The sequence below is a fragment of the Streptomyces alanosinicus genome, from assembly GCF_014650595.1.
Taxonomy (GTDB): Bacteria; Actinomycetota; Actinomycetes; order Streptomycetales; family Streptomycetaceae; genus Streptomyces; species Streptomyces alanosinicus.
In genome coordinates, this window is record NZ_BMVG01000055.1 from 1 (window position 1) to 41,054 (window position 41,054).

Genomic DNA, 41,054 nt, shown 5'->3' on the forward strand with positions numbered 1-41,054 from the left:
ACGCGATGGTGTGGCCGATGGTCGCCGCCGGCACCTCCAACGACGAGATCATGGCCGCCCGGGACGTCCGCCCCGACTTCGGCGACAACGAAGACGACTGAGCGAGAGAGACGTAAAACGACCATGTCCAAGCACACGCTCTCCGTCCTGGTGGAGAACACGCCGGGCATCCTGGCCCGGATCGCCGCACTGTTCTCGCGGCGCGGCTTCAACATCGACTCGCTCGCGGTCGGCGTCACCGAGCACCCCGACATCTCCCGCATCACCATCGTGGTGGGTGTCGAGGACCTCCCGCTGGAGCAGGTGACCAAGCAGCTCAACAAGCTCGTCAACGTGCTGAAGATCGTCGAGCTGGAGCCCGGTCAGGCCGTGCAGCGCGAACTCGTCCTGGTGAAGGTCCGCGCCGACAACGAGACCCGCTCCCAGATCGTCGAGATCGTCCAGCTGTTCCGCGCCAAGACCGTCGACGTCTCCCCGGAGGCCGTCACGATCGAGGCCACCGGATCGAGTGACAAGCTGTCCGCCATGCTCAAGATGCTGGAGCCGTTCGGCATCAAGGAGCTGGTGCAGTCCGGCACCATCGCGATCGGCCGCGGTGCCCGTTCGATCACCGACCGCTCGCTGCGCGCCCTCGACCGAACCGCGTAAAGCTGAAGTACGGCTGGATCCGGGCGGTCGGCGACACCCCGCCCGCCCGGATTCCGAGATCCCGAAACGTCCCTTCCCCTCACCGGCATACGGTGGGACGCACAACCTGCACACCAAGGAGAGAACCCAAAGTGGCCGAGCTGTTCTACGACGCTGACGCCGACCTGTCCATCATCCAGGGCCGCAAGGTCGCGGTCATCGGCTACGGCAGCCAGGGCCACGCCCACGCGCTGTCGCTGCGTGACTCCGGTGTCGACGTCCGCGTCGGTCTGCACGAGGGCTCCAAGTCCAAGGCCAAGGCCGAGGAGCAGGGCCTGCGCGTGGTGACCCCGGCCGAGGCCGCCGCCGAGGCCGACGTCATCATGATCCTGGTCCCGGACCCGATCCAGGCCCAGGTCTACGAGGAGTCCATCGCCCCGAACCTGAAGGACGGCGACGCGCTGTTCTTCGGCCATGGCTTCAACATCCGCTTCGGCTTCATCAAGCCCCCGGCCGGCGTGGACGTCTGCATGGTCGCCCCGAAGGGCCCGGGCCACCTGGTCCGCCGTCAGTACGAGGAGGGCCGCGGCGTTCCCTGTATCGCCGCCGTCGAGCAGGACGCCTCCGCAGGCGCCTTCGCGCTCGCCCTGTCGTACGCCAAGGGCATCGGCGGCACCCGCGCCGGCGTCATCAAGACGACCTTCACCGAGGAGACCGAGACCGACCTCTTCGGCGAGCAGGCCGTCCTCTGCGGTGGTACGGCCGCACTGGTCAAGGCGGGCTTCGAGACCCTGACCGAGGCCGGCTACCAGCCGGAGATCGCCTACTTCGAGTGCCTGCACGAGCTGAAGCTGATCGTGGACCTCATGTACGAGGGCGGCCTGGAGAAGATGCGCTGGTCCATCTCCGAGACCGCCGAGTGGGGCGACTACGTCACCGGCCCGCGCATCATCACCGACGCCACCAAGGCCGAGATGAAGCAGGTCCTCGCCGAGATCCAGGACGGCACCTTCGCCCAGAACTGGATGGACGAGTACCACGGCGGGCTGAAGAAGTACAACGAGTACAAGAAGCAGGACTCCGAGCACCTGCTGGAGACCACCGGCAAGCAGCTGCGCAAGCTGATGAGCTGGGTGAACGAGGAGGCGTAAGCCTTATGTCAGGGGGCTGGGGCAGACTGCTCCAGCCCCCGTTGTCCACCCCGTCCAGCACCGGACGGGTGATCCTTCCGCAGTGGCGCAGGACGTACAGCTCAGCGCCACTACACTGCTGCACAACACGCGTCAGGCCCACAGCGTCGTGCGTCTTCCGCGGCTAGCGACCCCGAGAAATTTCCGGTGCGCTCGGAAATTCCCCGGCGCCGCTCCCCTCCTCCGCCTGCGGCCGTCGGGACGGCCGTCCGCATGCTCTGGACTTGTGAGGACCTCACGTGAGCTCGAAACCCGTCGTACTCATCGCTGAAGAGCTGTCGCCCGCGACCGTGGACGCACTCGGCCCGGACTTCGAGATCCGGCGCGCCAACGGAGCGGACCGAGCCGAACTGCTCCCCGCCATCGCCGACGTCGACGCGATCCTGATCCGTTCCGCCACCAAGGTCGACGCCGAGGCCGTCGCCGCGGCGAAGAAGCTCAAGGTCGTCGCCCGCGCCGGCGTCGGCCTGGACAACGTGGACGTCTCCGCCGCCACCAAGGCCGGCGTGATGGTCGTCAACGCCCCGACCTCCAACATCGTGACCGCCGCCGAACTGGCCTGCGGTCTGCTCCTCGCCACCGCCCGCAACATCCCGCAGGCCAACTCCGCGCTGAAGAACGGCGAGTGGAAGCGCAGCAAGTACACGGGTGTCGAGCTGGCCGAGAAGACCCTCGGTGTCGTCGGCCTCGGCCGCATCGGCGCCCTGGTCGCCCAGCGCATGTCCGCCTTCGGCATGAAGGTCGTCGCCTACGACCCCTATGTGCAGCCCGCGCGGGCCGCGCAGATGGGCGTCAAGGTGCTGTCCCTGGACGAGCTGCTTGAGGTCTCCGACTTCATCACCGTCCACCTGCCCAAGACCCCCGAGACCCTCGGCCTCATCGGCGACGAGGCGCTGCGCAAGGTCAAGCCGAGCGTGCGCATCGTCAACGCCGCCCGCGGCGGCATCGTCGACGAGGAGGCGCTGTACGCGGCGCTGAAGGAGGGCCGGGTCGCCGGCGCCGGCCTCGATGTGTACGCGCAGGAGCCGTGCACCGACTCCCCGCTGTTCGAGCTGGACCAGGTCGTGTGCACCCCCCACCTGGGCGCCTCCACCGACGAGGCCCAGGAGAAGGCGGGCATCGCGGTCGCCAAGTCCGTCCGCCTCGCCCTCGCCGGTGAGCTGGTCCCGGACGCGGTCAACGTCCAGGGCGGTGTCATCGCCGAGGACGTCAAGCCCGGACTGCCGCTGGCCGAGCGCCTCGGCCGTATCTTCACCGCCCTCGCCGGCGAGGTCGCGCACCGGCTCGACGTCGAGGTCTACGGCGAGATCACCCAGCACGATGTGAAGGTGCTGGAGCTGTCCGCGCTCAAGGGTGTCTTCGAGGACGTCGTCGCCGAGACGGTGTCGTACGTCAACGCGCCGCTGTTCGCCCAGGAGCGCGGCGTCGAGGTGCGGCTGACCACCAGCTCCGAGGCGAACGAGCACCGTAACGTCGTCACCGTGCGCGGCACGCTCGCGGGCGGCGAGGAGGTGTCGGTCTCCGGCACGCTGGCCGGCCCGAAGCACCTGCAGAAGATCGTCGCGGTCGGCGACTTCGACGTCGACCTCGCGCTCGCCGACCACATGGTCGTCCTGCGCTACGAGGACCGTCCCGGTGTCGTCGGCACCGTCGGCCGCATCCTCGGCGAGGCGGGCATCAACATCGCCGGTATGCAGGTCGCCCGCGCGGCGGTGGGCGGCGAGGCGCTGGCCGTGCTGACCGTCGACGACACGGTGGCCTCCGGCGTCCTGGCCGAGGTCGCGGCCGAGATCGGCGCGGTGTCCGCCCGCTCGGTGAACCTGGTCTGAGGCTGTCGTCAAACGCCGGACGGGCTGAGAAACCTCAGCCCGTCCGGCGTTTCTTTGTGCTGTTGCTCTACTTCTCGTCCGCGGCCTCGATCTTCCGCAGGCTCAGTGCCGCTCCCACCGCGGCCAGGGCCAGCAGGATCGCTCCGGCGATCGCCGCGCCGTTCATTCCGGTGGTGAACGCCTCCCGGGCCGTGGCGAGGAGGGAGGCGCCGGACGTGCCGGGCAGCCGGGCGGCCGTGACGAGGGCGTCGCCCAGGGTCTCGCGGGCGGCGGCCGGCGCACCGGCCGGCATCTCGTGGCGGTAGATCGCCGTACCGATGGAGCCGAGCATCGCCATGCCGAGGGCGCCGCCGAACTCGGTGCTGGTCTCCAGCAGGGAGGAGGCCGCGCCCGCCTGCTCCACCGGGGCGCTGCTCATGGCCAGGTCCACCAGCTGCGACGAGATAGCGACCATCCCGCAGGCGAGGACCCCGGCGCCGCCCAGCACCAGCCACAGCGAGTCGGTGCCGAGGACGGCGAGCATCGAGAAGCCGGCCGCCATGGCCGCGAAGCCGCCGGCGACGACGTACCCGCGGTGGACGCCGCGCTGGACGAGCAGGGTGGTGACCGGACCCGCGAATCCGATGAACACGGAGGGCAGCAGGCTCCACAGGGCCGCCGCCAGCGGGCCCTTGCCGAGGACCGACTGCATGTACTGCGTGGTGAAGATGGCCGAACCCAGCATGGCGAGGGCGGCGACGAGGTTCAGGACCAGCGCCGGGGTGAAGCCGCGGCCCTTCAGCAGGGCGGGCGGGATCAGCGGGGAGGCGCTGGTGCGCTGCCGCTGTACGAACAGGGCCGCGAAGAGCAGACCGACGGCGATCGAGACGATGTACAGCGGGTGCCAGCCCTCCGAGGGGATCTCCTTCAGGCCGTAGATCACGGGGAGCACGGCGGCCATCGACAGCGGGACGCTCAGCCAGTCGAAACGGCCCGGCTCCGGGTTCTTGGACTCCGGCAGCAGCACCGGGCCGAGGAGCAGCAGGAGCAGCATCGCGGGCAGGTTGACCAGGAAGACCGAGCCCCACCAGAAGTGCTCGACGAGCACACCGCTCATCACCGAGCCGAGCGCGATACCGCCGGTCATCACGCCGGACCACAGACCGATCGCCTTCGCCCGCTGGCCGGGGTCGGTGAACATCGTGCGCAGCAGCGCCATCGTGGAGGGCATCAGGGTCGCGCCGCCGATGCCGAGGATCGCACGGGCCGCGATCAGGGTCTCGGCGCTGTTCGCGTAGGCGGCGAGGAGCGAGGCGGAACCGAAGGCGGCCGCGCCCATGAGCAGGAGCTTGCGGCGGCCGATGCGGTCGCCGAGGGAGCCCATCGTCATCAGCAGGCCGGCCAGGACGAAGCCGTAGATGTCGAAGATCCACAGCTGCTGGGTGCCGCTCGGGTGCAGGTCCGCGCTGATGGCGGGGGTCGCGAAGTACAGGACCGAAACGTCCATCGAGACCAGCAGCAGCGGCAGCATCAGCACGCCGAGAGCGGTCCACTCACGTCGCCCGGCGCGGCCCGGGGCGGCGCTCTCGGCGCGGGGGGAGGAGGGCGGTGTGCTCGTCGAGTTCGTCATGCCTACGACCATACGGGCGTCTTAAACGCTTGTCTAGAACGGATGTATAAGTCATCCGTCTAGGACGGTTGTATGAATCGGCGGTAGAGTGGTGCGCATGGGACACCGTGAAGATCTGCTCGAAGGCGCCAAGCGCTGCCTGCTGGAGAAGGGGTTCGCGCGCACCACCGCACGCGACATCGTCAAGGCGTCGGGGACCAACCTGGCCTCGATCGGCTATCACTACGGCTCGAAGGACGCGCTCCTCGCGCAGGCCTATGTCTCCCTGGTGGAGAACATGTCCGATGCCTTCGACGGAGGTGACGGCGTCGCGATCGAGGGCGCGCCCGGTTCGCTGGAGCGCTTCCGGTGGGTGTGGTCGCATGTCGTCGCCACCATGCGGGCCCCGGGCTCGGTGTGGCCGCTCAGCATGGAGGTCATGGCCATCGACATGCCCGAGGTGCGGGAGCACCTGACCCACGCCCAGCGCGAGGGCGCGCGCGGTCTCGTGGCCCTCCTCCAGGGCATGCCGGAGGATGAGGTCTCCGACGAGGCGGCGGACACCCTCGGCCGCTTCTACATGACGCTGATGACCGGGCTCATCGCGCAGTGGTCCTTCGATCCCAAGGGCGCCCCGGACGGCGACGCGCTCACCGAGGGCCTGCGGCAGATCGTCGAGTCCGCCACGTCCGTCAAGCCGGCCTGAGCCGTCCGCGCCGGTCGCGGCACGGACCGCCGGCCCGACCGCGGAGAGGATTGCGTGCGGTCGGCGGGTGCGGAAGATTGGCCGTATGTGCCGGACCCCCTGCGCGGAACACCCGGCGGCATGTCCGTAGCCGCCGACACCGAGACCGCGGTGCTGATCGTCGGTGGCGGCCCGGTCGGGCTCACCGCCCGCGCGCTGCTGCACCAGTGGGGGGTGCGTGCCCTGCTGGTCGAGAAACACCGGGAGTTGTCACCGTTCCCCCGGTCCCGGCTGGTCAACGTACGCTCGATGGAGATCTTCCGCGGGCTCGGGCTCGCCGACCGGATCACGGCGCGGGCCTTCGCGCCCCGCTACGGCCGGGTCCGCTTCCGTGACACCCTGACCGGCGCCGACTTCGCCTCGGCGGCGATGGTCGGGGTGAACGCGCCGGTGCCCGAGAGCCCCGCGCTCGGCGTGGTCACCTCGCAGGACCGCCTGGAACCCGTCCTGCTGGACGCGGTGAACGGCGTGAACGAGGCGAACGAGGCGAACGAGGCGAACGCGGTGAACGAGGCGAGCGCTGTGAACGTGTCGGGCGCGCCGACGCGTTTCGGGGTCGAACTCCTCGACCTGGCCGAAGAGGGCGACGCGGTCGTCGCACGGCTCGCCGACCACCGCACCGGTGCGGAGAGCCGGATCCGGGCCCGCTACGTCCTCGCCGCCGACGGCGCGCACTCCACCGTCCGCCGGCTGCTGGGCATCGGCACCGTCGGACCGGGCGCGCTGGGGGCCATCACCACCGTCGTGTTCGACGCCGACCTCGACCGCTGGTGCGCCCGGCGGCCCGCCGGGGTGTACTTCACCGCGCACGGCTCCTTCATGCCGCTCTACCCCGAGGGAGGCTGGGCCTGGTTCGGCCCCACGCCCGAGGGCGCAGCGGGCACCGAGGGTACTGAGGCCACCGACTGGGGCGCTCTCGTCGCGGACGCCCTCGGGCCCGACGCCGGTGTACGGCCCGAGGTGCTGCGCGTGCAGCACTGGGTGATGGAGGCGTTCGTCGCCGAGCGGCTGCGGCACGGCCGGATCCTGCTGGCCGGCGATGCCGCGCACGCGGTCCCCATCATCGGCGGCCTGGGCATGAACGCCGGCGTCGCCGATGTGCACAACCTGTGCTGGAAACTGGCGGGTGTGCTCCAGGGCTGGGCGGGGCCGGGGCTGCTGGACACCTACGCGCCGGAACGGCACCCCGTCGCCCGCGAGACCCTCCGCCAGGCGGTGGCCAACGCCCAGCTGCTGCGCGGGGTGCAGAGCCGTCGCCGGGAACAGCTGCGGGCCGGGGAAGCGGCGCCGGACCGGGTCGAACTACCGTGGACGGACCGGTACTTCGCGCAACTCGGCCTGGTGCTCGGCGTCACCTACCGCTCCGCCGCCGTCCTCACCGCGGACGACGACCCGTCCGCCCCCGCCGAACCGTCCGACTGCCCCAGCCCATCCGACGCATCCGACGCATGCGACCCGTCCGTCCCGCCCGCCCCGCCCGCCCCCGGCACGGACTACGTGCCCACCCCGGCGCCGGGCCACCGGCTGCCCCACCTCCCGCTCGGCGACGGCCGCTCCACGCTGGACGCCGTCGGCCCGTGGTTCACCCTGTTCACCGCGGACCCGGGAGCCTGGGCGCAGGACACCGCCGGGTCCGTGCCCCTGCGTGTGGAACCCCTGGCCGGTGCGCACACCGTGCCGTACCGCCTCGGCCCGCACGGGGCCCTGCTCGTCCGGCCGGACGGTCATGTCGCCGCCCACTGGCCCGACGGCCCGCCCAGGGCCACGGCCCTTCCTGCGGCCCTGCACACGATCACCGGCCGGCGCTGACCCGCGACGGCTACAACCGTGCCCGCTTCAGCGCCATGTGCAGCAGCAGCCGGTCCTCGCCGTCGTCCAGGTCCAGGCCGGTCAGCTGCTCGACCCGGGACAGCCGGTAGTACAGGGTCTGCCGGTGGATGCCCAGTTCGGCGGCCGCGCGGCCGGCCTGGCCCGCGCGGTCGAGGTAGACCTCCACGGTGCGGGCCAGCTCCCGGTGGGCGGGGGTCAGGAGCGCGCCGACCACGGGATCGTGCGCGGCCCACGGCGGCAGCGCGGTCAGCAGCCGGTACGCTCCGATGTCCGCCCACTGGGCGACCGGCCCGAGCCGCGGCTCGGCCAGCGCCGCGCGCGCGGCGGCGGCCGCCTCCTGCCACACCGTGTCCAGGTCGGCGAGACCGACCCGGGGTTCGCCGATCCCGGCGGCGCAGCCGGTGCCGGCGAGGCGCCGGGCGGACCCGGCGAGTCCCGCGGCGGCCGCCGCGGCCACCTGCGCCCCGGCCCCACGCGCCACGCCGCCCTGTGCCTCGCGCGCCATGCCGCCCATGCCGCCCTGTGCCTCGCGCACCACCCCGCCCTGTGCCCCGCGTGCCATGCCGCCCTGCGCCTCGCGCGCCACGCCGCCCTGTGCGCCGCGCGCCCCCTCGGCCTCCTTCAGCAGCCGTGCGGCCGCCGCCTGCGCGGGGACGCCCACCTCCGTGGTCCGCAGCCGCACCAGCACCGCGAGGCTCTGCCCGGACACCTGCCAGGGAAGCGTGCACAGCGCCGCGGCGTGCGGGACCGTACGGGCGGCCGGGGCGTCGTCCGGGTCGGCCGAGGGCCAGGGGGCGACGCACACCAGGGTGAGCGGGCCGTCGGCGCGGGGGCCGAGCGCGGTGCGCAGTTCGGCCACCGCCATGTCCCGCTGCCAGCCGCGTTCCGCGGTGAGCACCGCCCGCAGCTCCCGGCTCAGGCCGGCCCCCGCCTCCGCCTCGTCCGCGAGCAGCGCCCCGATCCGGCTCGCCACCGCCATCGCGGCGGCCAGTTGGGCGTCCGTCGGCCCCGGTTCGCCCTCCAGCAGCCAGACATAGCCGAGCACCACACCCCGATGGCGTACCGGGAGGCAGATCCGGCCGCGGTACACCCCGGCCTCGGGGGTCGGCGGGATCCGCACCGGGCCGGTCGCACGGGTGATGCCGAAGCCCTCGAACCACGCCCGGACCGTCGCCGTGGAGCGCCGGGTCAGGATCGAGCGGGTGCGCACCGGGTCCAGCGCGGTGGCATCCAGCTCGTCGTCACTGTCGTACGCGCCGAAGGCGATCAGCTCGAAGTCGCGGTTCTCCAGGGTCGCCGGCACGCCGAGCAGCTCCGAGATCTCGTCGACCAGCTCCTGGTAGTCACCCTTGAAAGCCTTGGAATCCGCCGCCACTCGGGCATTCTCCCCCATTTTTCCGCCGTCTTCATACATCTGTCTGAGATCCAGGGCACGGATGCGTGACAGCTGTCGATGGCTCACGATCGGAGAGATCCTTAGGTTTCACGGTGGTTCTCCGTGCCGTACCCGAATCGTCGGGTGACGGCCGATTTGATGCTTGTCTGTGGAGGTGCCCCGTGCTGGGTCCCGTGATTCTCGCCGCCTCGCGCAGCGACCGGATGCGACGCCTGATCTCGGCGGCTCCGGTGACCAAGCAGGTCGTCGACCGCTTCATCCCCGGCGAGACCGTCGACGACATCGTGCCGATCATCAAGGACCTCACGGCCAAGGGGCTGGAGCTGACGATGGACGTCGTCGGCGAGGACATCACCACCCCCGAGCAGGCCGGCGCCGCCCGGGACGCCTATCTGGCGCTGATCGACCACCTCAAGGATCTTGAACTCGGCGAGCGCGTCGAGATGTCCGTCAAGCTCTCCATGTTCGGGCAAGCGCTCCCCGGCGGCCACGAGCTGGCCCTCGCCAACGTCCGCCCGGTCGTCGAGGCCGCCGCCGCCATCGGTACGACCGTGACGCTGGACGCCGAGGACCACACCACCCTCGACTCGATGTTCGCCATCCACGAGGAGCTGCGGAAGGACTTCCCGCAGACCGGCTGTGTCATCCAGGCCTACCTCTTCCGCACCGAGGCCGACGCCCGCCGGCTCGCCGCCGCCGGCAGCCGCGTCCGCCTGGTCAAGGGCGCCTACAAGGAGCCCGCCGAGGTCGCCTACCAGCAGCGGCACGAGATCGACAAGGCGTACGTCCGGGTCCTGCGCATCCTCATGGAGGGCGAGGGGTACCCGATGATCGGGTCCCACGACCCGCGTCTGATCGCCATCGCGCAGGAGCTGGCGCACCAGGCCGGCCGCAAGCTCGACGAGTACGAGTTCCAGATGCTGTACGGCATCCGCGGCGAGGAGCACCTGCGGCTGGCCGCCGAGGGCCACCGTATGCGCGTCTACACCGCCTACGGCACGGACTGGTACGGCTACTTCATGCGCCGTCTGGCGGAGAAGCCCGCGAACCTGCGGTTCTTCCTCCGCTCGATGGTCAGCAAGGGCTGAGCCCGAACACCCGCTCAAGATCAAGGAGTCAAGGATCTCATGGACGCTGTGACCCAGGTCCCCACCCCCGTCAACGAGCCGGTGCACGGCTACGCCCCCGGCTCGCCCGAGCGCGCCCGTCTGGAGGTCAAGCTCAAGGAGCTGGCCGAGAACCCGATCGAGCTGCCGATGACCATCGGCGGTGAGAAGCGGCTGGGTGGCGGCGAGACCTTCCAGGTCGTTCAGCCGCACAACCACAAGGCCGTCATCGGCACCGGCCGGCACGCCGGCAGGCAGGACGCCCAGGACGCGATCGACGCGGCCCTGGCCGCCGCGCCGGCCTGGCGCGCGATGTCCTTCGACGACCGCGCCGCGATCATCCTGCGCGCCGCCGAACTGCTCGCCGGCCCGTGGCGCGAGACCATCGCCGCGTCCACCATGCTGGGCCAGTCCAAGACCGCCCAGCAGGCCGAGATCGACACCCCCTGCGAGCTGGTCGACTTCTGGCGCTTCAACGTCCACTACGCCCGCCAGATCCTCGCCGAGCAGCCCCCGGCGAACTCCCCGGGCGTGTGGAACCGCATGGACCACCGCCCGCTGGAGGGCTTCGTCTACGCGATCACGCCGTTCAACTTCAGCGCCATCGCGGGCAACCTGCCCACCGCCCCCGCGCTGATGGGCAACGTGGTGGTCTGGAAGCCGTCCCCGACGCAGACCCACGCCGCCGTCCTGCTCATGCAGTTGCTGGAGGAGGCGGGCCTGCCCAAGGGCGTCATCAACCTCGTCACCGGCGACGGCATCGAGGTCTCCGAGGTCGCCCTGGTCCACCGCGACCTCGCGGGCATCCACTTCACCGGTTCCACCAAGACCTTCCAGTACCTGTGGAAGACGGTCGGCACCAACATCGAGAAGTACCGCACCTACCCGCGTCTGGTCGGCGAGACCGGCGGCAAGGACTTCCTGGTCGCCCACCCGAGCGCCGACCGCGCCGTGCTGAAGACCGCCCTGACCCGCGGTGCCTTCGAGTACCAGGGCCAGAAGTGCTCCGCCACCTCCCGCGCCTACATCCCGGCCTCCATCTGGAACTCGGGCTTCAAGGAGGAGTTCGCCGCCGAGGTCGACTACCTCACCATGGGTGACGTCACCGACCTGTCGAACTTCATCGGCGCCGTGATCGACGACCGCGCGTTCGCCAAGAACAAGGCCGCGATCGACCGCGCCAAGCAGGACCCGACCTGCGAGATCGTCGCGGGCGGCTCCTACGACGACTCGGTCGGCTACTTCGTCCGCCCGACGGTCATCGTCTCCACCGACCCGGAGAACGAGGTCTTCCGCACCGAGTACTTCGGCCCGGTCCTCGGCATCCACGTCTACGAGGACGACGAGTACGACGCGATGCTGGAGCAGATGGAGTCGGTCTCCGACTACGCCCTGACCGGCGCGGTCATCGCGAACGACCGCGCCGCGGCGGCCCACACGATGGAGAAGCTCCGCTACGCGGCCGGCAACTTCTACATCAACGACAAGTCGACCGGCGCCGTCGTCGGCCAGCAGCCCTTCGGCGGCGGCCGCGCCTCCGGCACCAACGACAAGGCCGGCGCCCCGCAGAACCTGCTGCGCTGGACCCTGACCCGCGCCATCAAGGAGACGCTGGTCCCGCCGACCGACTACACGTACCCGCACATGGGCTGATCAGCCCCCCGATCGACGGGCCGGGAACCCTGCCACCGAGCAGGCTTCCCGGCCCGTTTCCAACCCCACCGGGAGCCCGTTTCCCGCTCCGCCGGGAGATAGTGGGTCCATGACCGTCCGACTGCGTCTCGCCCACACCGCCGATCTCGACCCCGGCGAACTCCACGCCGCCCATGCCCTGTTGGACGCGGCGTTCGACGGGGGATTCTCCGACGAGGACTGGGAGCACGGGCTCGGGGGCCTGCATGTGCTCGTCCATGACGCCACCGGGCTCGCCGCCCACGGCTCGGTCGTGCAGCGGCGCATCGGCCACCGTGGGCGCTGGCTGCGGGCCGGATACGTCGAGGCCGTCGCCGTACGTTCCGATGCCCGGCGCAAAGGGCTCGGCGGGCGGGTGCTGGCGGAGCTGGAGCGGGTGATCGGGCGGGCGTACGACCTCGGTGCGCTGTCGGCGAGCCCGGAGGGAGCCGCGCTGTACACCGCCCGGGGCTGGCAGCGGTGGAGCGGTCGGGTGCACGGACTGTCCCCGGACGGGATCGTACGGCTGCCGGAGGAGGAAGGGGGCATCTACGTATGGCCCGCGCTCGCCGGGGCGCCCGACCCCGCCGGGGAGTTCGTCCTCGACTGGCGTGACGGGGACGTCGCCTGACGGAGTGTCACGGGGTCGCGCGGACCAGGATCTTGCCCGTGTTGCCGCCGCGCAGCATCAGCAGGAACGCCTCCACGATCCGCTCGAAGCCGTCCACCACCGTCTCGTCCGCCGTCAGCGCCCCGCTGCGCAGATGCGGTACGGCGAAGTCGTACAGCTCGTCCTGTGCGTCCTGGTGGTCCTTCACCAGGAAGCCCTCGACGCGCAGGCTCTTCTCCACGACGTCGGCGTGGTTGAACAGCACGGGCGGGGCGTCCGGGGTGTTGTACTGGCTGATCGTGCCGACCCGCACCACCCGGCCCCGCTCCCGCAGCGCGCCGATCGCCGCGCCGAGGTGGTCGCCGCCGACGTTGTCGACGAAGACGTCGATGCCGGTGGGGGCCGCTTCGGCGAGCAGGCCGGCGACCGGGGCGGTGCGGTAGTCGAAGGCCGCGTCGTAACCCACCTGTTCCGTCAGGTACCTCACCTTCTGAGGGGTGCCCGCGCTGCCGGTCACCCGGCCCGCGCCGAGCAGCCGGGCGAAGCGGCCGGCCGCCGTGCCGACCCCGCCCGCCGCGCCGGAGACGAACACGTCCTCGCCCTCGCGCAGCCGGGCGATCCGGGTCAGCGCGACGTACGCCGTCAGACCCGTGCCGCCCAGCACGCTCAGATACGCCGACAGCGGGACGCCGGGGTGGTGCGGGAGCCGCCGGACCTCCTCGGGGCGGACCACGGCGTGCGTGCGCCAGCCCTGGCGGTGGAAGACGATCTCGCCCTCGGGCAGTTCCGCGGTCCGGGAGGCGACCACCCGGCCCAGGGTGCGGCCCTCCAGCGGGGCGTTCAGCGCGAAGTCGCCGTCCATCATCTCGCGGTGGTACGGGTCCACCGACCACAGCAGATTCTCCACCAGGGCCGTACCGGGCGCCGGTGCGGGCACCGGGGACTCGGCGAAGCGGAAGTGGTCCGCGGTGGGGAAGCCGGCGGGGCGGGCGGTCTGCTGCACGGTGAGCGCGATCTCGGTCATGGCGAGGACGCTAGGCAGGAATGCCCGGCACGGGCAGAGGGTTTGGCTCATGGAACGCGCCGGTCCATGAAGCAGTCTCATACCCGCAGGTGGGAGCCCCGAGTGACAGCAGTCGACCTTGCCCCGCAGGAGCTGAGGATCCTGGTCGCCGTGGCCGACGAGGGCGGGTTCTCCGCCGCGGCCGCCCGGCTCGGGACCACCCAGTCCGCCGTCTCGCACGCCGTGCGGGGCATCGAGCGGAAGCTGGGCGCCGTGCTCTTCGAGCGGGGCCGGTTCGGGGCCCGGCCCACGGCCGCGGGGGAGCGGGCGGCGGCCCATGCGCGCCGCGTGCTGCGCATGCTCCAGGTCCTGGCCGCCGACGTCCGCGGCGCGCACACCGGCGAGATCGCCGGACCGCTGCGGATCGCCGCCTTCCGCAGCGCGGCCCTGCATCTGCTGCCGGCCGCCCTGGAGCGGCTCCGCGCCGGGCACCCCGGCATCGAGGTGAGCGTCAGCGTCGTACGGGAGTTGGGCGCCGGCACCGCGGGCGAGGTCGCCGAGGGGCGGGCCGATCTCGCGATCGCCACCCTGAACGGGCCGCCGCAGGCCGGGCTGGTCGGCGGGGTGCTGCTCCAGGAGCCGTACTCCCTGGTGCATCCGGCGGGGCATCCGGACCCGCGCGGCCTCCCGCTCGTCGACTGGGCGGAGAACTGCGGCTCGTACACCCGCGCCTGGTGGGCCGCCCAGGACTGGATCCCGGCGGCGACCGTGAGCGCCGAGGACGACGGCGCGGTGCTGTCCATGGTGGGCAGCGGACTCGGCATGGCCATCATGCCCGCGCTCTCCCTCACCGGGGCGCCGTCCGCCGTCGAGATCACCGACCTGGGTCCGGCGCGGCCGTACCGCGGCGTCGGCTACGTGACCACCCCCGAACTGGCCGCCACCGATGCCGTACGAGCCCTGATCCGCACCCTTCGCTCCCTCGGACGGACTACCCCCGAACGCACGAAGGCCCAGCTCAGAGCGTTGTGACCGGAGCCGTCGTCTCAGATAGTAGGAAGTCCGAGTAACTGTGCAGACAGAAGCGTGGCGTTCCCTTAGTTTTGTAGGAGCCGAACGCATCGCTCGATCCAGCGAATGGCGGTCGTGAGCCGGGCCCCGTGCAGGCAACCCCTGCGGCCCGAGTCTCCCCGCCCCTTAGGCGCGTAGAAATCCCTTTGTGTGCTCCACGTTTGCCGAAGGAGTCGATTTCCATGGCCGAGACGACCATCCGCCGCCGCGTCCGCCACGTGTCCCGCGCGAGCGAGTCCGACCGCAGGAACGCCGCCGCCGCCCTGCAGCGCGCCCTCGACCGCCGCGACAACGGCGGCGAGACCGGCCACTGACAACGTTGACACGGCGTCCGAATGGCGGACACCGCATGTCATCACCTGGGACGAGGAGTAGGGTGCCCGCATGTCTCGCAGCCTCAATCTCGCAGTGATTCCCGGTGACGGCATCGGCCAGGAGGTCGTGTCCGAGGGGCTGAAGGTGCTCTCCGCCGTGCTCCCGCAGGATGTGAAGCTGGAGACGAAGGAATACGACTTCGGCGCCAAGCGGTACCACGCCACCGGTGAGACCCTCACCGACGCCGACCTCGACGCCCTCAAGCGGCACGACGCCATCCTGCTCGGCGCGATCGGCGACCCGTCGGTGCCGTCCGGCGTCCTGGAGCGCGGCTTCCTGCTCAAGCTCCGCTTCGCCTTCGACCATCACGTCAACCTGCGGCCGAGCAAGCTGCTCCCCGGTGTGGCGACGCCGCTCGCCGGCCAGCCGGAGATCGACTTCGTGGTCGTCCGCGAGGGCACCGAGGGTCCGTACACCGGCAACGGCGGCACGATCCGCAAGGGCACCGAGCACGAGGTCGCCACCGAGGTCTCCGTCAACACGGCCTTCGGTGTCGAGCGCGTGGTCCGCGACGCCTTCGCCCGCGCCCAGGCCCGCCCGCGCAAGAAGCTCACGCTGGTGCACAAGAACAACGTGCTGACCTTCGCCGGCCACCTGTGGACGAACATCTTCCACCAGGTGGCGAAGGAGTTCCCCGAGGTCACCACCGACTACATCCACGTCGACGCGGCCACCATCTACCTGGTCACCGACCCGGCCCGGTTCGATGTGATCGTCACCGACAACCTCTTCGGCGACATCATCACCGACCTCGCCGCGGCCGTCTCCGGCGGCATCGGCGTGGCCGCGAGCGGGAACATCAACCCCTCGCGCGCCTTCCCCTCGATGTTCGAGCCGGTCCACGGCTCGGCGCCCGACATCGCCGGACAGGGCAAGGCCGACCCGACCGCCACGGTCCTGTCGGTCGCCCTGCTGCTGCGCCACCTCGGCTATGAGTCCGAGGCCGACCGCATCGACGCGGCCGTCGCCGCCGACCTCACCGAGCGCGCCGCGCTGGGAACCCGCAGCACCTCGCAGATCGGCGACGCGCTCGCCACCCGAGTAGCCGGCTGATCCGGCGCTCACCCACCCAAAGCCGCCGGGTCGCAACCGCACCCGGCGGCTTTTCCTGTGCCTCGCCGGGTGCCACCATCAACCCTTGGGCCGCTTTCACCCCGATTCCGTCGGCCGCATCCTTCGCGCGATAATCGAACGCGGAGCCGCGGTATGAGGGAATGCTCGGACGTCCTATCACTGGCCACCGGTCGTGCGGGCGTGTATGCGGCCCCGTCACTACAACCGGTGAAGGACAACACATGACGACGCCCACGATCGAGCTCAAGCCCTCCGCCAGCCCGCTCGCCGCCGCCGAGCGCGACGCGATCCTGGCCAACCCCGGGTTCGGCCGCCACTTCACCGACCACATGGTGACGATCAAGTGGACCGAGGGCCGTGGCTGGCACGACGCCCAGCTCGTCCCGTACGGCCCGATCTCCCTCGACCCCTCCACCCATGTCCTGCACTACGGCCAGGAGATCTTCGAGGGCCTGAAGGCCTACCGCCAGCCCGACGGCTCGGTCGCGCTGTTCCGCCCCGAGGCGAACGCCCGGCGCTTCCGCAACTCCGCCCGCCGCATGGCCATGGCCGAGCTGCCCGAGGAGCTGTTCATCGCCGCGCTGGACGCGCTGCTCACCCAGGACGCCGACTGGGTCCCGCCGCACGGCGGCGAACAGTCGCTGTACCTGCGCCCGTTCATGTTCGCCACCGAGGCCGCGCTCGGCGTGCACCCGGCGAACGAGTACCTGTTCATGCTCATCGCCTCGCCCTCCGGCGCGTACTTCGCCGGTGGCGTGAAGCCGGTCACCATCTGGGTCTCCGAGGACCATGTGCGCGCCGTCCCGGGCGGCACCGGCGACGCCAAGACCGGCGGCAACTACGCCGCGTCGCTGCTGCCGCAGGCCGAGGCCGCCGCGCACGGCTGCGACCAGGTCGTCTACCTGGACGCGGTCACCCGCACCAAGGTCGAGGAGAGCGGCAGCATGAACGTCGCCTTCGTCTACGGCGACCGGATCGTCACCCCCGAGCTGACCGGCTCGATCCTGGAGGGCATCACCCGCGACTCCCTCCTCCAGGTCGCCCGCGACCTCGGCTGCACCGCCGAGGAAGGTGTGGTCACCCTGGAGCAGTGGCGCGCGGACGCGGCGTCCGGCGCCCTCACCGAGGTCTTCGCCTGCGGCACCGCCGCCGTGGTCACCCCGATCGGCCACGTCAAGACCAGGACCGACGCCTGGACCCACGGCGACGGCACGCCGGGCGAGGTCACGCTCCGCCTGCGGGACGCTCTGCTGGGCATCCAGCGCGGGGTGACGGCGGACCAGCACGGCTGGATGCACCGCATCGGCTGATGGCCCGGCGGGAACTGCCGCGGCGAGCCGTCGGTCGTCCGCGGGGCCGCTGTGGCCGGTCGCGCAGTTCCCCGCGCCCCTTTGCGCTACGCGCTCAGGGCCGCCTCGGACTCCTGGTCGAGTTCCGTGGCGGCCCTTGTCCGTTCCCTGCGGGACGTCAGCAGCAGGTAGACCACGCCGCCGAACGCCCCCGACAGCAGGAAGCTGCAGTCCACGCCCCCGGTCAGGCGCAGCAGCGGGCCCTGGTACGACGGCAGGGAGACCGCGAGCAGGCCGACGCCGGCGCCCAGCGCCCAGGAGACGGTCGCCCGCACGTTCCAGCCCGCCCGGTACCAGTAGATCCCGCCCCGCGAGCGGCGGTTGAAGACCTGGAGGGCGTCGGCGTCGTACACCCCGCGGCAGCGGGCGAAGCCGATGAGGGTGATGACGGCCCACGGGGTGCCGATCGCGGTGAGCAGCAGCACGAAGGACGTCATCGCCGACTGCGCGTTCCAGGCGTAGTGCCCGACGAAGACGCAGACCGTGGCGACGACGGCGACCGTGTAGGTGGCGCGGGCGCGGGAGGCCTTCGGCAGGATCGCGTCCAGGTCCAGGCCCATGGAGTACAGCATCAGACCGGCGTTGCCGACCGAGCCCGCGGACGCGGACAGCAGCAGCGGGACCAGGTACCAGGCGGGGGAGGCGCTGACCAGCGGGCCCGCGTAGTCGGTGGCCGCGTGGGCGGCGTACGCCGTGAAGGTGCCGAAGAGCTGGGGGACCAGCAGGCCGAGGACCAGTCCGAGCCAGGTGGCGTGCAGCACCCGGCGGCCGGAGTTCCGGGACGGTGAGATGTAGCGGGTGTAGTCGCCGAGGAGCGTGATGAAGGCGATGGGGCCGGACAGGCCCGCCGCCACGGCCGCGAGGAACCAGGTCGGCCAGAACGAGCCCAGCAGATAGCCGCCCGCGCCGGGCAGCGCCGAGGTGGTGAAGTGCGGCGCGTAGGCGAGGATCCCGAGGACCAGCAGGGCCGTCATGCCGATCGCGAGGACGCGGGACATGGCGAGCAGCACTCGGTAGCCGTAGACCGCGCCCGCGACGGTCGCCGCCGCGAGCACCGCGTAGACCACGGCGTACGACACCCCGTCCGCGGGCAGGCCGGTCATCCGCCCCAGCACGCCGATCATCACATCGCCGCCGATCCACACGGTCAGCGCCGTGTAGCCGAGGGCGAGGAGCAGGCCGACGACCGAGCCGACCAGCCGGCCCCGGACGCCGAACTGGGCCCCGGAGGACGTGGACAGGTTGGTCGCGGTGCGCAGCGAGACCAGCGCCAGCGGAGCCGTGAACAGTGTGCCGATCACCGTGCCCGCGACGATCGCGCTCACCGACGCCCACCAGCCGAGCCCGAAGGACGGCGGCAGCCAGCCGAAGATGATCACCCCGAGGCAGAGGTTCGAGCCGAGCAGGATCGAGACGAGGTCGCGCGGGCCACTGGTCCGCTCCTCGTCCGGGATGGTGTCGACTCCGCGCTGTTCGATCGGCATGGCTGGGTCTCCTTCGACTGTCGCCAGAGAGTTAGAGCGACGTTCAATGTCCATGAAGCTTTGTCGACGGTCAATGCTTCTGTTTCATGAATTCTGTGTTTAGAGTGATGTTCTAAGATAGAGATGGCAAGGAGGTGCCGCGACGTGAGACTGACCCCCACGGAACGTGACCGGCTGCTGCTCTTCGGAGCCGCCGAGCTGGCCCGCGCCCGCCGGGCACGCGGCCTCAGGCTGAATGTGCCGGAGGCCACCGCGCTGATCGCGGACACCGTCTGCGAGGCGGCCCGGGACGGCAGGCGGCTCGCCGAGGCCATCGAGGCGGCCCGGTCCGTGCTCGGCCCCGAGGACGTCCTGCCGGGCGTCGCCGATGTCGTCACCGAGGTGATGGTCGAGGCCGTCTTCGACGACGGCTCGCGCCTCGCCGTGGTCTCGGACCCGATCGGCGGCGGCCTGGGCGCGGACGCGCCGGGCGCGCTGCTGCCCGGCCCCCAGCACGCCGACCCCGCGCCGGTCAGGCGGCTCACGGTCAGCAACACCGCCACCGTGCCGGTCTCCGTCACCTCCCACTTCCACTTCTTCGAGGCCAACCCGCGCCTCGACTTCGACCGCGCGGCCGCCTACGGCATGCGGCTCGCCGTACCCGCCGGATCCTCGGTCCGCTTCGGGCCGGGCGAGAGCGAGGAGATCGGGCTCGTGCCGATCGGCGGCGAGCGGATCGCGATCGGCTTCGCCGGACTGGTCGACGGGCCGCTGGACGCGCCCGGAGCGAAGGAAGAGGCCCTGCGCAGGGCCGCCGCCTGCGGATATCTGGGCACGACGCCGGAAGGAGGCGAGGAGCGATGAGCCGCTCGAAGGGACGCGAGGTGAGCCGGGCGATCCATGTCGACCCGCACGCCTACGCCGCCACCCACGGCCCCCGCGCCGGCGACCGCATCCGCCTCGGCGACTGCGGGCTCACCATCCGCGTGGAGTCCGACTCCCAGCGCTACGGCGACGAGTTCCTGGCCGGCTTCGGCAAGACCGCCCGGGACGGACTGCACCTGAAGGCCGCCGCCGTCCGCGAGACCTGCGACGTGGTCATCAGCAACGTGGTCGTGATCGACGCCGTGCAGGGCATCCGCAAGGTGTCCATCGGGATCCGGGAAGGCCGCATCTGCTCGATCGGCCGGGCCGGCAACCCCGACACCCTCGACGGGGTCGATGTGGTCGTCGGCACCGGCACCTCGATCGTCTCCGGCGAGGGGCTCATCGCCACCGCCGGGGCCGTCGACACGCACGTCCATCTGCTGTCGCCGCGCATCATGGAGGCCTCCCTCGCCTCCGGCGTGACCACGATCATCGGGCAGGAGTTCGGCCCGGTGTGGGGCGTCGGCGTCAACTCGCCCTGGGCCCTCAGGCACGCCTTCAACGCCTTCGACGCCTGGCCGGTCAACATCGGCTTCCTGGGCCGGGGTTCGTCGTCCCACGACGCACCGCTGATCGAGGCCCTCGCCGAAGGAGGCGCCTGTGGCTTCAAGGTGCACGAGGACATGGGTGCCCACACCCGCGCGCTGGACACGGCCCTTCGGGTCGCCGAGGAGCACGACGTCCAGGTCGCCCTGCACAGTGACGGCCTGAACGAGTGCCTGTCGGTCGAGGACACCCTTCGCGTCCTCGAAGGCCGCACGATCCACGCCTTCCACATCGAGGGCTGCGGCGGCGGACACGTCCCCAACGTGCTGAAGATGGCCGGTGTCCCGAACGTCATCGGCTCCTCCACCAACCCCACCCTGCCCTTCGGCCGGGACGCCGTCGCCGAGCACTACGGCATGATCGTCTCCGTCCACGACCTCAAGCCCGACCTGCCCGGCGACGCCGCCATGGCCCGCGACCGCATCCGCGCCGGGACGATGGGCGCCGAGGACGTGCTGCACGACCTGGGCGCGATCGGCATCACCTCCTCCGACGCCCAGGGCATGGGCCGGGCCGGCGAGACGGTCCGCCGTACGTTCGCCATGGCCGGCAAGATGAAGGCCGAGCTGGGGCCCCTGCTTCCCCATGACGGGGAGGGCGGCGACAGCGAGGGCGACGACAACGCCCGCGTGCTGCGCTACCTGGCCAAGCTGACCATCAACCCGGCCATCGCGCACGGCCTCTCCCACGAGGTCGGCTCGATCGAGACCGGCAAGCTCGCCGACATCGTGCTGTGGCGCCCGGAGTACTTCGGCGCCAAGCCGCAGCTCGTGCTGAAGTCCGGCTTCCCGGCGTACGGCGTCGTCGGTGACCCGGGCGCGGCCACCGACACCTGCGAACCCCTCGTGCTGGGCCCGCAGTTCGGCTCCTACGGCGCCACCGCCGCCGACATCTCGGTCGCGTTCGTCGCGCAGGCCGCCGTCGACCAGGGAGGCGACCGGATGCCGACGCGCCGCCGCCGGGTCGCCGTGCGCGGCACGCGTGGCATCGGCCCCGCCGACCTGCGGCTGAACGCCCGGGTCGGAGCGGTCGACGTCGACCAGCGCACCGGCCTGGTCACCCTCGACGGCGACCCGCTGCGCTCGACACCCGCCGAGTCCGTCTCCCTCAACCGTCTCTACTTCCTCTGACCCCCAGACACAAGGACCCGGGAATTCACATGACCACCCCCGCCGCCGACGGCTTCCGTATGCCCGCCGAGTGGACCCCGCACGAGCGCACCTGGATGGCGTGGCCGGGCCCCAACCCCACCTTCGACGACCCCGAGGACCTCGCCGCCTCCCGCGCGGCCTGGGCGGCGGTGGCCCGCGCCGTACGCCGCTTCGAACCGGTGACCGTCGTGTGCGGCCCCGGCCGGTCCGCCGAGGCCAGGGCGCTGCTCGGCCCGGACATCGACACCGTCGAACGGGAGCTGGACGACGCCTGGATGCGCGACATCGGCCCCACCTTCCTGACCGACGGCCGCGGCGGACTGGCCGCCGTGGACTGGACGTTCAACGGCTGGGGCGCCCAGGACTGGGCGCGCTGGGAGCACGACTCCAAGATCGCCGCGTATGTCTCCGACCTCGCGGGCGCGAAGACGTACGCCTCGAAGCTGGTCAACGAGGGCGGCGCGATCCATGTCGACGGCGAGGGCACCGTGCTGCTCACCGAGACCGTGCAGCTCGGCCCCGAGCGCAACCCGCACTGGTCCAGGGCGGAGGTCGAGGCCGAGATCCACGCCCACCTCGGCACCGAGAAGGCGATCTGGCTGCCCCGCGGCCTCACCGGCGACTACCCGCCCTACGGCTTCGGCACCCTCGGCCATGTCGACATCGTCGCCGCGTTCGCCCGGCCCGGCGTCGTCGTCGCCCACCACCAGCCGGATCCCGCGCATCCCGACTTCGAGGTCACCAAGGAGGTCATCGGCCTGCTGAAGTCGGCGACCGACGCGCGCGGCCGCACGCTGGAGGTCGTCGAGGTGTCCGCGCCGACGGCCCTGGAGGCCGACGGGCACTGGGCCGACTACTCCTACATCAACCACTACCTCTGCAACGGCGGCGTGGTGCTGTGCGGCTTCGACGACCCGCGCGACGAGCTCGCCGCCGGGATCTTCCGCCGCCTGTTCCCGGAGCGGACGGTGACCCTGGTGGACGCGCGTACGATCTTCGCGGGTGGGGGCGGCATCCATTGCATCACCCAGCAGCAGCCCAAGGCGTGAACACGTAGGAGACAGGGATGGCCGGTGCGGCACGGGCGCGGAAGAACGCGCCGCCGCGCGAGGAGGTACTCGCCACCGCCATGGACATGATCGCCGAGCGCGGTCTGGAGAAACTCACCATGGCGGCGCTCGGCCGTGCGGTCGGGATGAGCAGCGGCCATCTGCTCTACTACTTCCACTCCAAGGACGAGCTGCTGCTGCAGACCCTGGAGTGGAGCGAGGGCCGGCTGGGCGCGGAGCGGGGCCGCCTGCTCGACCGTCCCGAAACCGCCCGGGAGCGCCTGTCCGCGTACGTCGACCTGTACGTCCCGGAAGGCCACCGCGATCCGCACTGGACACTGTGGCTGGAGGTCTGGAACCGCTCGCAGAACGCGGACGACAACGCGCGGGCCCGGCAGGCGGCGATCGAGGGCGCGTGGCATCGCGACCTGGTGGCGCTGCTCGCCGAGGGCATGTCGCGGGGGGAGTTCCGCAGGGTGGACGCGGACCGCTTCGCGGCGCGGGTACGGGCGCTGCTCGACGGGTTCTCGATCCATGTGGCCATCGGCCTGCGCGGCACGGACCGTGAGCAAGTGCTCGGGCATGTGCGGGAGTTCGTCGAGGACACGCTCGTGATGTTGTAGCCGCGGGTCCGGAATCGTTTCCGCTGCAGCCGGGCAGGTAACCGGCCATGGGACGACAACACTGGAAGAAGATCTGGGTCGGTTCGGCGGGGAACATGGTCGAGTGGTTCGACTGGTTCGTGTACGCGAGCTTCGCCACGTATTTCGCCGGCGCGTTCTTCCCGAGCGGCAATCCCACCGCCCAGCTGATGAACACCGCCGGCATCTTCGCCGTCGGTTTCTTCATGCGCCCGGTGGGCGGCTGGCTGCTCGGCCGGGTCGGTGACCGCAAGGGCCGCAAGGCGGCGCTGACCCTGACCGTCACCCTGATGTCGGCCTCGGCCGTGCTCATCGCCGTCGCCCCGACCTACGCGGTCGCCGGCTACGGCGGCGCGCTCGTGCTGCTCGTCGCCCGTCTGCTGCAAGGGCTGTCGGTGGGCGGTGAGTACGCGGCCAGCGCCACCTATCTCACGGAGGCCTCGGACCCGGGGCGGCGCGGATTCGCCTCCAGCTTCCAGTACGTCTCCATGACCGCCGGGCAGATCCTCGGCCTCGGGCTCCTGATCATCCTGCAGCGCACCATGTCCGACAGCGCGCTGCACAGCTACGGCTGGCGCATCCCGTTCGTCGTGGGCGCGCTCGGCGCCGCGGTCATCTTCTATCTGCGGCGCAGCATGCTGGAGACCGAGGTGTACGAGGAGGACGCCTCCCATGCCGGGGAGCGCGGTACCCTGCGCGCCCTGTGGCAGCACCGGCGGGAGGCGTTCCTCGTCATCGCCCTCACCATGGGCGGCACGGTCGCGTACTACACGTACACCACCTATCTGACGAAGTACCTGTCCAACTCGGCCGGCCTGTCCAAGCAGACGGCGACTCTGGTCTCCTTCACCGCGCTCATCGTCTTCGCCGCGCTCCAGCCGCTCGCGGGCGCGCTCTCCGACCGGATCGGGCGGCGTCCGCTGCTGATCACCTTCGCGGTCGGCTCGACCGTCCTCACCGTGCCGATCATGACCTTGCTGGGGCACGCGGACGGCTACTGGTCCGCCCTCGGGCTCGCCCTGCTCGCGCTGATCGTCGTCACCGGCTACACCTCGATCAACGCCTGTGTGAAGGCCGAGCTGTTCCCGACCGGCATCCGGGCCCTCGGTGTGGCCCTGCCGTACGCCATCGCCAACGCCCTGTTCGGGGGCACCGCCGAATACGTCGCGCTGTGGTTCAAGAAGGGCGGCATCGAGTCCGGCTTCTTCTGGTACGTGGCGGGCTGTGCCGCCGTGTCCCTTGTGGTGTACGCCACCATGCGGGAGACGAAAGACCTGGATCTGGCCCGGGTGAAGGCCGGCCGGGGAGCCGGGGCGGGATCCGGGGAGTCCAGCCTGACGACCGCATCCTGAGACAGTCGGTGAGCCGGGGGCGGGGCTGTGCCAGACTGCCTCCGTGCTCTCGTTCGCCATGATTATGGGCAGCAGGCGCGCCGGTCCGCAGTGACCACACGTACGACCAGGTACGGGTGGCCATCGTCGTCCTCGACCCGCGCGCAGACCTCTCGCACCCGCGAGGGGTTTTTTCGTTTTCCGGCCCACCATCAGCCGGGGAGCGACCGCGCGAGGGATCATTGGGGGGACGGTGGAGCCGGTCATTCCGGTAAGACCGAAGATCCACAACAGGAGCCTTGAGACCATGACCGAGACGGCAACCAGCGAGCTCGACGACTCGTTCCACGTCTTCGACACCACGCTGCGCGACGGCGCGCAGCGCGAGGGCATCAACCTCACCGTCGCGGACAAGCTCGCCATCGCCCGGCACCTGGACGACTTCGGCGTCGGCTTCATCGAGGGCGGCTGGCCCGGTGCCAATCCCCGGGACACCGAGTTCTTCGCCCGCGCGCAGGCGGAGATCGACTTCAGGAACGCCCGGCTGGTCGCCTTCGGCGCCACCCGCCGCGCCGGCGCCAAGGCCGCCGAGGATCCCCAGGTCAGGGCCCTTGTCCAGTCCGGCGCCCCGGTGGTCACCCTGGTCGCCAAGTCGCATGACCGGCATGTGGAACTGGCGCTGCGCACCACGCTGGAGGAGAACCTGGAGATGGTCCGGGACACCGTCTCCTATCTGCGCTCCGAGGGCCGCCGGGTGTTCGTCGACTGCGAGCACTTCTTCGACGGCTACCGCGCCAACCCCGAGTACGCGAAGGCCGTCGTCCGTGCGGCCGCCGAGGCGGGCGCCGACGTCGTGATCCTCTGCGACACCAACGGCGGCATGCTCCCGGCCCAGATCCACGCGGTCGTCGCCACGGTCCTCGCCGACACCGGTGCCCGGCTCGGCATCCACGCCCAGGACGACACCGGCTGCGCGGTCGCCAACACGCTCGCCGCCGTCGACGCGGGCGCCACCCATGTGCAGTGCACGGCCAACGGCTACGGCGAGCGCGTCGGAAACGCCAACCTCTTCCCGGTGGTCGCGGCGCTGGAGCTGAAGTACGGCAAGAAGGTGCTGCCCGACGGCAAGCTCCGCGAGACGACGCGTATCTCGCACGCCATCGCCGAGGTCGTGAACCTCACCCCGTCCACGCATCAGCCGTACGTCGGTGTCTCCGCCTTCGCCCACAAGGCCGGCCTGCACGCCTCCGCGATCAAGGTCGACCCGGACCTGTACCAGCACATCGACCCCGAGCTGGTCGGCAACACCATGCGCATGCTGGTCTCCGACATGGCGGGCCGTGCCTCGATCGAGCTGAAGGGCAAGGAACTGGGCATCGACCTCGGCGGCGACCGCGAGCTGGTCGGCCGCGTCGTCGAGCGGGTGAAGGAACGCGAGCTCAAGGGCTACACGTACGAGGCCGCGGACGCCTCCTTCGAACTCCTGCTGCGCGCCGAGGTCGAGGGCCGGCCGCTGAAGTACTTCGACGTCGAGTCCTGGCGGGCCATCGTCGAGGACCGCCCCGACGGCACCCACGCCAACGAGGCCACGGTCAAGCTGTGGGCCAAGAGCGAGCGGATCGTCGCCACGGCGGAGGGCAACGGCCCGGTCAACGCCCTCGACCGTGCGCTGCGCGTCGCCCTGGAGAAGATCTACCCGCAGCTCGCCAAGCTGGACCTGGTCGACTACAAGGTCCGCATCCTGGAGGGCAAGCACGGCACCCAGTCCACGACCCGGGTGCTGATCTCCACCTCGGACGGCACCGGCGAGTGGTCCACGGTCGGCGTCGCCGAGAACGTCATCGCCGCCTCCTGGCAGGCCCTGGAGGACGCGTACACCTACGGGCTGCTGCGGGCGGGCGTCGAGCCCGCGGAGTAGCTCCGCCGGTCAGCGGTGACGGGCCGTCGGCCGTCCGCGGCGCCGTCGTGGTCGATCGCGCCGTTCCCCGCGCCCCTGCCGGGGCGGCGGCTCACGGCGCGCGCCAGATGTTGTCGAACGCGGCGTTCTCGATGCGCCGCCGTTCGCGGACCGCGGTCAGCTCGGTCACCGCGTCGCCGACCGTCGCCACGACCGTGACGACGGCCTCGTCGTCGGGGGCCTGCGCCGGCCGCTCGTCCTCGATGCCGAGGGCGGCGGCGAGGCCGGCGAGGACCGGCTCGCGGTTCCACCAGCGGTCGGCCGCCTGCCGCCGGGCCGGGGTGTCGGCCGCGGCGGCCTTCTCGGCCCGGCGCGGCCAGCGCGGCCGCTTCCCGGCGAGCTGCCCCTCGGCGTCCAGCGCGTCACGGTAGGCGCCGGCCAGCCCGCGCCCCCGGCGCCACAACCAGTCCTCGACCGTCTCGTACGGCTCCTGCCGTTTCAGCGCCGCCTCGGCCTCGTCCAGCATCCGGTCACCCGTGGCCAGCGCCGGACCGGGCACGATGCGCTCGTCGTCCAGGGTGAGCGCCCGCGCGCCGAGCAGGTCGACCAGTTCGGCGCCGGCCAGCGCCAGCGACAGATCGCCCTGCTCGACGGGGGGCTCACCGGGCACGTCCAGGCTGACGAGGAACAGATCCCGCGGAGTGGTCATACCGTCATCGTCCCCCACCCGCCGCCCGCCCGCTCGGCCATGACCCCTGCCGTCAGGGAATCGTCACCGCAGGTGCCACTTCTGGTTCGCGGCGCCCGTGCACGACCAGATCTGCGCCCGCGCACCGTTCGCCGACGAGTCGTCCGTGACGTCGAGACACTTGTCCGCCGCCGTGTTGACCACATCGCCGGTCGAGGCGTTGTACGACCACTTCTGCGCGCCGCTGCCGTTGCAGTCGTACAGCTGCGCCTTCGCCCCGTCCGCCGTCGACCCCGAGGTGACGTCCAGGCACTTGCCGAGCGCCTGCACGGACCCGTCGGCCGTCACCGTCCAGTGCTGGGCGCCGCTGCCGTTGCAGTCGTGGAGCTGCACGGCCGTCCCGTCGGCGCTCGAACCGCCCGCCACGTCCAGGCACTTGCCGGCGAGCCCCACGAAGGAGCCCGACCGGCCGCTGCCGCCGTTCGACTGTGTGCCGGACCAGGTGAAGGTCGCCGAGGTCTTCCCGGGCAGTGAGTAAGTGGCGTGCCGGGAGCCCCAGTCGATGGTGACCGTCTGTGCGGAGGAGGAGCCGTTGTAGGCGATCAGCGCCTTGCTGCCGTCGGGGTTGCGCCAGGCCACGTTCGGCACCGTGGCGGACGCCGTCGAGGCGATCCGCTGGGCGCCCGGCCGGACGAACTTGGTCAGCTGCCCCATGTCGTAGTACTCGACCGTGTAGTCCACGGTCCCGCTCGCACCGTCACCGTTGTGGACGGTGACCAGCCCGGTGCAGGTGCCGCAACCCCCGTTGTGCGGGCCCATGTTCTGGTCCACGGCCAGCGACCACTTGGTCACCGACTTCGCCCAGTTGCGGGTGTAGTCGATGATGTTCGTCAGGTCCTCGTGCTGCTGGTCGGCGATCCAGGTGCCGCCGGAGTGCTCGGTCGCGAAGGCGTCCAGCGCGGGGTACCGGTCGTGCACGGCGGACTGCTCGGTGACGTCGCCGCCGTAGCCGTGCCAGGCGATCCCGCCGAAGTTGGGGTGGTCGCGGATCGCCGCGTCGTCCACGGCCTGGGCCGCGTAGGAGTCGTAGGTGTCCCAGTTCCAGTCGTGCGCGAGGACCTTGGTGGACAGGCCCGCGGACTTCAGCTGCGGCAGCAGGTCGTTCTTGAGGAAGTAGTCGATCCCGCTCGCGTTCCAGCTCATCGACGGATAGCCGGAGCAGCAGGTCGGCTCGTTCTGCGGGGTCACGTAGGAGACGTCGATCCCCTGGTCCTTGTAGGCCTGGAGGTACTTCACGAAGTAGCCGGCGTACGCCGCGTAGTCCTCGGCCTTCAGCCAGCCGCCGTCGAGCGAGCCGCTGTCCTTCATCCAGGCCGGGGCCGTCCAGGGCGAGGCCAGCACCGTCAGGGACGGGTTCAGCCGGAGTGCCTGTCCGGTGAGCGGCGCGACGTCCGCGAGGTCGTGGGCGATCGAGAATCGCGCCAGTGACGGGTCCGTCTGCCCGGACGGCACGTCGTCGTACGTGTAGCCGTACCGCGCCAGGTCGGAGGCGCCCATCGGATTGCGCAGGAACGACAGCCCGATGCCGTCCGTCGGCGAGAACAGCTTGCGCATGGTGGCGTCCCGCGTGGCCTGGGACAGCGCGCCGCTGCTGTTCAGCAGCCAGGCCGCGGTGTCCGTGAACGACGCGCCGCCGCCGGTGAAGGTCTGGTAGCGGGTGTTCTCGTCGACGGTGATGTTCGTGCCGCCGCCGCCCGTGCCGGACTGGAAGGCGAACGGGGCCTGCGCCTCAAGACCCCGTACGACATGCCGGCCGCCGGAGTCGTCGGTGGTGGTGAGCCAGGGGGTGACCTGCTCGCCGGCCGCGTGCGCGGCGGGGGGCACGGCGGCGGTGAAGCCGGCGGCAAAGAGCAGCCCGGCCGGCAGCAGCCGGGCCGTGCGGGGGATTCTTCTCATGGTGCGTCGCCCTTCCTCTCGGGTCGACAGAGCGGGGACCGGCACAGCGCGGCACAACTCACGTGCCCTCTTGACGGGTTGGGGATCCATGAGTTAACTCACGACGTGATCTAAGTCATGAGTGAACCAGAGAGCCGAGGGAAGGTCCATGCCGAGAACCGCCCTGCTCGTCTCCGGGGCCCTGCTCGCCGCCCTGCTGCCCCTGTCCGCCGCCTCCGGCGCCGCCCGCGCCGTCGGCGACCCCGCACCCGACCCCGCCCCCGTGCCCGTCGACCGCTTCGAGGGCGAGGTCCCCTTCGCCGCCCAGCCCGCCGACGGCATCTTCACCTGGGGGAGCGACGCAGACGACCCGCCCACCTTGCGCCTCACCGACCGCACCGACGCCCCCGAGGGCGCCGAGGTCCTCACCGGCGCCTACGACATCAGCGGCTACGGCGGCTTCACCCATGACTTCGCCGCGGGCCGGCCCGCCCACGACTGGTCCGCCCACCAGGGCGTCCGCTTCTGGTGGGAAGGGCGGAACAACGGCCGGAAGATCGCCTTCGAGATCAAGGACGGCGGAGTGAACGGCGAGGCCTCCGAGCTGTGGACGACCTCCTTCACCGACGACTTCACCGGCTGGAAGCGGATCGAGATCCCCTTCACCGACTTCCGGTACCGCACGGACCACCAGCCCGTCGGCGGCATCGACCACGTCCTCGGGCTCACCCGGATGTGGGGGTATGCGGTCACCCTCCCGGCCGGCACCAAGGGCGACTTCGCCATGGACGACGTCGAGTTGTACGGAAAGGCCGACCAGGCGCTGCGCGCCTCCGTCACGACGGACGCGCCCGTCCGTCCGGTCGAGCAGGGCGGCACTGCCCGGGTCAGGGTCACCCTGGCCACGACCGGCGACCGGCCCGTCGAGGACCCGGTGACGGTCACGTACGCGACCGGCGGCGGCACCGCCACCGCCGGCCAGGACTACACCCCCGTCTCCGGCACCCTCACCTTCCCGGCCGGCACCGCCTCGGGCACGGCGCGGACGATCGAGGTGCCGACCCGCCGGAGCAAGGGCGCCGCGGTCGCGAAGACCGTCCCGCTGGAGCTCACCGCCACCGGCGCCAAGGCCCCCGCCGAGACCCCGCAGATCGTCATCGACGCTCACGGACTGCCGTACCAGAACGCCGCGTTGCCGGTCAGGAGGCGTGTCGCGGATCTGCTGTCCCGGATGTCCCTGGCGGAGAAGGCCGGGCAGATGACCCAGGCCGAGCGCGGTGCCGTCGGCACCGGCGGCGACATCGCGACGTACGCCCTCGGCTCGCTCCTGTCCGGCGGCGGCTCCACGCCCACGCCCAACACGCCCGAGGCGTGGGCGCAGATGATCGACGGCTTCCAGCTGCGGACCCGGGCGACCCGCCTCCAGATCCCGCTGATCTACGGCGTCGACGCGGTCCACGGCCACAACAACCTGGCCGGCGCCACGATCATGCCGCACAACATCGGCATCGGCGCGAGCCGTGACCCCCAACTCGCCTACGCCACAGGGTCGGTGACCGCCGCCGAGGTACGCGCCACCGGCATCCCCTGGGACTTCGCGCCCTGTCTGTGCGTGACCCGCGACGAACGCTGGGGCCGCTCGTACGAGTCCTTCGGCGAGGACCCCGCCCTCGTGCAGTCGATGGAGACCATGATCCAGGGCCTCCAGGGCCGGGCCGACGGCCGGGACCTGAAGCGCGACGACAAGGTGCTGGCCACCGCCAAGCACTTCGCCGGCGACGGCGGCACCGCCTACGGCTCCTCCACCACCGGCACCTACACCATCGACCAGGGCGTCACCACGGTCACCCGGCAGCAGCTGGAGGACATCCACCTGGCTCCGTACCGGACCGCCGTCGAGCGGGGCATCGGCACGGTCATGCCGTCGTACTCCTCCCTCGACATCGTCGGCGACGGCAAGGGCGCGGTGAAGATGCACGCCCGCGGCGACATGATCAACGGCGAGCTGAAGGGCCGGATGGGTTTCGCCGGCTTCGTCATCAGCGACTGGAACGCCATCGACCAGCTCCCCGGCGACTACGCGGCCCATGTCCGCACGGCGGTGGACGCGGGCGTCGACATGATGATGGTGCCGTACGGCTACAAGGACTTCAGCGGCACGCTCGCGGACGAGGTGAAGGCGGGCCGGATCAGCGAGGCGCGGATCGACGACGCGGTCTCCCGCATCCTCACCCAGAAGTTCAGGCTCGGCCTCTTCGAGCACCCCTACGCCGACACCAGCGGCGCCGCCGCCATCGGCTCCCCGGCCCACCGGGCGGTCGCCCGCCGTGCCGCGGCCGAATCGCAGGTGCTGCTGAAGAACAGCGGCGGACTGCTGCCGCTGAAGAAGGGCGAGAAGGTGTACGTCGCCGGGTCGAACGCCGACGACCTCGGCAACCAGACCGGCGGCTGGACCCTCACCTGGCAGGGCGCCTCCGGCACCCACACCCGGGGCACGACCGTCCTGCAGGGCATGCGCGAGGCCGGCGGCGACGTCACCTACTCCAAGGACGCCTCCGCCCCGACCGGCGGCTATGACGTCGGGGTGGTCGTCGTCGGCGAGACCCCGTACGCCGAGGGCGTCGGCGACGTCGGCAACGGCCACAGCCTGGAGCTGTCCGCCGCCGACCAGGCGGCCGTGGACAAGGTGTGCGCGGCCATGAAGTGCGCGGTGCTGATCGTCTCCGGCCGCCCGCAGCTGGTCGGCGACCGGCTCGGCAGGATCGACGCGCTGGTGGCGTCCTGGCTGCCCGGCACCGAGGGCGAGGGCGTCGCCGATGTCCTCTACGGTGCGCGCCCCTTCACCGGACAGCTCCCCGTCACCTGGCCGAAGTCCGAGTCCCAGCTCCCGATCAACGTGGGCGACCCGTCGTACGACCCGCAGTTCCCCTACGGCTGGGGCCTGACCACGCTCACCGACGTCCCGCGCGGCGGTACGGCCGCCCTGAAGGCATGGGCCGCGGCGGCGACGGCGGCCGAGCGGACGGGTGACGACCGGACCGGCCGTGCGCTGGTGACCCGGGCGCGGCTGCTCGTCCAGCAGAAGACCGGCGGGCGGATGACCCAGGCGGTGGCGAAACCCTTCGCCGACGCCGGCCACCTGCTGCTGACCGGCCGGTACGGGAAGGCGGTGGAGAAGCTGACGGAGGCGTACCGGGCCGCCTAGTGCCCCAACAGGCAACGTTCGCCCCGTCGCGACGCCCGGCACGCCCTCTCGCCGCACCGGCCGAAAGCCCACGTACGCCCAGTACGAGGACTTCCGGCCGGCACTCCCCCAGCCTCCGGCCGGGGGGACCCCCAGAGCACGCACCGGACGCCGCTCCTTGACGGGCAAACGTTGCCTGCCGGGGCACTAGAGCCCGCGTACGTGTCCGCACCGATGTGACCGGTTCTGGGTGGCTTCGGGTAGTTTCGGGGCATGAAGGCCCTGCGGAACCGAAGCCTCCCAGCACTGCTGCTGGCCGCCCTCGCCCTGGTCCTGGCCACCGCGTTCGCGCCCGGGGCGAGGGCGGACACCAGCGTCTCCGCCGTCGCCCAGGCCCTTCGCAAGAGTCCGGTCTACGTCGACCCGGCCGCCTCGGCGCAGCTGTCGAGGACGGACGCGGACGCGCTCGCGAAACGCATCAAGGACGCGGACAAACCCCTGTTCATCGCGGTGCTCCCGGCCGGCTACCCGACCGCGGCCCTGTTCGCCGGCCTGCGCGCGGCGACCGGCGTCACCGGCCTGTACGGCATCCGCCTCGGCGACCGCTTCGACGCCCGCGCCGACTCCTCGGTCATGTCGGCGACGGCCCGGCAGAACCTGGTGGCCAGCGTCCAGGGCGAGCCGGCGAAGACCCAGCTCACCGACTTCACCGACCGGGCGCTGGCGAACATGGGCGGCCATGCCCCGAAGAGCTGGGGCGGCGCCGGCGGTTCCGGCGCCGGGACGCCCACCGCGGCCCTGATCGCACTCGGCGCGGTGGTGGTGGCCGGCGGCGCGGGCGCGTACGCGCTGGTCCGGCGCAACCGCCGGCGCCACGAGGAGGAGCAGCGGGCCGCCCTGGAGCGGCTGCGGGTGGTCGTGGACGAGGACATCACCGCCTTCGGCGAGGAACTGGACCGGCTCGACTTCCAGCCGGGGGCGCCCGGCGCCGACGACGCGATGCGCGCCGACTACGAGCACGCCCTGGACGCCTACGAGACCGCCAAGCAGCGCATGGCCCAGGCGGGCCGCCCCGAGGACGTCCGCACGGTCACCGAGGCACTGGAGGACGGCCGTTTCTCGCTGGCCCGGCTCGCCGCCCGCCGCGAGGGCCGCGCGCTGCCCGAACGCCGGCCGCCCTGCTTCTTCGACCCGCGCCACGGCCCCTCGGTGCGCGACGCCGCCTGGACCCCGCCCGGCGGCGCCCCGCGCGAGGTCCCCGTCTGCGCGGCCGACGCCACCCGGCTGGCCGACGGCCGCGACCCGGTGATCCGCGAGGTCGACACCGAGCAGGGCCGCCGCCCCTACTGGGACGCGGGTCCCGCCTACGGCCCCTGGGCGGGCGGCTACTTCGGCGGCGGCATCCTGCCCGGCCTGCTCGTCGGCACCCTGCTCGGGAACATGATGGCCACCCCGTCGTACGCGGCCGACTACGGCACCGGCTACGGCGACTTCGGCCACGACGGCGACGCCGGCGCCGGCTACGAGGGCGGCGATGTGTCCGGCACGGACTTCGACTCCGGTGACTTCGGGGGCGGGTTCGGGGACGGCGGCGACTTCGGCGGGGGAGGCGGGGACGGCGGAGGCGGCGACTTCGGCGGGGGGTTCTGAGCAGCGGGATCCTGAGTGGCGGGATTCTGGGCGCCGGGCCTCTGGGCGGCGGGGCCGCCCTCCGTCCGCAAGGTCCCCAGCCGCTCCAGCAGTGCGGCGGCCAGGGCCAGCACCCCGCGCTCCGTCTCGCCCAGTGACCTGAGTGCCCCGGCCAGCCAGGCGTCCCGCTCGGCCATGTCCCGCTCCAGTGCCTGCCGCCCGGGTCCGGTGAGGGTCAGCACGGACTGCCGTCGGTCGTCCGTCCCCCGCTCCCGCGCGATCAGCCCCTCGGCCTCCAGCTCTGCGTAGACCCGGGTGAGCGACTGGGGCCGCTGCCGCTCCTCGCCCGCGATCTCCCCGGGTGTCGCCGGCCCGTTCCGGTGCAGATGGCCGAGTACGGCGAGCTGGTTGGGGCTGAGCCCCCCGTCCGCGCGCTCCTGCCGCAGACGCCGGCTGAGCCGGACGACGGCGCGACGGAGACGGGCGGCTTCGTCGAGGTGATCCATGGAGGAGATCGTACGCGTTTACTTACTACTTTGTCTGCAGACTAGCATTATAGTCGCCGTGTGCGCTCAAGACTAATACGCAATGCGTACGAATCACTGCTGGCGATGACGGCGGTCCTGCTGTGCTGGGGAGCCGCCCTGTGGCTGGAGGGCGCGGCCGGGCTGCACACCGATGTACCCGTCCTCGCGGTGGCCCTGACCCTCTCGCTGTCCTCGGCCCAGCGCACCGCGCCCACGCGGCGCCGGCTGGCGGCGCTCGTCCTGCTGCCCGTGACGGCCGCCGGCGCCCAGCTCCTGGGCCGCCTGATCATGCACCACTACGCCGTGGGCGCCGCCGTCTTCACGGCGGGCATCGCCCTGTGCGTCTGGCTCCGCCGCTACGGCCCCGCGGCGGCCACGGCGGGCACGCTGATGACCCTGCCGCTCGTGGCGCTGCTGGTCGTCCCCGGCCCGGCGCTGCCGCGGGCGGCCGAGAGCGGGCTGATGAGCTGGTACTGGTCGGCGCTGATCGGCGTCCTGGCGTGCCTGTGCGTCTGGCTCGTCCAGGCCCTCGGCGACCGGTACGGCCCCTGGCGTCCGGAGCCCGAGCGGCCCGCGCCCCGCAGGGCCTCCCTGCTCCGTCCGCGCCCCAGCACCCGCATGGCCGTACAGCTGGCAGCGGCCGTGGCGGCGGCGTTCCTGTGCGGCCGGCTCCTCTTCGCAGACCACTGGCCCTGGGCGGTCCTCACGGTGTACGTCGCGGCCGCCGGCAACCGCGGCCGAACGGACGTCCTGCGCAAGGGAGTCGAGCGCTGCGCCGGCGCGACGGCGGGCACCCTGCTGGCCACCGGTGTGGCGGCCGCGGGGATCACCGGTCCCGCCTCGGTGGCGGTGATGTTCGTGGTCCTCGCCGTCGCGCTGTGGCTGCGCCCGCTCGGCTACGCCTACTGGGCGGCCGGCATGACCACGGCCCTCTCCCTGCTCCTCGGCTACTTCGGCCAGGACGCGACCGAGCTGCTGCCGACCCGGCTGGCCGCGACAGCCCTGGGCGCGGCCCTGTCCGTGGCCTCGGCGTGGTGGCTGCTGCCCGTCGGTGCCCGCGCCGGGGCGCGTACCGGGGCGCGTACCGTCCGCCGGCCCGAGCGGGCCCCGGAGCCGGCGGACCGCCAAGGCCTCAGGCGTTCTTGATCGCCGAGATGTCGAAGTTCAGCTTGATCTTGTCGGAGACCAGGACGCCACCGGTCTCCAGTGCCGCGTTCCAGGTCAGCCCCCACTCGGAACGCAGGATCTCGGCCTTGCCCTCGAAGCCGACGCGCTCGTTGCCGAACGGGTCCGTCGCGGCGCCGTTGAACTCCAGGTCGATGGTGATCGGCTTGGTCACGCCGAGCAGCGAGAGGTCGCCGGTGATGCGGTACTCGTCGCCGCCCAGGGCCTCCGCCTTGGTGGAGCGGAAGGTCATGGCCGGGAACTCGTCGGTCTTGAAGAAGTCGGCGGACTTCAGGTGACCGTCCCGGTCGGCGTTGCCCGTGTCGATGCTCGCCATCGTGACGTCGAGCGCGGCCGTGGACCCGGCGGGGTCCGCTCCGTCCAGGTGCAGCGTGCCGCTGAAGTCGTGGAAGCCGCCCTTGACGTTGGTGACCATGGCGTGCCGGGCGGTGAAGCCGATCGTGGTGTGCGCCGGGTCGATCGTGTAGTCACCGCTCAGCGCGGTCAGGTCGGTGCCGGCGGCGGTGGTCTCGGGGGTGCTGCCCTTGCGGCCGAAGATGCCCATGATGTGCTCCAGGAAGTTTCTGTTGAACGTTAAACGAATCCGGTTCCTCGAAGGTAGACCCATTCGGTTCGGTTTTCAACAGCATCCGCAGGGTGCCGCTCTCGTTGCACAGAGTCACGACGTCGAGAGGGAGTGACGCGAGCGGTGACCGATCATCTGCGGCCGACCCGGCGCGCGCTGCTGCTGGCCGCCGCCCTCGTCCCGGCCCCGGCCTCCGGCGCGCGCGCCGACGCCGACCCGTACGACACCCTGCGCCGCCGCTGGCTCGGTATCGCCCTCGGCGCGGGCTACGACCCCGGCGCCGAGCAGTACGCCTCCCGGCTCGCCCGACTCGGCGCCCGGGCGCGCGACTTCGCGGCCGCCATGACCCCGGCCGCCGGCTCCCTCTGGCCCGGCCACCCCTTCGACCCGCCGTCCGGCATCACCGCCAGCTACGACCGGCTGTGGACCATGGCCCAGGCCTACGTCCAGCCCGCCACCGGCGCCACCGCGGACCCCGGCCTGCTGGCCGCCGTACTGCGCGGCCTCGACCATCTCTCCGCCACCGTCTACCACCCCTCGGCCGGCCCGTACGGCAACTGGTGGGAGTGGCGGATCGGCGCTCCCCGGCTGCTCATGGACATCACCGCCGCCCTCTACGAGCGGCTCGGCACCGACCGCGTCGCCGCCGCCTGCGCGGCCGTGGACCACTTCGTCCCGGACAGCCTGCTCACCGACTACTCCGGCGTCTCCACCGGCGCCAACCGCGTCGACCTGTGCCGCTCCGTCGCCCTGCGCGGCATCCTCGGCCGGGACGCCGGCCGTGTCTCCCTCGCCCGCAACGCGCTCTCGCCGGTCTTCCCGTACGCCACCCGGGGCGACGGGCTCCACGCCGACGGCTCCTTCGTCCAGCACACGTACGTCGCCTACACGGGGACGTACGGGCAGGTCCTGCTCGACGGCCTCGGGCGGCTGTTCGCCCTGCTCGCCGGATCGCCGTGGGAGATCACCGACCCCGCGCGGCAGCACATCCTCGACAGCGTCGAGCACGCCTTCGCGCCCCTGATCCACGACGGGTTGGTGATGGACTGCGTCAACGGCCGTGCCATCAGCCGGGGTTGCCTGCGCGGTGACGACCCGCACCTCCTGCGCGGCGACCACTACCGCGGGCAGGCCCTCGTCGCCGCCGTCGCGCTCCTCGCGGCCGGCGCGGGGGAGGGGACGCGGCGGCGGTGGTACGGCCTGGTCAAGGGATGGGCCCGACGGGACACCGTGACACCGCTGCTGACGGCGGAACAGTTCGGGGTGGCCGATCTCGCGCGGCTGCGCGCCGTCGCCGACTCCGCCGTCCCGCCGGCCCCCGAGCCCCTCGGCCACCGGCTCTTTCCGGCCATGGACCGCGCCGTCCACCGCGGACCCCGGTTCACCGCCGCCCTCGCCATGGCCAGCGACCGCATCGCCCACTACGAGTGCGGCAACGGCGAGAACCCGCGCGGCTGGCACACCGGGTCCGGGATGCTCTCGTGGTGGCCGGAGAGCCGCGCCGGTCGGGCCGATCAGTACACAGACTGGTTCTGGCCGACCGTCGACTGGTACCGGCTGCCCGGCACCACCGTCTCCACCGAGCGGCTCGCGGACCGCGCCGGCGGCGAGTGGGGCGCACCCAGGCCGGACGTGCGCTGGGTGGGCGGGGTCACGGACGGCCGGTACGCGGCCGTCGGACAGCATTTGAAGGGCCTCGGCTCCACCCTGCGGGCCCGCAAGTCCTGGTTCTTCCTCGACGATGCCGTGATCTGTCTCGGCGCCGGGATCAGCTGTGCCGACGGCGTCCCGGTCGAGACGGTCGTGGACAACCGCAACCTGGGCGAGAGCGGCACCCAGCGCTTCGTACGCGGCCCGAACTGGGCGCATCTGGCGGAGCACGGTGGCTGGATCCTGATGGGCGCGGGCGCGCTGCACACCCTGCGCGAGGACCGCACCGGTGCCTGGTCCGACATCAACGCGGGCGGGACGAGCGAGCGGCGCACCCGGCGCTGGCAGACCCTGTGGCTCGACCACGGCACCGACCCGGTGGACGCCCGCTACGGCTATGTCCTGCTGCCCGGCGCCTCCCCCGCCGAGACCGCCGCCCTGGCCGCACACCGCGGCTGGCTGTCCGTCCTCGCCAACGACAGCGGCCGTCAGGCCGTCGCCGTACCCCGGCTGGGGCTGACCGGGGCGAACTTCTGGCGGGCCGGTACGGTAGGGGACCTCGCCGTCTCCGCGGGCGCGAGCGTGCTCGTCGTGCGCAGGGGCCGTACGGCCACCGTCCGGGTGAGCGAACCACCCCGGACGGGTGAGCCGCTGGAGATCGTCTGGGACCGTCCGGTGCGGGCGGTGCACCGGGCCGGCGAGGGGGTGGAGATCCTCTCGTCGGGCCGCTGTCTGAGGCTCCGTGTCACTCCGGGGATGGCATGCGCGGGCCACGAATGTGAGGTGGCTCTCAGGTGACACCTTTGTGGCCCCTCCACAACGCCGACGCCCTGTGAGCAGTCGGAAAGGCTGCACACGGCCAGGGTTCTGTTCACTGGTACCAGGAAAACGGGCCGGAGACTGTACGGAGTCGACGGCTCGCTTTCCTTGGTGTCCTTCGTAAGGTCGCTACATGACCGTTTTGGAAGAAACGACGGGTGAGCCGACCGGCGAGCCGACGGACGCGCGCGGACGGGTCGCCGAGCTGCACGACATTCGTGCCCGGGCCGTGGCAGGCCCGAGTGAGAAGGCGACCGAGGCGCAGCACGCCAAGGGCAAGCTGACGGCGCGGGAGCGGATCGAGCTGCTCCTGGACCCGGGGTCCTTCCAGGAGGTCGAGCAGCTGCGCCGGCACCGCGCCGTCGGCTTCGGCCTGGAGGCGAAGAAGCCGTACACCGACGGTGTCATCACCGGCTGGGGCACGGTCGAGGGCCGTACGGTCTTCGTGTACGCGCATGACTTCCGGATCTTCGGCGGCGCGCTGGGCGAGGCCCACGCCACCAAGATCCACAAGATCATGGACATGGCGATCGCGGCGGGTGCGCCGCTGGTGTCGCTGAACGACGGCGCGGGCGCCCGGATCCAGGAAGGCGTCAGCGCGCTCGCCGGATACGGCGGCATCTTCCAGCGCAACACCAAGGCGTCCGGTGTCATCCCGCAGATCAGTGTGATGCTGGGCCCGTGCGCCGGCGGCGCGGCGTACTCGCCGGCCCTCACCGACTTCGTGTTCATGGTCCGTGAGACCTCGCAGATGTTCATCACCGGCCCGGACGTGGTCAAGGCGGTCACCGGCGAGGAGATCTCCCAGAACGGCCTCGGTGGTGCCGACGTGCACGCCGAGACGTCCGGTGTGTGTCACTTCGCTTACGACGACGAGGAGACCTGCATCGCCGAGGTGCGCTACCTCCTCTCCCTGCTCCCGCAGAACAACCGCGAGAACCCGCCGCGGGTGGAGTGCTCCGACCCGGTCGACCGGCGCTCCGACGACCTGCTCGACCTCGTCCCGGCGGACGGCAACCGGCCCTACGACATGGCCAAGGTCATCGAGGAGATCGTCGACGACGGCGAGTACCTGGAGGTCCACGAGCGCTGGGCGCGGAACATCATCTGCGCGCTGGGCCGCCTCGACGGCCAGGTGGTCGGCATCATCGCCAACCAGCCCCAGGTGCTGGCCGGTGTGCTGGACATCGAGGCATCGGAAAAAGCTGCGCGCTTTGTCCAGATGTGTGACGCTTTCAATGTTCCGATCGTCACCTTCCTGGACGTACCGGGGTTCCTTCCCGGGGTCGACCAGGAGCACGGCGGGATCATTCGCCACGGCGCGAAGCTGCTGTACGCGTACTGCAACGCGACCGTGCCGAGGATCTCGCTGATCCTGCGCAAGGCGTACGGAGGTGCGTACATCGTCATGGACTCCCAGTCGATCGGCGCCGACCTCACCTACGCCTGGCCGACGAACGAGATCGCGGTGATGGGTGCCGAGGGTGCGGCCAACGTCATCTTCCGTCGGCAGATCGCCGGGGCGGAGGATCCCGAGGCCATGCGGCAGAAGATGGTCAAGGAGTACAAGTCCGAGCTGATGCACCCGTACTACGCGGCCGAGCGCGGGCTCGTGGACGACGTCATCGACCCGGCCGAGACCCGCGAGGTGCTGGCGAAGTCCCTGGCGATGCTCCAGTCCAAGCACGCCGACCTGCCCTCCCGCAAGCACGGCAACCCCCCGCAGTAACCGAGCGGACCCGCCGCGGCAACCCCGCGGACCTCTCTCTCACGGAGACTGACACCCATGAGCACTCCTGACATCCGCGTCGAGAAGGGCCACGCCGAGCCCGAGGAGGTCGCCGCCATCACGGCCGTCCTCCTGGCCCGCGCGGCCGCCCGCACCGAGCCCTCGACCCAGACCCACCGCGGCCGCGCCAAGGCCGGCTGGCGCCGCCTGGAGCGCGAAGGCGGCTTCCGCGCCCCGCACAGCTGGCACTGAGCCCGTACGACGACTGGCGGCACTGAGCCCGTACGACGAAGGGCCCCTCTCGCAAGAGAGGGGCCCTTTCGTGTGTCCCGGGTCTGTCCGCTACCGCAGGCGTGCCATTACCGCAGGCGGGCCATCAGGGCGTGCTCGACCAGCGTGATCAGCGCCGACTTGGCGTCAGCCCGGTGGCGGGCGTCCGTCGTGATGATCGGGGTGTCCGGGCCGATCTGCAGGGCCTCGCGGACCTCGTCCGGGTTGTACGGCTGCTGGCCGTCGAAGCCGTTGAGGGCGATGACGAAGGGCAGGCCGGAGTTCTCGAAGTAGTCGACGGCCGGGAAGCAGTCGGCGAGGCGCCGGGTGTCCACCAGGACGATCGCGCCGATCGCGCCGCGTACCAGGTCGTCCCACATGAACCAGAAGCGGTCCTGGCCGGG

32 protein-coding genes and 1 pseudogene are annotated in these 41,054 nt (G+C 71.6%); 24 read left to right on the plus strand and 9 right to left on the minus strand.

The window, feature by feature from the left end:
* Nucleotides 1-123: 123 nt before the first annotated feature.
* From ilvN to serA, 3 genes are all read left to right on the plus strand, one after another.
* A complete protein-coding gene (gene ilvN, locus IE277_RS42695; protein WP_076093947.1) occupies nucleotides 124-648 on the plus strand; it encodes an acetolactate synthase small subunit in 525 nt (174 codons plus the stop codon).
* A 131-nt stretch (nucleotides 649-779) separates the two neighbouring features.
* Nucleotides 780-1,778 carry a ketol-acid reductoisomerase gene (ilvC, locus tag IE277_RS42700; RefSeq protein ID WP_189959104.1) on the plus strand — a complete coding sequence of 333 codons (999 nt, stop codon included), beginning with the start codon at nucleotides 780-782 and terminating at the stop codon, nucleotides 1,776-1,778.
* 278 nt (nucleotides 1,779-2,056) lie between these two features.
* The gene (serA, locus tag IE277_RS42705) at nucleotides 2,057-3,646 is read left to right on the plus strand and encodes a phosphoglycerate dehydrogenase (protein WP_189959105.1); all 1,590 of its coding nucleotides are present in this window, start codon (nucleotides 2,057-2,059) and stop codon (nucleotides 3,644-3,646) included.
* 67 nt (nucleotides 3,647-3,713) lie between these two features.
* Here serA and IE277_RS42710 read toward each other — a convergent pair whose 3' ends face one another.
* Nucleotides 3,714-5,255, minus strand: coding sequence for an MFS transporter (locus IE277_RS42710; RefSeq protein WP_189959106.1), 1,542 nt, complete (start codon nucleotides 5,253-5,255; stop codon nucleotides 3,714-3,716).
* 97 nt (nucleotides 5,256-5,352) lie between these two features.
* On the opposite strand from IE277_RS42710, the gene IE277_RS42715 reads away from it, so the two are divergent.
* The gene (locus tag IE277_RS42715; protein ID WP_189959107.1) at nucleotides 5,353-5,940 is read left to right on the plus strand and encodes a TetR/AcrR family transcriptional regulator; all 588 of its coding nucleotides are present in this window, start codon (nucleotides 5,353-5,355) and stop codon (nucleotides 5,938-5,940) included.
* Between the two features lie 120 nt (nucleotides 5,941-6,060).
* Nucleotides 6,061-7,788 (plus strand): FAD-dependent monooxygenase, encoded by a 1,728-nt coding sequence (locus IE277_RS42720; protein WP_189959108.1) that lies wholly within the window; start codon nucleotides 6,061-6,063, stop codon nucleotides 7,786-7,788.
* Between the two features lie 10 nt (nucleotides 7,789-7,798).
* On the opposite strand, the gene IE277_RS42725 is transcribed toward IE277_RS42720, so the two are convergent.
* Nucleotides 7,799-9,223: a PucR family transcriptional regulator gene (locus tag IE277_RS42725; RefSeq protein ID WP_229882448.1), complete on the minus strand. Its 1,425-nt coding sequence runs from the start codon at nucleotides 9,221-9,223 to the stop codon at nucleotides 7,799-7,801.
* 143 nt (nucleotides 9,224-9,366) lie between these two features.
* On the opposite strand from IE277_RS42725, the gene IE277_RS42730 reads away from it, so the two are divergent.
* The 3 genes from IE277_RS42730 to IE277_RS42740 all read left to right on the plus strand — a co-directional run bounded on the left by IE277_RS42730 (nucleotide 9,367) and on the right by IE277_RS42740 (nucleotide 12,613).
* Entirely contained in the window at nucleotides 9,367-10,293 is a 927-nt protein-coding gene (locus tag IE277_RS42730; RefSeq protein WP_189959110.1) for a proline dehydrogenase family protein, read from the plus strand.
* Nucleotides 10,294-10,332: 39 nt separating this feature from the next.
* Nucleotides 10,333-11,964 (plus strand): L-glutamate gamma-semialdehyde dehydrogenase, encoded by a 1,632-nt coding sequence (gene pruA / locus IE277_RS42735; protein ID WP_189959111.1) that lies wholly within the window; start codon nucleotides 10,333-10,335, stop codon nucleotides 11,962-11,964.
* 109 nt (nucleotides 11,965-12,073) lie between these two features.
* Nucleotides 12,074-12,613, plus strand: coding sequence for a GNAT family N-acetyltransferase (locus tag IE277_RS42740; protein WP_189959112.1), 540 nt, complete (start codon nucleotides 12,074-12,076; stop codon nucleotides 12,611-12,613).
* A gap of 7 nt (nucleotides 12,614-12,620) precedes the next feature.
* Here IE277_RS42740 and IE277_RS42745 read toward each other — a convergent pair whose 3' ends face one another.
* Entirely contained in the window at nucleotides 12,621-13,616 is a 996-nt protein-coding gene (locus IE277_RS42745) for an MDR family NADP-dependent oxidoreductase (protein ID WP_189959113.1), read from the minus strand.
* Between the two features lie 102 nt (nucleotides 13,617-13,718).
* On the opposite strand from IE277_RS42745, the gene IE277_RS42750 reads away from it, so the two are divergent.
* The 4 genes from IE277_RS42750 to IE277_RS42760 all read left to right on the plus strand — a co-directional run bounded on the left by IE277_RS42750 (nucleotide 13,719) and on the right by IE277_RS42760 (nucleotide 17,425).
* On the plus strand, nucleotides 13,719-14,627 hold the full coding sequence (locus IE277_RS42750; protein ID WP_189959114.1) for a LysR family transcriptional regulator: 909 nt from the start codon (nucleotides 13,719-13,721) through the stop codon (nucleotides 14,625-14,627).
* Nucleotides 14,628-14,848: 221 nt separating this feature from the next.
* On the plus strand, nucleotides 14,849-14,980 hold the full coding sequence (locus IE277_RS49070; RefSeq protein ID WP_268252731.1) for a hypothetical protein: 132 nt from the start codon (nucleotides 14,849-14,851) through the stop codon (nucleotides 14,978-14,980).
* A 70-nt stretch (nucleotides 14,981-15,050) separates the two neighbouring features.
* On the plus strand, nucleotides 15,051-16,094 hold the full coding sequence (locus IE277_RS42755) for a 3-isopropylmalate dehydrogenase (RefSeq protein WP_189959115.1): 1,044 nt from the start codon (nucleotides 15,051-15,053) through the stop codon (nucleotides 16,092-16,094).
* Nucleotides 16,095-16,336: 242 nt separating this feature from the next.
* Complete coding sequence (locus IE277_RS42760; RefSeq protein ID WP_189959116.1) at nucleotides 16,337-17,425, plus strand: branched-chain amino acid aminotransferase; 1,089 nt, start codon at nucleotides 16,337-16,339, stop codon at nucleotides 17,423-17,425.
* An 86-nt stretch (nucleotides 17,426-17,511) separates the two neighbouring features.
* Here the strand turns inward: IE277_RS42760 and IE277_RS42765 are convergent, their stop codons facing one another.
* Nucleotides 17,512-18,948: a cytosine permease gene (locus IE277_RS42765; RefSeq protein ID WP_189959117.1), complete on the minus strand. Its 1,437-nt coding sequence runs from the start codon at nucleotides 18,946-18,948 to the stop codon at nucleotides 17,512-17,514.
* Between the two features lie 144 nt (nucleotides 18,949-19,092).
* On the opposite strand from IE277_RS42765, the gene ureA reads away from it, so the two are divergent.
* The 6 genes from ureA to cimA all read left to right on the plus strand — a co-directional run bounded on the left by ureA (nucleotide 19,093) and on the right by cimA (nucleotide 26,490).
* Entirely contained in the window at nucleotides 19,093-19,791 is a 699-nt protein-coding gene (ureA, locus tag IE277_RS42770) for an urease subunit gamma (protein ID WP_189959118.1), read from the plus strand.
* A complete protein-coding gene (locus IE277_RS42775; RefSeq protein ID WP_189959119.1) occupies nucleotides 19,788-21,530 on the plus strand; it encodes an urease subunit alpha in 1,743 nt (580 codons plus the stop codon). Before ureA ends, IE277_RS42775 begins: the two co-directional genes overlap by 4 nt.
* Nucleotides 21,531-21,559: 29 nt before the next feature.
* Nucleotides 21,560-22,600 (plus strand): agmatine deiminase family protein, encoded by a 1,041-nt coding sequence (locus IE277_RS42780; RefSeq protein ID WP_189959120.1) that lies wholly within the window; start codon nucleotides 21,560-21,562, stop codon nucleotides 22,598-22,600.
* 17 nt (nucleotides 22,601-22,617) lie between these two features.
* Nucleotides 22,618-23,223: a TetR/AcrR family transcriptional regulator gene (locus IE277_RS42785; protein ID WP_189959121.1), complete on the plus strand. Its 606-nt coding sequence runs from the start codon at nucleotides 22,618-22,620 to the stop codon at nucleotides 23,221-23,223.
* A gap of 47 nt (nucleotides 23,224-23,270) precedes the next feature.
* Entirely contained in the window at nucleotides 23,271-24,593 is a 1,323-nt protein-coding gene (locus IE277_RS42790; protein ID WP_189959122.1) for an MFS transporter, read from the plus strand.
* Between the two features lie 286 nt (nucleotides 24,594-24,879).
* Entirely contained in the window at nucleotides 24,880-26,490 is a 1,611-nt protein-coding gene (gene cimA / locus IE277_RS42795) for a citramalate synthase (RefSeq protein ID WP_189959123.1), read from the plus strand.
* Nucleotides 26,491-26,581: 91 nt separating this feature from the next.
* Here the strand turns inward: cimA and IE277_RS42800 are convergent, their stop codons facing one another.
* Complete coding sequence (locus IE277_RS42800) at nucleotides 26,582-27,178, minus strand: GOLPH3/VPS74 family protein (protein WP_189959124.1); 597 nt, start codon at nucleotides 27,176-27,178, stop codon at nucleotides 26,582-26,584.
* 63 nt (nucleotides 27,179-27,241) lie between these two features.
* A complete protein-coding gene (locus IE277_RS42805; RefSeq protein ID WP_189959125.1) occupies nucleotides 27,242-29,113 on the minus strand; it encodes a ricin-type beta-trefoil lectin domain protein in 1,872 nt (623 codons plus the stop codon).
* A gap of 148 nt (nucleotides 29,114-29,261) precedes the next feature.
* Here IE277_RS42805 and IE277_RS42810 point away from each other — a divergent pair, with 148 nt between their 5' ends.
* Both IE277_RS42810 and IE277_RS42815 read left to right on the plus strand, forming a co-directional pair.
* On the plus strand, nucleotides 29,262-32,297 hold the full coding sequence (locus IE277_RS42810) for a glycoside hydrolase family 3 N-terminal domain-containing protein (RefSeq protein WP_189959126.1): 3,036 nt from the start codon (nucleotides 29,262-29,264) through the stop codon (nucleotides 32,295-32,297).
* Between the two features lie 252 nt (nucleotides 32,298-32,549).
* Entirely contained in the window at nucleotides 32,550-33,926 is a 1,377-nt protein-coding gene (locus tag IE277_RS42815) for a hypothetical protein (RefSeq protein ID WP_189959127.1), read from the plus strand.
* Between the two features lie 236 nt (nucleotides 33,927-34,162).
* On the opposite strand, the pseudogene IE277_RS48375 reads toward IE277_RS42815, so the two are convergent.
* A pseudogene (locus IE277_RS48375) lies at nucleotides 34,163-34,411 on the minus strand (MarR family winged helix-turn-helix transcriptional regulator); the annotation flags it as partial.
* A 60-nt stretch (nucleotides 34,412-34,471) separates the two neighbouring features.
* On the opposite strand from IE277_RS48375, the gene IE277_RS42825 reads away from it, so the two are divergent.
* Nucleotides 34,472-35,578: an FUSC family protein gene (locus IE277_RS42825; RefSeq protein WP_189959128.1), complete on the plus strand. Its 1,107-nt coding sequence runs from the start codon at nucleotides 34,472-34,474 to the stop codon at nucleotides 35,576-35,578.
* Here IE277_RS42825 and IE277_RS42830 read toward each other — a convergent pair.
* Nucleotides 35,565-36,161 carry a YceI family protein gene (locus tag IE277_RS42830; RefSeq protein ID WP_189959129.1) on the minus strand — a complete coding sequence of 199 codons (597 nt, stop codon included), beginning with the start codon at nucleotides 36,159-36,161 and terminating at the stop codon, nucleotides 35,565-35,567. The two genes, IE277_RS42825 and IE277_RS42830, sit on opposite strands and share 14 nt — an antisense overlap.
* A 144-nt stretch (nucleotides 36,162-36,305) precedes the next feature.
* Here IE277_RS42830 and IE277_RS42835 point away from each other — a divergent pair, with 144 nt between their 5' ends.
* The 3 genes from IE277_RS42835 to IE277_RS42845 all read left to right on the plus strand — a co-directional run bounded on the left by IE277_RS42835 (nucleotide 36,306) and on the right by IE277_RS42845 (nucleotide 40,632).
* Entirely contained in the window at nucleotides 36,306-38,630 is a 2,325-nt protein-coding gene (locus IE277_RS42835; RefSeq protein WP_229882447.1) for a polysaccharide lyase 8 family protein, read from the plus strand.
* A gap of 154 nt (nucleotides 38,631-38,784) precedes the next feature.
* Nucleotides 38,785-40,380 carry an acyl-CoA carboxylase subunit beta gene (locus IE277_RS42840; RefSeq protein ID WP_189959130.1) on the plus strand — a complete coding sequence of 532 codons (1,596 nt, stop codon included), beginning with the start codon at nucleotides 38,785-38,787 and terminating at the stop codon, nucleotides 40,378-40,380.
* Between the two features lie 57 nt (nucleotides 40,381-40,437).
* Nucleotides 40,438-40,632 carry an acyl-CoA carboxylase subunit epsilon gene (locus tag IE277_RS42845; protein ID WP_076091206.1) on the plus strand — a complete coding sequence of 65 codons (195 nt, stop codon included), beginning with the start codon at nucleotides 40,438-40,440 and terminating at the stop codon, nucleotides 40,630-40,632.
* Between the two features lie 107 nt (nucleotides 40,633-40,739).
* On the opposite strand, the gene IE277_RS42850 is transcribed toward IE277_RS42845, so the two are convergent.
* Nucleotides 40,740-41,054: GTP-binding protein (locus IE277_RS42850; RefSeq protein WP_189959131.1), on the minus strand; the 315-nt coding region annotated here is incomplete at its 5' end.

Coding starts and splice junctions, on each gene's coding strand:
- ilvN (WP_076093947.1), top strand. CDS start 124: ATGTCCAAGCACACGCTCTCCGTCCTGGTGGAGAACACGCCGGGCATC.
- IE277_RS42710 (WP_189959106.1), bottom strand. CDS start 5,255: ATGACGAACTCGACGAGCACACCGCCCTCCTCCCCCCGCGCCGAGAGC.
- IE277_RS42715 (WP_189959107.1), top strand. CDS start 5,353: ATGGGACACCGTGAAGATCTGCTCGAAGGCGCCAAGCGCTGCCTGCTG.
- IE277_RS42720 (WP_189959108.1), top strand. CDS start 6,061: ATGTCCGTAGCCGCCGACACCGAGACCGCGGTGCTGATCGTCGGTGGC.
- IE277_RS42725 (WP_229882448.1), bottom strand. CDS start 9,223: ATGTATGAAGACGGCGGAAAAATGGGGGAGAATGCCCGAGTGGCGGCG.
- pruA (WP_189959111.1), top strand. CDS start 10,333: ATGGACGCTGTGACCCAGGTCCCCACCCCCGTCAACGAGCCGGTGCAC.
- IE277_RS42740 (WP_189959112.1), top strand. CDS start 12,074: ATGACCGTCCGACTGCGTCTCGCCCACACCGCCGATCTCGACCCCGGC.
- IE277_RS42745 (WP_189959113.1), bottom strand. CDS start 13,616: ATGACCGAGATCGCGCTCACCGTGCAGCAGACCGCCCGCCCCGCCGGC.
- IE277_RS49070 (WP_268252731.1), top strand. CDS start 14,849: ATGGCCGAGACGACCATCCGCCGCCGCGTCCGCCACGTGTCCCGCGCG.
- IE277_RS42755 (WP_189959115.1), top strand. CDS start 15,051: ATGTCTCGCAGCCTCAATCTCGCAGTGATTCCCGGTGACGGCATCGGC.
- IE277_RS42760 (WP_189959116.1), top strand. CDS start 16,337: ATGACGACGCCCACGATCGAGCTCAAGCCCTCCGCCAGCCCGCTCGCC.
- IE277_RS42765 (WP_189959117.1), bottom strand. CDS start 18,948: ATGCCGATCGAACAGCGCGGAGTCGACACCATCCCGGACGAGGAGCGG.
- IE277_RS42775 (WP_189959119.1), top strand. CDS start 19,788: ATGAGCCGCTCGAAGGGACGCGAGGTGAGCCGGGCGATCCATGTCGAC.
- IE277_RS42780 (WP_189959120.1), top strand. CDS start 21,560: ATGACCACCCCCGCCGCCGACGGCTTCCGTATGCCCGCCGAGTGGACC.
- IE277_RS42785 (WP_189959121.1), top strand. CDS start 22,618: ATGGCCGGTGCGGCACGGGCGCGGAAGAACGCGCCGCCGCGCGAGGAG.
- IE277_RS42790 (WP_189959122.1), top strand. CDS start 23,271: ATGGGACGACAACACTGGAAGAAGATCTGGGTCGGTTCGGCGGGGAAC.
- cimA (WP_189959123.1), top strand. CDS start 24,880: ATGACCGAGACGGCAACCAGCGAGCTCGACGACTCGTTCCACGTCTTC.
- IE277_RS42800 (WP_189959124.1), bottom strand. CDS start 27,178: ATGACCACTCCGCGGGATCTGTTCCTCGTCAGCCTGGACGTGCCCGGT.
- IE277_RS42805 (WP_189959125.1), bottom strand. CDS start 29,113: ATGAGAAGAATCCCCCGCACGGCCCGGCTGCTGCCGGCCGGGCTGCTC.
- IE277_RS42810 (WP_189959126.1), top strand. CDS start 29,262: ATGCCGAGAACCGCCCTGCTCGTCTCCGGGGCCCTGCTCGCCGCCCTG.
- IE277_RS42815 (WP_189959127.1), top strand. CDS start 32,550: ATGAAGGCCCTGCGGAACCGAAGCCTCCCAGCACTGCTGCTGGCCGCC.
- IE277_RS42830 (WP_189959129.1), bottom strand. CDS start 36,161: ATGGGCATCTTCGGCCGCAAGGGCAGCACCCCCGAGACCACCGCCGCC.
- IE277_RS42840 (WP_189959130.1), top strand. CDS start 38,785: ATGACCGTTTTGGAAGAAACGACGGGTGAGCCGACCGGCGAGCCGACG.
- IE277_RS42845 (WP_076091206.1), top strand. CDS start 40,438: ATGAGCACTCCTGACATCCGCGTCGAGAAGGGCCACGCCGAGCCCGAG.